The following is a 57,274-nucleotide window of genomic DNA, read 5'->3' on the forward strand; positions in this document are numbered from 1 at the left end:
GCCTTGTACGAGCACCGCATCTTCACCGAGGCCGCCATCTGGAACATCAACGCTTTCGACCAATGGGGCGTCGAGTTGGGTAAGGAACTGGCGACGGGGCTCGTACCATCCGTCAAGGGAATTGAAAACAACCAAGCGGATCCTTCGACAAACGGATTTCTGCAACATCTCGGGAGCCTCGCATGACCTCGCCTCTCTACATCACATCGGACCGCAATCTGGCTCTCGAACTTATACGCGTGACCGAAGCGGCCGCACTTGCCGCGGCGTATTGGATCGGGCGCGGCGAAAAAAACGCCGCCGACGGCGCCGCTGTGGAGGCCATGCGCAAGGCTTTCGACACAGTGGCCATCAACGGCACCGTGGTCATTGGCGAGGGCGAAATGGACGAAGCGCCGATGCTGTATATCGGCGAGAAGGTGGGCTGCGGCGGAGCGGCCATGGATATCGCCGTCGATCCGCTGGAGGGCACCTCCATCGCCGCCAAGGGCGCGCCCAACGCGCTCGCGGTTGTGGCTCTGGCGGGGCGTGGCTGCCTGCTGCACGCCCCGGATGTGTATATGGACAAGATCGCCGTGGGACCTGGACTGCCGGAAGGCGTCGTCGGGCTGGATCGCAGCGTGCGTGAGAATCTCGAGAGCCTCGCCGCCTCAAAACGCTGCGCCGTGGACGAGTTAATGGTGTGCGTGCTGGAACGCGAGCGCCATGCCGAGATCATCGAGGCCTGCCGTTCCGCCGGGGCGCGGATCACGCTCATCGGCGAAGGCGATGTGGCCGGGGTGATTGCCGTGGCTCAGCCGGAGAGCGGGATTGATCTTTACCTCGGCTCCGGTGGCGCACCAGAAGGTGTGCTGGCCGCCGCAGCCATGCGCTGTTTCGGCGGGCAGATGCAGGGGCGTCTACTGTTCGAGGATCAAGCGCAAATCGCCCGTGCCGCCTCGATGGGCATTACCGACCCGCAGCGCATCTACACAATCTCCGACATGGCCAAGGGCGACGTTATGTTCGCGGCCACCGGCATCACCTCCGGCCAGATGCTGCGCGGCGTTCATCTGGCCGGTCAGCGCGCCGTTACCCACTCCATCGTCACACGCAGCAAATCCGGCACGGCGCGCTATGTCGAGGCGCATCATCGGCGTAAACCGGGCTGAATGCTTGGCGCGTCCATACTGGGGGATACTCACGGCTTCACGTCTACGGCTTCTGCAGCATTGGCATCTCGTTCAAGTTGTGGACGAATTTTGCCGCAATGGCGGCATCAAGATGTTCTCCGGCCCGTTGCCGTTTTGGAATCTCTTATCCTCCGCTTAATAATGCGCCACGTCGCCCGGCGGATGTCATGTGCCACCGCCTTGGCTGGAGGTTTTGAAGCCGAGGATTTCTGGCTCACCTGTACTCTGGCGTCGTACCTCGCGCGCATCTGGCGCCATTTTAGGCAAAACGGCCCTTTTTTAAGTCAGCTCTTCGCCAAGACAGAAAAACCTCTATGTGTTCCTGTGCCATTCATCTTGGCACGCAGTTTGCATTTCTCTCCTGCAAAGGCCGCTAGGGTTCCGGCCGGGAAGTATCCCGGTGCTGGTCCGAGAGCGGCGGTCATGCGGGGAGACATCCGCATGATGCACGGCGGGACAAAAGCCCGGGAGAGCTACGGATGCGGGGGTACGCATCGGCTCTCAGTGTACCCTCAAAATTCGGTGAGATTTGTCAACGAAGAGAGGGTGCTTTGATGCTGACACGTAAAGACTTCCTGAAATCCGGCGTCGCGCTGACAGCTGCGGCCACGATGGCCGGCGGCACACCGGCACGCGCCGCGGCCAAGAAGAAATTCACGCTGGCTTGGACGATCTATGTCGGCTGGATGCCCTGGCCCTGGGCGGCTGAAAAAGGCATCGTGAAGAAATGGGCCGATAAATACGGCATCGAGATCGATGTGGTCGAGGTGAACGACTACTCCACCTCCATCAACCAGTACACCTCCGGCATGTTCGATGCGCTGACCATCACCAACATGGACACGCTCGCCGTACCCGCCGTCGGCGGCGTGGACTCCACCTCGATCATCACCGGCGACTATTCCAACGGAAACGATGCCGTGATCCTCAAGAACAAGACGAAGTTCGAGGACATCAAGGGCCAAAACGTCAATATCGTGCAGTATTCGGTGTCGCAATACCTCCTCGACCGCGGTCTGCAAATGCATGGGCTTACTGAACGCGACATCAAGATTGTCAATACCTCGGATGCCGACATGGCCGCCGCGTACCTGACCTCGGATGTTACCGCCGTAGTCACTTGGAACCCGATCGTCGAGCAGATCGACGCCTATCCGACCGCGCACAACGTATTCAACTCCTCGCAGATCCCGGGCGAGATTCTCGACCTCGTGATTGTCAATACCAAGACTCTGGAAGCTAACCCGGAATTCGCCAAGGCGCTCTGCGGCATCTGGTACGAAACACTGGGTATCATGCTGGCCGACACGCCGGACGCCAAGGCGGCGCAAACCGAGATGGGCAAGCTCTCCGGCACCGACTACGCCGGTTTCGCCAGCCAGCTCAAGACCACGCATCTGTTCTCCGACCCGGCCGTGGCCGCCGAATTTACGAAAGGCAGCCAGCTCATCGCCACCATGGACCATGTGCGCCAGTTTCTGTTCGCCTGGGGCATGCTGGGCCAGGGTGCCACCTCGCCAGATGTGGTGGGCATCGAGTTCCCCGGCGGGCATGTGCTGGGCGATCCGAAAAACGTGCAATTCCGCTTCAACGCCGACTACATGGCAATGGCAGCCGCGAAGACGCTGTAATGCGCCTCATCAACCGGCATCCGGGAAAGCATGGCGCGCGGCTGCTCGCCGTCGTGCCGTTCATCGCCCTCATCGTGCTGTACCTGACCGCTTCGGCGGTCAGGCATGCGGCGAACCCGATGGACAAGCTGCTGCCAACCCTCAGCCAGATGGCCTCCGCCGTGAACCTGATGGCATTTACACAGGACATGGCGACGGGTGATTACCTGATGCTCACCGACACGCTCTCCAGCCTGCAAAGGCTGATCGAGGGGCTGGTGATTTCGATTGGCATCTCCTTTGTCATTGGCATCGCGGTGGGCATGCTGCCATACTTGCGCAAGCTCTGCGTACCGTTCATCGCGGCATTCTCTATGGTGCCGCCTCTGGCCATTTTGCCGATCCTGTTCATCATCGCCGGCATAGGCGAGACCGCAAAGGTGACGCTCATCGTCATCGGCACCGCGCCCTTCATGATCCGTGACCTAATCATGCGCGTCGAGGAAATGCCGAAGGCGCAACTCATCAAGGCGCAGACGCTCGGCGCCTCATCCTGGCAAATGGCATTGCGCGTCGTAGTACCCCAGATGCTGCCGCGGTTGATCGACAGCCTTAGACTCTCCCTTGGTCCAGCCTGGATCTATCTGATTTCTGCCGAGGCCATTGCGGCGCAGGACGGGCTTGGTTACCGCATCTTCCTGGTGCGCCGCTACTTCGCCATGGATGTCATCATCCCCTATGTGATCTGGATCACACTGCTGGCCTTCATCTTCGATGTCTCGCTCCGCCTGACACAGCGCTACGCCTTCCCCTGGTTCGCGGGAGCCAAGAGCCAATGAGCAGCATCGAGATCAAGGACATCTGGCAGATCTATGATAGCCGCGTGGTGCTGGAGAAGATCAGCCTGAACATCGAGCAGGGTAGCTTCGTCTCCATCGTCGGGCCCTCGGGCTGTGGCAAGACGACCCTGCTGCGCATGCTGATGAGCGAGGAATTCTGCACCCGAGGCAGCATATTGCTCGATGGTATACCTCTGCCTGCCGAACCTACGCTTGAGCGCGGCGTGGTATTCCAGCGCTACTCGGTGTTCCCGCACCTCACCGTGCTGGGCAACGTGCTGCTGCCGATGGAGCTGAAAGCCTCACGCTGGCTTGGCAAACTTCTTGGCCCCAAGCGTTACAACGCCAAAGAAGAAGCCAGAGCCATGCTCGAGCATGTCGGCCTGCGCCATGCGGCGGACTTTTATCCGGCACAACTTTCGGGCGGTATGCAGCAGCGTCTCGCTCTGGCCCAGGCGCTGATGGCCAAGCCCCGCGTGCTGCTGCTGGACGAACCCTTCTCCGCCCTCGATCCCGGCACCCGCGCGGACATCCATGTGCTGACCAAGCGGCTATGGGAAGAGACGAAGATGACCATCGTTATGGTCACGCACGACATCTCCGAGGCCTTCCGCCTTGGCACGCGCGTCATCGTGCTGGAACGCCCCACGCCCGACGATCCCACCAAGGGCGCGCGCATCACCCATGATATTCCCGTGCGCCCCCGCGCCAAGGACAAAAAAGGAGCAGCCTGAATGCTGGATCTGGACAAACTTACCCCCGAACAATACCGCGCTCGCTACGAAGCCTTGCAGATCCAGGCCCGCGCCCGCGCAGCAGCCCCCAAGCCGGTGACGCAGTTTGCTGATATCGCCCGGGAGAACATCGTTTCGCAGGACACCATCCCGCCGGGCTGGTATGCCTGCTTGCGCCTGCATAAAGGTGCGACGCTGCGCATCACCAACACCTCCGGCACGCCCGGTGCGGCCTTCTTCATGTGGAATGCCGACGAAACCGCAGAGCGCTACAATGCGGGCGATACCACCAAGCTGCAATGGACGACGAATTTTACCACCGGGCGCGTATTGTTTTCGGATATGGGGCGCGTGCTCGCCTCCATCACCGCCGATAGCGGCGCCGGGCACGACACCATCATCGGCCCCAACTCGCCCGCGCAAACCACGAGGCGCAACGGGCGCGACAATCTCCGCAGCGCCGCCGCCAAGTTCGGACTCTCGCGCCGCGATGTCGCCCCCTCCCTCTCGCTGTTCTCACCTGTGGCGGTGGATGAACAAGGCTGCATGCGCTGGCGCGGCAATCCGCCAGCAGGGGCAATGCTGGAACTACGCGCCGAGATGAATCTACTTGTCGTGCTCTCCAACACCCCTGCGGCGCTCAGCCCCATACAGGAGGCGACCGGCCCGATCAGCTACATCATCTGGCGCGCCCCCGCTGCTGGGCCCAAGGATCTCTGCCGCACCTTCACCGAAGAAGCCGTGCGCGGCTTCATCAACACTGATGGGTTCTTTGCCGCATGACTATCATTTCCGACATCACCGTTCCTGCCCGCGCCCCCTATTCCGCCGTGCTGAAGGCGGGACAGATCATGCGCATCGTCGATCTCAAGAGCCAACAAGCGGTAGACGCGCTGTTCTACAACGCGCAGGACACCACGGAGCGTTACTCAGCCCAGGACACGCTTGCGGCGCAGGCAGCCAAAGGCTGGCGTTACGACCTGACCACCGGCTCCGTTCTGCTCTCCAACGAAGGCCGGGCAATGGTGAGGATCATTGCTGATACTTGCGGGTTCCACGATACTTGTGCTGGCGCCTGCTCCTGCGAGAGCAACACCGTGCGCTTCGGCCATGAGACGCGCTTCATGCATTCATGCCGCGAAAACTTCATTGCGGAGCTGGGAAAATACGGCATGAGCAAGCGTGATCTTGTTTCCAACGTGAATTTTTTCATGAACGTGCCGATCCGCCCGAATGGAGAACTCACCGTTGATGATGGCGTTTCCAAACCCGGCGGTTATGTTGAACTGCAAGCGGATATGGATGTGCTGGTGCTTATCTCCAACTGTCCGCAGGTGAACAACCCGTGCAACGGCTTCACCCCCACCCCCATCCAGATCATCATCCGCGACGCGTAATGTTCAAGAAAATTCTAATCGCCAATCGCGGCGAAATCTCCGCGCGCATCCAGCGTAGTTGCAAGGCCATGGGCATTTCCGCCGTGGCGGTGTACTCTGATGCCGACCGCTTTGCGCCGCCTGTGCTGGCGGCAGATGAGGCCGTGCATATTGGCCCCGCCGCCCCGGCGGAGAGCTACCTCAACATGGATGCCATCATCGCGGCCTGTAAGGTGACGGGTGCTGAAGCCGTGCATCCGGGCTATGGATTCCTCTCCGAGCGGGTGGAATTCGCCGAGAAGCTGGCGGCGGCCGGGATCAAATTCATCGGCCCGCGGCCTGAACATCTGCGTGATTTCGGGTTGAAGCACACGGCGCGCGATCTGGCCGAGAAAGCTGGGGTGTCGATGCTGCCTGGCACAGGTATCCTCGCCACGGTGGAAAAAGCCCTGGAGGCGGCGGAGCGCGTCACTTATCCGGTAATGCTGAAGAGCAGCGCGGGCGGTGGCGGCATCGGCATGGTTCTCTGCCATAACGCGGAGGAGCTGGCGGAACGTTTTTCCAGCATTTCACGTCTTGCTGCCAACAACTTTGGCAATGCAGCGCTATTCCTGGAGAAATACGTCGCCCGCGCTCGACATGTCGAGGTACAGATCTTCGGCGATGGAAAGGGCGGCGTGGTGGCACTGGGCGCGCGCGACTGCTCGCTGCAACGCCGAAACCAGAAAGTAGTGGAGGAAACCCCTGCTCCCAATTTGCCTGATGCAAAACTGGCAAAGCTACAAGAGGCCGCCATCGCGCTGGCCTCCTCGGTGAAGTACGAATCTGCCGGCACGGTGGAGTTTGTTTATGATGCCGAAGCACAAGAATTCTACTTCCTGGAAGTGAATACCCGGCTACAGGTGGAGCATTGCGTTACCGAGGAGATGTACGGCGTCGATCTCGTGCGCTGGATGATCGAACAGGCGGCGGGTAAGTTCCGTTTGCCCGAGGTTCTTACACCAAGGGGCGCGGCGATCGAGGTGCGCGTCTATGCCGAGAACCCGGCGGAGAATTTCGCGCCGTGCAGTGGCACGCTGACTGCCTTCAAGCCCGGGCCCGGCCTGCGCGTGGATGGCTGGGTGGAGGAAGGCACCGCCATCTCTCCGTTCTACGATCCGATGCTGGCGAAATTCATTGCCACCGGAAGTACGCGCGATGAGGCTATTGTCAATTTGCAGGCGGCGCTGGCTGAGAGCGAAATTTTCGGCATTGAAACCAATCTGGATTATTTGAGCGAGATCCTGGCCCTGCCCGAATTCCTGGCGGGCGAGATGACCACGCGCACGTTGGTGAATTTCACCTATGTGCCGCACAGCATCGCCGTGCTGGATGGCGGGGCGCAATCCTCATTGCAATCACTGCCCGGACGGCTTGGCTATTGGGAGATCGGCATCCCACCATCCGGCCCGATGGACGAGAAAAGCCATGCTCTGGCCAATGAGCTTCTCGGCAATGTACTCACCGACACGGCGCTGGAGCTGACCCATACCGGCCCGACGCTGCGCTTCAATTGCAACACCATCATCGCGCTCACCGGCGGTGCCATGCCGGCGGAGCTGGATGGCAAGCCCGTGCCATTCTTCAGTCCCGTGGAGGTGAAGGCCGGACAGATCCTGAGCCTTGGCAGCATCGAAGGACCGGGCCAGCGGACTTATCTGGCTGTGAGCGGCGGGTTCGCGGCGCCGGAATATCTGGGCAGCACCGCCACCTTCACCCTGGGTGGCTTTGGCGGGCATAACGGCAACGCCTTGCGCGTTGGCGACACGCTGCGCCTCAACCCGCCGCGCCCTTTGCCCACCCACGCTCCCGCCACGCGCCCGGAACTCACCCATGAGTGGCAACTCGCCGTGCGCTACGGCCCGCACGGTGCGCCGGATTTCTTCCTGGAAGAGGATATCTCAACCTTCTTCGCCTCCACCTACGAGGTTCACCACAACTCCGCCCGTACCGGTGTTCGGCTCATCGGCCCCAAGCCGAAATGGGCGCGCGAGGATGGCGGCGAGGCCGGGCTGCATCCCTCCAACATCCATGACAATGCCTATGCCGTCGGCGCCATCGACTTCACCGGCGACATGCCGATCCTGCTCGGGCCGGACGGGCCTTCGCTCGGCGGCTTCGTCTGCCCGGCGGTGGTGACGCGCGAGGATCTCTGGAAACTCGGCCAGCTCAAGCCCGGCGACAAGGTGCGCTTCATCCGCGCCGATGCCGCCCCCGCGATCATCGAGGCGCGCAAGGATACGGTGATCCGCCGCGCGGGCGATGAGGATATTCTCATCGAGTTCGGCGAGATGAAGCTGGATTTCGAGCTGCGTTTGCGGGCGCAAGGATTGCGCGACGCGCTGGAGCAGGCGCGCATCCCCGGCGTGATCGACCTCACCCCCGGCATCCGCTCGCTACAGGTGCATTTCGATTCCGGCGTGACGAACGCGGCCAGGATCAGCGCGACGGTGGACGAGCTGTTGCCGCATCTGCCCAAACCCGAGGACATGGTGGTGAAGGCGCGGACCATCCATCTGCCGCTATCGTGGAATGATTCGCAGATCCGCCTGGCTATGCGCAAATACCAGGAGACCACGCGCCCCGACGCGCCCTGGTGCCCGGACAATATCGAGTTCATCCGCCGCATCAACGGGCTGGAGAGCATCGACGAGGTGAAGCGCATCATCTTCGATGCCTCCTACGTGGTGCTCGGCCTGGGCGATGTGTATCTCGGTGCGCCGGTGGCCACGCCCTACGACCCGCGCCACCGTCTGGTAACGACCAAATACAACCCCGCCCGCCCCTGGACGCCGCAAAACGCCGTGGGCATCGGCGGCGCGTATATGTGCGTCTATGGCATGGAGGGGCCGGGCGGTTACCAGCTCTTCGGGCGCACCATCCAGGTGTGGAACACGCACCGCCAGACCCCGCCCTTCGAGGACGGCAAGCCCTGGCTGCTGCGGCATTTCGACCAGATCCGCTTCACCGAGGTGAGCGAGCAGGAGCTGCTGGAGCTGCGCGAGGCCTTCCCGCACGGCAAATACATGCCGCGCATCGAGGAAAGCAGCTTCTCGCTCCGCGAACATCTGGCCTTCTGCGCGGATAACGAGGCGAGCATCGCCGCCTTCCAGCGCAGCCAGCGCGCGGCCTTCGCCGCCGAGCGCGAGGATTGGGTGGCCAAGGGGCTGCACAGCTTCGAGGAACCCGACCTGCCGCCCCCGCCGCCCGAGGACGCCCTGCCCCCCGGTGCGCGCGGCATCGCCGCCCCGGTGCCGGGCAGCGTGTGGCAGGTGCTGAAGGAACCGGGCGAGACCGTGGCCGCCGGCGAGCCGGTGATGATCCTGGAATCGATGAAGATGGAAGTGCGCGTGGCCGCCCCGGCCAGCGGGCGGATTTCGGCCCTGGCCGCCGCACCGGGCCAAGTTGTGCGCGCCGGGCAACGCCTGGGCGTGATCGTGACGGAGTGAAAGATATGATCCCCGATTTGCTGGAAATCCCCGCCCTGCGCGCCGCCTACGCCGCCGGGCTGACGCCCGAGGCGCTGATCAACGCGCTGTATGACCGTATCGACACCTACCCGGATAAGGCGGTGTTCATCTCGCTGGTGCCGCGCGAGGAGGCGCTGGCCGCCGCCCGGAGCGTGGACCTCTCGCTGCCGCTGGCGGGCGTGCCTTACGTGGTGAAGGATAATATCGACGTGGCGGGCATGCCCACCACCGCCGCCTGCCCGGATTTCGCCTACACCGCCGCGCGGGATGCCACCGTGGTCGCCAAGCTGCGAGCGACGGGGGCGATTCTGCTGGGCAAGACCAATCTCGACCAGTTCGCCACCGGGCTGAACGGCACGCGCTCGCCCTATGGCGCGCCGCGCTCGGTGTTCAATGCCGATTACATCTCCGGCGGCTCCTCCTCCGGCTCGGCGGTGGCGGTGGCGGCGGGACTGGCGGCGTTCTCGCTGGGCACGGACACGGCGGGCTCGGGCCGCGTGCCCGCCGCCTGCAACAATATCGTGGGGCTGAAGCCGAGCATCGGGCGTATCTCCGCCGCCGGGGTGGTGCCCGCCTGCAAGAGCCTCGACTGCGTCGCCATCTTCGCCAACTCCGCCGCCGACGCCATGGACGTGCTGCGCATGGCCGAGGGTTACGACGAGGCGGACGCCTATTCCCGCGTCCCGCGCGAAGTGGCGTTGCCAGTGGCACCCAAGCTCGGCGTGCTGGCGGTGAAGGACCGCGACTTCGCGGGCGATGAGCAAGCGGCCAAGCTCTATGCCGAGGCCATCGCCCAGGCCGGGGCGCTGGGATGGGCGATGGTGGAGATCGACTACGCCCCGCTGCGCGATATCGCGACGCTGCTCTATGGTGGCGCGTTTGTGGCGGAACGTCTGGCGGCGGTGCGGGCGTTCTACGCCAGCCATGCGGAGAGTTTTGATCCCACGGTGCGGCATATCATCGGTGGAGCAGAAAAGTTTTCCGCCGCCGATGCCTTTGCCGATATCTACAAAGTGCAGGCGCTGCGCCACGCCGCGCTGGCGGAGCTGGGCAAGTGCGACGCCCTGCTGCTGCCCACCGCCCCCGCCATCTTCACCGTGGCCGAGATGCTGGAGCAGCCGGTCAAGCATAACTCCACGCTCGGGCTGTATACCAATTTCGTGAATCTGCTGGATCTGGCGGCCATCGCTCTGCCCGCCGGGTTCCGGGAAAATGGGCTCCCCTTCGGCGTCACCTTCATCGGCCCGGCTTTCAGCGATGCCACGCTGGCTGGCTACGCCTCCACCCTGCACGCCGCCCTGGGGGCTGGGGCCGGGGTGAACCAGGCCCAGCCCACCGCGACCTATAGCGCACCGGCACCCGAGGAGGTGACGGTGGTGGTCGCGGGCGCGCATCTGAGCGGCATGGTGCTTAACCATGAACTGGTTCATCTCGGCGCACGTCTCGTCAGCTCCACCACCACCGCGCCGGATTACAAGCTCTACGCCCTGGCCACCACCCCGCCCAAACCGGGCTTGGCGCAAACGCCGGGTTTTGCCGGGAGCGGCATCGCCGTGGAGGTGTGGGCGCTGAGCCCGGAGAATTTCGGCCGCTTCGTCGCCGCCCTGCCCGCCCCCATGGGCATTGGCCGGGTGACGCTGGCCGACGGCTCGGTGCATCCGGGCTTTCTGTGCGAGGCTTACGCGCTGGAGGGGGCTACCGACATCACCGGCTTCGGCGGTTGGCGGGCTTACCGCGCCAGCTTGAGCTGAATCTCCGCCGCCCGCGCAACCGCCCCGAAGATCCCGCCTTCGGTGGCGATGGTGGCCAGGGCGGCGCGGTGGTTCTCTTCTTCCGTGGCAGCACAGAGATCGCCCGCCACGAGGCACTCAAAGCCCCGATCCACCGCATCGCGCAGCGTGGAATGAACGCAGACATCGGTGGTGAGGCCGCAGATGATGAGATGCCTGATCCCGCGCACAGCCAGAATCAGCGCGAGATCAGTGGCCGCAAACGCCGAATAGCCGGGCTTGTCGATCACCACCTCACCGGGGCGGCGCCTGAGTTCCGGCACCATCTCCCACCCCGGCTCACCGCGCACCAGAAACCGCCTCAGCGCCCCTGGCGCGCCGATGCCCGGCCCCAGCCGCGCCGAGCGCCACGCCTTTTGCGGCGGCAGATCAGCGAGGTCCGGCCGGTGTCCTTCACGCGTATGTACGATTAGCGCGCCCCAGGCGGATGCCGCCTCGCGCAACGCGGCGATGCCGGGGATGAGCGCGCGGGCCGGGGCGGTGTCATACCCCAGCGAGGCAATATAGCCCCGCGGATCGGTAAAATCGCGCTGGACATCGATGATGATGAGCGCGGTGGTCTCCGGCCGCAGGCTATCGTCATGCGGCCAGTCGTAAGGCTTAGCAGAAATACGCATCAGCCCGCCGCCAGGGCCGCCAGGACGGAGAGATCGCTCACCATGCCTGAGGTGGCGCGGATGCGCTGGGTGATCTCGCGCTTATAGTGCAGGAATTCCGGGGCGAGCTTGAGGTCCTGGGTGCGCTTGGGCAGGTCGATATGCCAGACGCTGTCGATATGTCCCGGATGCGGGGCCAGCACCACTACGCGGTCGGCCAGATATACGGCCTCCTCCACGTCATGCGTGACGAACAATATGCCGCTTTTCTCGACTTCCTTCACGTGCAGGATCAAATCGTGCATCACCTCGCGGGTTTGCGTATCCAGCGCACCGAAGGGTTCATCCATCAGCAGGAAATCCGGTTGCGCCATCAGCGCACGGGCGATGGCCACGCGCTGGCGCATGCCGCCCGAGAGCTGATCCGGACGGGAATTGCGCACGCGGGTCAGGCCCATCAACTCCAGCAGCAGATCGGCATGGCGGACCGCCTCGTTTGCCTCCTGCCCTCGATACGCCTTCAACCCGCGGCAGAAGCGCACATTCTCGATCACGCTGAGCCAGGGGTAGAGGCTGTAATCCTGGAACACCATGGCGCGGTCATGCCCCGGGCCGGTGATGCCGACACCGTCGATCTCCAGCACACCGTTGCTGCGCGTCTCCAGCCCGCCGACGATGCGCAGCAAGGTGGATTTGCCGCAGCCCGAGGCGCCGACCAACGCCACGAACTCCCCGGATTGCAAAGTGAGGTTGATGTCGCGCAGGGCCTCGAAGGCACCGAAACGCTTGTTGAGATGGGAAACCAGCAAAGTGCTCATGACGCGGCCCTCACTTCTTGACCCAGGGGAAGAGCCTGCGATGGATGAAGCGCAGGCCTTGATCGGTAATCAGGCCGATGATCCCGATGACGATGATGCCGACGAAGATTCGGTCCGTCTGCAAAAAGCGCTGCGATTGCAGGATGGCGTAGCCGAGGCCGGAATTGGCCGCGACCATCTCGGCCACCACCAGATAGGTCCAGGCAAAACCGAGCGTCAGGCGCAGCGTATCGAACATGCCCGGCATGGCCGAGCGCAGCAGCACCTTGCGGATGACCTCGCCATTGGTGGCCCCCAGCGTGCGCGCCGCCTCGATCTGCGACATCGGCACCCGGGAGACATCGTCCGAGATCATCAGCACCATCTGGAAGAATGTACCGAGCCAGATCACGGTGATCTTGGAGGACTCGCCAATGCCCGCCCAGAGCAGCACCAGCGGCACGAAGGCCACGGCGGGCAGATAGCGGGAGAATTCCAGCAGCGGCTCGAAGAAGGCGCGCACCGGCTGGAACGCGCCGATATAAAGCCCCAGCGGCACGGCCATGAGCGCGGAGATCGCGAAGCCCGCCATCACGCGGTAGATGGAGATGCCGGTATCGGTGAAGAGATTATCGGTGGTGGCCCAGTTCCAGGCCTGGCTGACGACATCCTGCGGGCTGGGCAGGAACATCGGGTCGACAATCCCGCTGGCGGTGACGCTCCACCACGAGGCGAGGAGCAGCACGAAGCTGGTCAGCGCGATGAACCGGTAAAGCGGCTTGGAGAGCGTGCCGCGCACCGTCCATGACGATGGAGGAGCGACTGGTTTGGGCTTGGTCTTCACTCCCTCCAGAGAGGAAAGCTGTCCCATGCCCGGAAGAAGCTCAGATCGTGATTCGGCCATAGCTCCGCTCCTGTCTCTTTCGCCAATTGTTTCAGCCGCCGGATGGAGGCCAGGGCATCGGCCTCGTCATCGCGGTAGCAAAGCCCGGGGGCGATTTCGTCCTCCAGGTTCTCGGTCAAATCCGCCGCGTCCCCGCAGAGCAGAATGGGCGCGCCCTTGGGCAGCTCGATCAGCATCGACATATGCCCAGCGGTGTGGCCGGGTGTCTCGATCGCGCGCACCCCGGGCGTGAGATCATATTCGCAGCACGTGCAGCGCCAGGATTTAACCGGCGCCAGATCATCGGCGAAATAGGCGCTGTCGGCTGGTTCACGCGCGGCTTGCAACTCCTTCTCGTGCACATGCAGCTCGGCATGGCAGAATTCATGCAGCCCCCCAGCGTGGTCGAAATGTAGATGGCCAAGAAAGACCACGTCCACATCTTTCGGCGTAAGCCCCAGTCTTTCCAGCCGCGAGGGAAGCCGGTCCTCCTCGCGCATGATCGGCGGCGCAAGCTCGAAGCCTTCATAGAAGCGCTGGCGCAGCGCCGGGTCTTCGAGCTTCCGGTAGTCGCAGCCGACATCGTAGAGGATGCGGCCATTCGCGGTCTCGATGAGATAAGCGAGGATCGGGGCCTCGATCATCTCGCCATGACCGCGATTGCGGATGGAGACTGCTTTCTCATAGCTGTGCAGGCCCGTGAGAAGCGGCCAGAACTTACGCACCTGAGTCATTACACCGCCGTGAGGAAGGAGACGCCGACGGCACCGACGAAATCATGCGCGCGGTCGCCTTCGGGCTTCACCTCGCCGTAATCCGGGTCAGTGACGCGGCGCAGGCGGTTGCGGTGCCAAGTGGAGAACAGCGCCGTGGCGGGCAGCACCTGCGTGCGGTCGGCGCCGTAGAGCTTCTCGTGCAGCGCCGGAAGCTCGTGCCAGGGCACCGCTGGGCGGGCGTGATGCGCGTTGTGATAGGCGAAGTTGAGGGTGAGCAGGTTGAGCGACGGGTGCGAGAGCGAAAGCACGTTGGAATAAGTATTAGCGTGCTCATAGGCGCGATCGCGCACCAGCTCCGGCGGGGCAGCGGTCAACTCCCTGGATTCATAGACATCGAAGGTGTGCTGGAAGGCGTCCATAAAGCGCAGCACATGCAGGAAGAGCATATAGGCCAGCGCGTAGAACAGCAGAGATTTCACAGAGATGCAGGCCAGTACGCCGAAGAGCGCCACGCGTGAGGCCAGCATGATAAGTGCGCGCCGCTTGCGCGCCGGATCGCTGTGGTTGAATTGCGCGGCGATGACGAAGCTGTGCATCAGGATTTCTACCGCCGGGATGTAAGCCCATTCCAACGCCAGAACCAGCTTTATCACCCAGCGCGGCTGCTTCTTCAGAAACTCCCGGTAGTCGAACGTGACGACATCAAGCCGGTCGGCATGGTGGCGCAGATGTTTTTCCTTCAGCCCCGCATAGGAGGCGAAGCAAGCGCCGGTAAGCCAGGCCATCACCTCGCCCGCACGGTCGTTATCGCTGGATTTGCTGAAGACAGCGCCGTGCGCGAACTCGTGGATAAAATACGCGAAGATGACGAGTGCGTGGGCGACCAGCAGCGTGCCCAGCAGGTCCGGCGCCAGCCCCTGGCGGGTGATGAGCACCAACCCGCCGAGATAGGCCACACCGGCATAAGCCAGCGCGGCGATGTTCGGCACCACGCCGTTGTTGTAACGAAACAGTGCCGACTTGCTCATTTCACACCAGCCAGCGCGTTGACAAAGCTCGCGTCATAAGTGTCCGCGATGGGCGGCGCCGCCGAGATCTGGCCTTCGGATTTCAGCAGATCGCCAATCACCGGGCCACTGACCCAGAAGGAGGGCAGCTTGTCGGATTTCGCCAGCACGGTCGGCATGGCGGCGAGATCCGGGTTCTGCACGCCCGAGAGCTGCGCCTCGGCGATAGCACCATCTTCACCCAGCGCCTTGCCGATGATCGCCGCAGCGTCGTCCGGGCTGGACTTCATGTAATCCTCACCCTCGATGAAGGCCTGGATGAAGCCGGTGATCATCACCGGGTCAGCCTTGATGGTCTTCGGCGTGACGACGATCACGTCGGTGATCAGGCCCGGCGCCTGCTTGGAGGAGAACAGCACATGGAACTTCTTACCGCCATCGGCCTGCACGATACCGGTGACGCTCGGCTCATAGGTGACGCCCACCTTGGTGGAGCCGCCAACCATCACGCCCGGCACGCCCTCGGCGGGCACGTTGATGGAGGTTATATCGCTCTTGCTCAGCCCCACCTGCTTCAGCGCGTAGCCAAGCAGGAAGTCCGACGGGGTGAGCGGCGCGTAGGCCACTTTCATCCCCTTGAGCTGGGACACGGAGGTGATGTCGTCGGTGGAGAGCATGGCGTCGGCGCCGGCGGAATAGTCGATGGGCATGACCACCTTCAGGTGCCAGCCCTTGGCGTTGGTGCCGATCACCTGGTCATAGGTAAGCGTTCCCGCGCCGACCTGCCCCGAATAAATGGCCCCGGGAATGGCGGAGGGGTCGTCGAAATTGACGAGATTCACATCCACCCCATGCGCGGCGAAGAAGCCCTTGGCCGCCGCGACATAAATGGGGCCATAACCGATCCAGGGCACGATACCGAGATTAAGCTTCGTGGCGGCCAAGGCGCTGGCACTGCCGCCAGCGAGCATCGTCAGGGCCGTGGCTGCCCCCAGCAGGGCTCGGCGCAGCGACCGCAGGGCGCGAGAAACCCCGGAGCGAAGTGACGTCATGGTTGCATCCTCATAGCGGTTAGCGGCGGAAAAATACGCAAATTCAGCGTCGTCATCGATCATTGAGCGCGTTAAACAGGCATAATTTGAAAGAATATTTTTAACACCGCTCATTTGTGCTGAATTTGTATACATAATTAAGGGGTAGCCAGTGCTGAATTATAGTAACATGGCTTGCTTTGCCGATTTACTTTCCATATCAAGAAAGTTATGGCCCGCCACCCGCCCTTTACCGCCAACGTCTCCGATGTGGATATCCGGCTGTTGCGGCTGTTCTCCACGGTGGTGGAATGCGGCGGCTTCGCCGCGGCGGAGGCGCAGCTGCAAACCGGCCTTTCCACAATCAGCAAGCATGTGAAAGAGCTGGAGACACGTCTGGGCGTGAAGCTGTGCCGGCGCGGGCGCTCGGGCTTCGCCCTCACCTCCCAGGGGCGGGAGGTGCATCTGGCGGCACAGCAGCTGTTTGGCGCGCTGGAGGGCTTCCGCTACCGGATGAACGGCATCCACACCGAAATTGTCGGCGAACTCAACCTTGGCATTATCGACACGCTGCTTACCGATCCGAATTTCCGCCTGGCCAAGGTACTTTCGGCGATGAAACGCCGCGCCCCGCGCGTGCAAGTGAACATCTCGGTGGACCCGCCAAACCATCTGGAAAAGGCGCTGCTGGACGAGACCTTGCATGCCGCCATCGTGAGCGTGCGCCAGCGCCTGCCGGGGCTGGAGTACCGGCTGCTCTATAGTGAGAAGAACAATCTCTACTGCGCCGAAACGCACCCGCTCTATCCGCGCTGCCCCGACGAGGTAAGCCTGGACGAACTGGCCTCCTGCGAGTTGGTCGGGCGGACCTATGCGGCGCAGGAAGAGTCCCGCCTGCTGCTCGGCACGCTGCCCCGCACTGCCACCGCCAACGATGTGGAAGGCATCGCGCTGCTGGTATTGACCGGGCGTTATATCGGCTACCTGCCCGACCACTATGTCAGCGCGACCAAATTCTTCTTGCCGCTGCGCCGCGTACTGCCCGCGCGCTTCGGCTATAACGTGGATATGGAGCTCGCCACCCGCCCACGAGCGCATCAACCACCGGCGGTGGTGAACTTCCTGGCGGATCTGGCGCGGGACTTCGGCATCGGCGCGCCGGGCGGCTAGAATCGCTTGGCGAATACGCCAAGTGAACTGGATATCTTTTGCCTTTTTGAAAGGCGCGCCGCTTTTTTAGGCTGGCACAATGCTTACACCCGTGCTTGCCTCCCTCACGGCGGATATCGCCGCCACCGCTGCCCTACCCCTCACCAGCGCGCACACCCTCCCCCAGGCCGCCTATACTAACGAGGCTTTTTTCAAGCTCGAAGAGGAAAAGTTGTTCCGCGCGGGCTGGCTCTGTGTGGCGCATATAAGCGAGTTGCCCAATCCTGGCGATTATCTGGCGCTGGAACTACTCGGCGAGCCGCTGGCCATCACCCGCGCTGAGGACGGCGCCATCCATACGCTCTCACGCGTCTGCCCGCACCGGGCCATGGACATATTGCCCGGCAGCACCGGTTTTCCGCGCAAGGGCCATGCACCGAACCTGCTCTGCCCCTATCATTTCTGGTCCTTCGAGATGGATGGGCGGCTGCGCGGCTGCCCGCACATGCAGGAAGCCAAAGACTTCACCAAAGCCGAATGGCCGCTGACCGCCGTGCGCAGCGATGTGTGGAACGGCTTCGTCTTCGTAAACTTCGACGGTGCTGCGATGGAACTTGCCAAATGCTACCGCGATCTCGACGCCATCGTCGCGCCCTGGAATTTCGCGCAGATGAGCATCGCCATAACCATGGACTGGGACTGCCCATTCAACTGGAAGGTGATGGTGGAAAACTGGATGGAATCCTACCACCATATCGGCGCGCACAGCACCACGCTGAACCGGATCATGCCCGGACAAAATACCTGGATCGAGCCCGAGCATCCGCATTACGTGCATGCGCATCTGCCCTATACGGCCAAGCTCCAGGCCGAAGTTGAGGAGGCTGCGGCGCGCGGCGAGGCTATGCCGGGCTTCTTGCCGATCTCCGGCCTATCCGGCGGGCAGAGCAAGGAATGGGGGCTGTTCACTGGGTATCCGTTCTTCATGTTCCTCACCATGCCGGATCGTCTGTTGTGGTACCGGCTGCTGCCCATTTCCGCCGAACGCTGCAAGCTGCAAACGATCACACTGGTCAGCCCCGAGACCATGGCGAGCCCCGAGCTGGCGAAGATGATCGAGGAAGAAAGCGTGCTGCTGCGCGACTTCCATTTGGAGGACATGGAGGTGAACGAGGCCGTGCAGACAGGATTGCGCTCGCGCTACGCGGTGCGTGGCCGGCTCTCGCATCTCGAAGAACCTGTCTGGTTGATCCAGCGTTACCTAGCCGCACGGCTGGCAGGAGCCTACCCAGAGAAGGCGTCACGCAAGCCCTATTACGGTCTGCGCACCGTATGAAAACCCTGACCGTTCCCACTCTGACGGGGCTATGGACGCGCTCGCTCCTGGCCCTGCCCGATGGCCAGCGCGATACCGATACATTGGTAACTTGGTTGCAAGGACCATCGTTATTCGTGGATCTGCGTATTCCCCCTGGACGTCCTGACTGCTTCCACGCCACCACGCTGGCCGACCTCACCATGAACGATTGCCTATGGCTGGCCACGCAGCAGGGCTTCGCCGGCCTGTTCCGCCAAGAGGACGGCCTGTTCCGGTGGCATCGAGAGATCGACTTCCACCCTCCTGCCCCGCTACCAGATGCCGGAAACCTGTTCTGGAACGGCGAGGTGTTGGTGGAGACCGGACATTTCTCCGACTATCTGGAGCACTGGCACCGCACGCCAAATACCCCCGCATGCCCCGCATCGGCATTACGCCTGCGCAGCCGGGCCGATGGCCGCGCCGCCATATTCGTGCGCGCAGGCGGGGTGTTCATGTTCGCGCGCGCACGTTCACCGGAATTGGTGCTTACCGCCGCAACACTCCTCGCCTGCGTGGAGGGCGCCGCGGATCTTCGGACGGCTCAGGAACTGGTGGATTGCGAGCTCTCTTTGGGCGAAATTGAAGGTTGGCGCATAACCCGTTCCAGTCTGCCATTCCGCGAAGGCGTCACACTTACCGTGCAGCGCACAGGCTCGTGCCTGATGTTGGACGGCTTGGCATGGGAAATTCTATTAGAGGAGAGTGCCTAACCTGCGTCGGCACTCATCGTCACGCCGACACCGCCAGCATCGTCATACACGTCGAGCTTCTCCACCGTCACCGTGGCATGGCGCGCACGCGGATCGGAGAGACAAATCTCCAGCACGCGCTCGGCAAAACTCTCCACCAGCTTGATGTGGCCTTCGATCGCAAGGCGCCTTATGGCCTGGGAAATATCGTCATAGCAGATGGTATTGCGCAACTCGTCATGCAGCGTCTCGTCGAGACGCGCCACGACCTCAAGATTGACCCGGATGCGCTGGCGCCCCCGCTTCTCATGCTCATGCACACCGATCCGGGTCTGCAACACGAGATCGCGTACGAAGATCCGCCGTATCGGATCGATGCGGCGCTGGTGCAGGCTTTTCACGTTCAGGTTATGAATCGACGGCATCAGGAGACCTCACGAACAGCCGATCATGGCCAGGAGCTCGGCTTAACCTCGCAGGCGGCCACTCTCAAGAAGCAAGAACAAATATTTCCCACCACGACAATATCAACGTCTCATAGTTCCCTTCAAGAATTTTTTTTACTTATATGTCACTTTTCGTGTTGCACAGCAAAATGAATCCCCATACGGTACCGCGCATCGCCACCGTGACGATATGACGTGGAGGAGTTTGAGCCAGGCCGCAACTTTACGCTCACCACAACAGAGTTTTTAGACATCAACCAGAGCGGGCCATTTTTGCACAAACTGGCAGAACGGTACCGTCACATTGCATAAAGGTATCCACATGAGTTTTCGTGTTGCGATCATCGGCGCCGGCCCCAGTGGGCTCGCACAGCTCAGGGCGTTCGAAGCCGCCGAGAAGCAGGGAGTCGAACTTCCTGAAGTCGTCTGCTTTGAGAAGCAGGCAGACTGGGGCGGCATGTGGAACTACACATGGCGCACGGGACTCGATGAATACGGCGAACCTGTGCATGCCTCTATGTATCGTTATCTGTGGTCCAATGGTCCCAAGGAAGCCCTTGAATTCGCCGATTACTCCTTCGAAGAGCATTTCGGCCGTCCCATTCCGTCCTATCCACCCCGCGAAGTGTTGTGGGACTACATCGTCGGCCGCGTGAAGAAGGGCAATCTGCGCCGCTTCATCCGTTTCCGCTCCCCGGTGCGCGATGTTGCCTATGACGATGCTTCCGGCAAGTTCACCGTCACCGTACGCGATCTCACGAACGACCACGTCTATTCCGAGGTGTTCGATTACGTTGTGGTGGCGTCAGGCCATTTCTCGACCCCGAATGTCCCCGACTTCCCTGGCCTCACCAAATTCCCCGGCCGTGTGCTGCATGCGCATGATTTCCGCGACGCCGCCGAATTCGCCGGCAAGACCGTGCTTTGCATCGGCAGCTCGTATTCCTCCGAGGATATCGGCACCCAGTGCTACAAGTACGGCGCCAAGGAGATCCTCTTCTCCTACCGCAGCAAGCCGATGGGCTTCGCCTTCCCCGAGGCATTCTCCGAAGTGCCTCTGCTGCTGAAAGTCGAAGGCAAGACCGCCTACTTCAAGGATGGTATCAGCAAGGATGTGGATGCCATCATCATCTGCACCGGCTACCAGCATCACTTCCCATTCCTGCCGGACGATCTGCGCCTGAAGACCAACAACCGTCTATGGCCGCTGGGGCTATACAAGGGCGTGGTGTGGGAGAAGAACCCGAAGCTGCTCTATCTCGGCATGCAGGACCAGTACTACACCTTCAACATGTTCGACGCGCAAGCCTGGTTTGCCCGCGATGTCATGCTTGGCAAGGTCAATCTGCCCTCGTTGGAAGAGATGCAAGCCGACAGCCAAACCTATCGCGAGAAGGAAGAATCTACAATCAGCGCCTCGGAAGATATCGACTTCCAGTGCGGCTATATCCGCGACCTGCTTGGCCTGACCGATTACCCGGACTTCAAGCCGGAGATCATGGCCGAGCAGTTCAAGGAATGGAAGCACCACAAGGAAGAGGACGTGCTGACCTATCGTCACCACAGCTTCCGTTCAGCCATCACCAGGACCATGGCGCCGCCGCTCAAAACACCTTGGATGCAGCAGCTCGACGACAGCCTGGACGCCTTCCTGGCCAACAACTAAGGTTCGCCTACAATCGTCGCCTCCGGGGAAACCCGGAGGCGTTTTTTTCTACCTGTCTCTTGGCGGAACATGACCAACAAAAAACCCCGTGGCGTCGCCTTGGGGTTTTTTAGGAAAAGGCAAGGCTCAGATGCCGTCCTGCTCTGGGCCGATACCCGCGTTCAGCACGCGGCCATCGTCATGCGGCGCGAAATAATCCACCACATATTGCCGATAGCGCGGCAGCCCCTTGTACTCGGCAATTCGCGGATGCAGATCGCGGATGACACGATGCATTCGTACCGCCCATTTCTTTACCTTGGCCAGCTCTTCCAGGCGGATGAGATAGCCACGGATGGAGAACAGAATGGCGTTCGAGCGCGGCAGACGGTAGAGGGTCTGCAACTCCACGCGCAGGCACATGCGGTGCCCCACATTCTCCGGCGTGATCGCTGCCTTCTCAGGCCCCCACAACGGATAATTCTCCGGCGAGGTGTCGAGGCGCGGATTGGCGGTCATCGTCCAGTTCAGGCGGCGCACCGGCTTGCCGCATTGCATGCGCAGCAGATATTGCAGCGCGCGGTCGAACACGCCGCTCTCATGCGCCAGCGGCACCGGGCCATGCCATTCATGAAAGGACATGCCTACGTCAAAGTTCAGCGACCAGTCAGCCTGCGAGGTGACCATGCCGCCATCCATATACAGATTATTGTCCCGCTGGTCCTGCAGCGAGAAATCACCCTGCACCTGGCGGGTGATGTACTCGAACGGACCGAAGGGCAGCGTCTCCTCCCGGCCAAATGTGAACTTCTGGTCAATATCCAGCGGACGGTTGATCCAGTGCCACTCATCGTCGTTCTTAGTCAGTGAGAAATGCTCGGGATAATCGTTCGCTAGATTCTCCATGAGCAGCTCGAGCGTGTCCCACTCGGCCGTTTCCATATGCGGTAACACCTGGCAGCGCAGCGGGTCCTGGTCCAGCGTAATGGCGCGATCCGCCATATCGCCGACATAGTGCTCGTCGATATCGAACATGGCGTTGTAAACCGGGCTCGCTCCGCCGCGCACATGCGGCTCCATGTTCACGGAGTACATGTAACTGTCTTCTGGGAACGGGAATGGGAAGCGCAGGATCGCCTCATCTGAGTTGCTGAACGTGTAATCGTCCCGGAATGTCTCTTGAGGTTTCAGGCTCAGTTTCATGGTTCAGAAATCCAGCACCAGTTCGGGGGTTTTCGCGCGCGAGACGCAGATCATGATGGCATTGTTGGCGGCACGCTCGGTCTCGGATAGGTAATGGTCGTGATGCGCGGGCACACCGTCCAACACCGTGAGCTTGCATTCACCGCAGGCGCCGCCACGGCACAAACAGGGCGGGGTGAGACCGGCGGCTTCCATCGCATCAAGCAGCGATTCCTCTCGCCCCACGTTCACCTTCACGCCGGAGCGCTTCAGATGCGCGACAAATGGTTCGCCGCCGGTGGCACCGCCAAAGCTCTCCTTATGCACCTTGGCCGCGGGCCAGCCGACATGCGCGGCGGTGGCCAGCACCACATCCATAAAGCTCTCAGGCCCGCAAACGGAAAGATGCGTGTCCAGCTTCTGGCGCTTGAGTAGCGCTTCGAGGTTCAACGTATTGCGGCTGGTATGCAGCGTCGCCTCGGGGCCGGAAGGCAGCAAAGTGCGGAAGGCTGTCTCATCCTCTGGCTTGCAGCAATGGTGCATCTCATAGGCCAGACCAGGAAGTTTGAGATAAGATAGAAACGGCGTGATGCCGATGCCCGCCGAGAGTAGCAAATGCCGCTTGGCCTTACGCTGCGGCGCGAATAGATTCTGTGGTGGATACACCTCCAGCACGTCGCCTACCTTGGCATGTTCGTGCAGCCAGGCGGAACCGCCACGGGATTTTTCCACGCGCCGGACCATGATCTCATAGGCCAGAGCATCGGCGGCGGAGGTGATGGAATAGGCGTTCTTCCACACACGGTTCGGCCCTGGAATCTCCAGCACCACATGAGAGCCAGCCCCGGCGCGCGGCAGAACCGCACCATCAACCGGCGCCAGCGTGAACTTGCGGATGCCGGAGGTAAGCTGGCCCGCGGCTTCGATCTTCAGTTTCATGACGTAAACACCTCCGCTGCCGGAATTTCGCCTGGCACTTCCGCATCCACCTTCACGCCCATGAAGGCGGCGAGGCGGCGGGAGAAATGGTCGCGCACGAACAAAGCCGCCTCGCAAGACGGGCAGGAGACAATGTTCACCGGCACGCCCTCGATCATGGTGCGGCAATGGGAACAATAAACGCGCCGAACGAGCGGCCCGGCGCGATGCAGCGAGATCTCGGACGGATGCAGCCCGGCGACGATGCCGATGTTATAGGCATCCCATATAAATGCCTCGGAGCCGATGGCATAGAACCGTAACCCTGCCGTCTCCCGCCCCAGGCGATGGCCGAGCTGCGCCAGCAGCTCTGTGGTGGAGCGGAAGGGGCGTACCCCTCCCGCAGCCAGGACCGGCACGCCCGGCCCGTTATGCTTCACCGTCCAGACCTCGATATTGTCGAAGCTGTCCTCTATGCCTTCCGGCGGGGCATCGAGGCTGGTGACGACGAGATGCGCGCGCCCCGATGGCTCCAGCGCAAAGGGTTCATAGACCGGACGGTTCTTGCTCATGGCTCAGCCCACCGCCGTACGCTTGGCCTTCTTCGGGTCGTCGAACGGCAGCGCGTGCGCGATGGCTGGCACGCCGCCCAACGAGCCCTCAACCGTGAGCTTCGCGCCATGCACGGCATAGGGCACGTCCACGCGGGCGATAGCCATGGACTTGCCGGTAAGCGTGGAGACCATCGGGCAGGTGATGACGCCGACTTCCTTGCCATCGGCTACAAGCTTATCTCCAGGGGCGGCGGATTTGTCGCTCTCGATGAGCACACCGAAGATCTTGAAACGCTCCTTACCCTTCAGGCGATAATGTTCCTCGGCGCCACGAAAGCCTGTCTTGCCCGGGGAGACGGTGAAGTCGAGCCCCAGCTCCCACAGCGTGTCGCCGCAGGGCTCGTTCTCGAACGGATACATCTCGGAATTATCGTACGGGTAGAAGAGCAGATAGCTCTCGGTGCGCAGCAGATCGAGCGCGGTGAAGCAGCAGGGGATGATGCCCATCTCCTTACCCTCTTCCACGATGGTATCCCAGATCAGCTCGGCATCCTCGGCCTTGCAGAAGATCTCGTACCCACGTTCGCCGGTATAGCCAGTGCGCGATATCATCACCGGCTTGCCGAACAGCGTGGCGCCCATGTGGCCGAAATATTTTAGGTCGCGGATACCCGGCACATGCTTGGCCAGATAATCCACTGCCAGAGGCCCTTGCAGCGAGAGATCGAGCAGATCATCATCGAACAGCATGGTGACATTGCGGCCAACGACGGCCTGGGTAAGAGCTTGATGCCCCGCGCCGGAACCATGCACCACGAACCAGGAATTCGGCCCAGTGCGGTAGAGGATACCATCATCTATGAACTTGCCACCCTCGTTGAGGAAGCAGCAATAGGCGGACTTGCCCGGCATAATCTTGGAAACATCGCGCGTGGTTAGATAATCAAGCACCGCCGAAGCATGCGGTCCATGTAGATGCACCTTCTTCAGCCCCGAAACGTCCATCAGCCCCGCCCTGGTGCGGATCGCCACATGGTGGTCCTGCACGTCGGTTGAGTACGTCCAGGCCGTTGGCATGCCGTTCCAGTCCTCAAGCTTGGAACCAAGAGCGCGGTGGCGGGAGGCTAGAGCGGCGTAACGCCAGGAGCGAGTCATGCGATGGCCTTCGTGGTTAGAGTGAAAAAACATCTCCACCCCGCCATGAGGCGATAGCGGAGATATGCAACAGGCAGACGACGGTCACGGGGTCAGTACCGCTGAGAGGGCGGCGCGGTGTTTGGTGGTGAAAGCCTCGCTGCCGATATGCTCGACCAAAACAAAATGCCCCGAAAAAAATCTTTCCTTATAGTTATAAAGGATAATTGCAGAGAATCGTCTCTGTCAATCGGATTTAGCTCGCGAACACCACCGTCTTGCTGCCGTTCAGGATAACGCGGTCTTCCAAATGGTAGCGCACAGCGCGGGCAAGTACCCGGCGCTCGATGTCACGCCCCTTGCGCACCAGATCATCCGGCGTATCCGCGTGCGAGATGCGCTCAACATCCTGCTCGATGATCGGCCCTTCGTCGAGGTCAGACGTCACGTAATGCGCCGTAGCCCCGATCAACTTCACACCACGGCCATGGGCCTGGTGGTAAGGCTTGGCGCCCTTGAAGCCGGGTAGGAAGGAATGGTGAATATTAATGCAACGGCCTGAAAGTTTTTGTGTCAGTGCATCGGAAAGCACCTGCATGTAACGCGCCAACACCACCAGCTCGGACTTGGTCTCCTTCACCAACTCCCAGATCTGTGCCTCCTGTTCCATCTTGGTGGCCTTACTGATGGGCATATGATGGAACGGCAGGCCGCCGAAATCGAGCCCGGCATAATTCTCGATGCTATGGTTGGAAACGATTGCGGTGGGCGTCATGTCCAGCTCGCCAATGCGCCAGCGGTACAGCAGGTCGGCCAGGCAATGGTCGAACTTGGAGACCAGCAGCAGCACGCGGCGCGGCGTAGAATGGTCGTTGATCGCGTAGTTCATCTTGTACAGCTCGGCGATGCCTGCAAACCCTTCACGCAGCACGGAGATGCTGGAACCAGCGGCAAGGTCGAAGGCGATGCGAGCGAAGAACTTACCGGTCTCGGTATCGTCGAATTGCTGGGCCTCGCGGATGTCGGCGCCGTGCTCGAACAGATAGGTGGTGACGGCGGCAACAATGCCAGGACGGTTCTGGCAGGAGAGCGTAAGAACGTATTGCGCGTTAGACATGGCACTTCCCAGAGATGAATATTGACGTGAATGATTGTCCACGGGAACAAAGGTCAGGCGCGGACCCTCGTCTTTTCCGGATCGTAATGTGGAAACCGGACGATCTTGGCGGAGAGGCGCTTCTGTTGACCATCCAGCTTGCCAATCTCCACCGCTGCTCCCAACTCAGCATGATAGGCGTCGAGACGCGCAAGCGCGATCGACTGATGCAGCACCGGCGAGCGCATGGCACTGGTCACCACTCCCACCTGAGCGCGGCCGACATGCACGCAATCGCCGTGATGCACGGGCTCGCCGCCTTCAATGGCCAGACCAACAAGCTTGCGCAGCGGATTCGCCGCACGGCGGCGCAGGGCGTCACGCCCGATGAACTCCTCCTCGCGGTCCGCCACGGCAAAGCCAATGCCCGCCTCATACGGATCGGTCTCGTCGGAGAACTCATGTCCCGCCAGAATCAGCCCCGCCTCGATACGCAGCATGTCCAGCGCGGCAAACCCCATAGGCTGCGCACCAGCCTCAACCATCGCATTCCACAGCGCGACGGCGTTGCTCGGATGCACCCACAACTCATAGCCCAGCTCGCCGGTATAGCCAGTGCGCGAAATCACCAGCGGAATCCCCTGCGGACCACCAAGACGCCCGATGGTAAAGCGGAACCATTTCAGCTCGCTGATGGAAGGCTGTGTCGGCGGGGTAAAGATCAGCGGCGCCAACAACTCGCGCGAGCGCGGCCCTTGCAGCGAAATATTGTTGAGCTGGTCAGTAGAGTTGCGTACGAAGGCGCGTAGGCCGCGCTCGGCCGCAAGCTCGCGCAGCCTCACACCGGAATAGTCGGAGCCGCAAATGAATCGGAAATTATTCGGTCCCAGTCGCATGACCGTACCATCGTCGATCATGCCGCCGTGCTCATAGCACATCGCCGTATACACGACCTGCCCGATGCTGAGCTTGCGGATATTACGCGTCAGCGCCAGCGCCAGCAGGTTCTCGGCATCGGGACCAGTGATCTCGAATTTACGCAGCGTCGAAAGATCCGACACCACCACATTCTCGCGGCAGGCGACATATTCATCCACCGGACCGCTCGCCGTAAAGCATTCCGGCAACCAAAAGCCATTGCTCTCAATATAGTTTCGCGTCAGCTTGGAGGTCGCCGGATGGAAACCGCTTTCCCGCGTCAGCCTCGGCTCGGCATTCGGTGTCATACGATGCGCAATCCCTTTTGAGAAACTCTCTGATTTATCATAGATCCTGACGAGAATATCCGTCGGGTTGTAACCATTGGTGGTAAACACATCATCCGCGCAGGAGGAGTTGGCGCAGAGCAGATCGCGCATCGCCCGCATCAGCACGTAATCGCCAGGGCGCGACCACGCCTCATCCGCGACAATCGAGCCATCGGCGGCAAGCTGCGTGTTGAAGAAGAAGTTGATCGCAGGCCAGCCCAGGCGCGGCGCAATACCGTGTTCAACCAGCGCGGCATTGAAATTATCCGAGCAATTGGCATGGCCGGGATAGCCCGCATCGTCATAGGATTTTGCACTGCAGGCCAGGGCGAACATATCGTGTCGGCCACATGTGTCGCGGATCACTTCGACCAACGGCAGCATCCGCTCATCGAAAAATTTTGAGTACAAACCAGGCCCCGGATAAATCCGCCCGCCGAGCGTGCGCGTCGTCGTGGCGTCCAGCCCGTATTCCAGAGCCTGCGCGTCGAAGGCCAGAAAGTCAGAACATTGCTGGCCATCGACGTCTATGACCTGGATATAATCGCCCTCCTCGACCTTGTAGGAAGACGCCGTCGCCGCCTTGACCAAAATCTCCGCCTTCACCTTGCCCAGAGGCCGCGGATAGGCTTTCTCCTTACGTAGGATCTTCACGCACAGATCCGTGGGCGCCGCCTGCTCATGGGGAAGCATTGGCGCACCGGGAGCCGAGAGCGAAATATCGCTGTCAATTTCAGCAATAAATACAAAGCTTGCGCCAGGAAGAGACGTCTCATCCAGCACCAGCCTTGGCGTCTCACCGGCGATACTAAGTTCACAAGGCTGCGCGCCCTGCTCATCCAGCACCTCGATCGCCTCGCCCTTGCGAAGACCGAAGGAGACCGTGGCGCCACCCCGCACATACAGGGTATCCACGTAATTGGTTGGCCGGGAAAGGGAGGAATTGTTCATGAGTGTTTGCATCACCAGACTTCGCAAGGGTTTCTTGCCAGTTAATAAGAGTTATGCCCAGGAATATTGGATTTGTCAAACCGAGTTCCCAACAAACCATGCGAAAATCACAATAAAAAAGCCGGAGCGTTGGCTCCGGCTTCGTGTCGCGGATAACCTCGCGAGCGTTACAGATGGAAAAACCAGTTGGAGAGCAGCACCACGCCGATGCCCGCAACCAGCACCAGGTAAGGCAGGATGCCCGCACGCTTGGTCGTCACGTCACCCGAGCTACCCACATGCAGATCTTCCAGCATCTGCTCAGGGAACTTGCCCTTGTCCTGGATAAAGTGACGGAAGCAGAACACCGGAATGATCATGGCGGCGAAGATGAACCCCGCCCACAGCGCGTCGGGATTCCAGGTCTTGGCGCCAGCGCCGAGGAACATGGCGTTGACGAAGGCGAACAGCGTACCCAGGCCAAGCAGCCATGTGGGGGCCTTGTAGGGGCGCTTGGTAGCGCCAGAGTCCACACGGTGAATCCAGCCCGCATTCAGGTTCAGGAAGTTGAAGATAATGTAACCAACATTCGAGACCGCGAGCACGAAGAAGAAGCTCGTGGCATCTGTGGAGGCCACCGCCAGCAGTAGCAGGTTGGAGATCAGGTCAGTCCACATCGCGCGCGTCGGCGCGCCGTGCTCGTTCACCCAGGTGAGGTAGCGTGGCAGCCAGCCATCGACGGACCCCTGGTACAGCGTGCGCGAGGAACCGGCCATCGCGGTCATGATCGAGAGCATCAGCGCCAGGATCATGAGCATGACCATGATGTTCTGGATGATCGGCCCGCCGCCAACCATACCAGCCATGGCTGCGGCCACGCCGGAACCGGCAGCGATGGAAGGATCAAGCAGCCCGGCCAGACCCAGCGCACCCTGGAAGGTGAACGGCACCAGGATATAGAGCGCAAGGCAGAGCAGGCCCGAATAGAAGATAGCCTTGAACGTGTCGATGCCAGGATTACGAAATTCCGATGTATAGCAAACGGCCGTTTCAAACCCGTAAGTGGACCAAGCGGCGATGAACATGGAGCCGAGGATCATCGTCCAATTGGTCAGATTCCAGGTCCCCGGCTGCGGCGCGCCATAATTGGCCAACGGCACCAGCGGCGAGTAATTGTGGAAGTTCACCGTACCGTTGAACAGCGGCACGACACCGACGATGAGCATCGGGATGATGACCAGCAGCCCCATATATTTCTGCACATTGGCGGTGCCGAGAATGCCGCGATGCTGGATGGCGAAGGTCACCAGCATGATGACGGCGCCAATAAAGAAGGTGGCGTTCAACGAAATGCCAACCGGCCCAAGCGTATGGCTGAACAGCGTCCAGTTACGGATATCCGGGGTGAGAGCGGCGATGGCGGCATTCACCTGCGCCTGCTGACCGCCGGCGATGGACGCGCCATGCACCGCGATCCATTGCAGAACCTCCGGCGAGTTGGCGGCCGGGATCGGCGCAACCGCGTTGAGAATGTAAGCCGCCGCAATGGAGCAACCAAGCGAGAGCACCGGCGACCAGGCGAACCAGTTGCACCACACCGAGAGCGGGGCAATGAACTTGGAATAGCGCACCCAGGCGGCCGCGCCATAGACCGAGGCGCCGCCCGATTTGTTGGGGAACAGTCCGGCGATTTCGGCGTATGTGAAGGACTGCACGAAGCCCATCAGCATAGAGGCCGCCCATACGACGAAGGACAGATTGCCCACCATGTCAGCAATACCGCCAATGGAGAACAGAACCAGGGCGGGTACGCCACTGGCCACCCAGAAGGCGCCTCGCCAGTCGATGGTGCGGAGCAGGGAGCCAGACTCGGTGGTCTTGCGCCCTACGGGAAATATGATGTCGCTCACAGTAACCCCTCTGTGCTTATAGTTGGCGGATATCAGCGGATCGGCTTTAGCTAGACGGGTTTACTGTAGAGCAAAAAATGTGCCACATACTAAACGACCCAAAACTGCCGTCGTGAGGCGCAAAACTACACAGGCATGCCAAAATCTGGCGCTAAATCTGCCCGAGAACAAATTTAATGCATATATTTTAATCTTTTTAGGAAAAACATGAATCAGCCTCCTTGCCTATGAGGCATATTTAGGCAAGAAGGCTGACTTCAAACTATCACGGCAATGTCGTCTAAAGGGTGTCCTCAGCGTCCTCGATCAGCCGCATCTCCCGCAGCATGGCCTGGCGCATCTTGAACTTCTGGATCTTGCCCGTGACGGTCTTGGGCATGTCCTCCACGAAGCGGACATAGCGGGGGATCTTGTGATGCGCGATCTGCCCGCGGCAAAAGGCGCGCAGCTCCTCGTCATCCATGACCATGCCTTCGCGCACGACCACCCAGGCGCACAGCTCCTCGCCATACAGCTCGTCCGGCACGCCAAACACTTGCACGTCCTGGATCTTGGGGTGGCGGTAGAGGTATTCCTCGATCTCGCGCGGGTAGAGATTCTCCCCGCCTCGTATCACCATATCCTTGATTCGCCCGACGATCTGGCAAAAGCCCTCCTCGTCCAGCGTGGCGAGGTCGCCGGTATGCATCCAGCCTTCGGCGTCCACTGCATTCGCGGTCTGCTCAAGGTCGTCCCAATACCCGATCATCACGGAATAGCCGCGCGTGCACAGCTCGCCCGATGTGCCGCAGGGCACGGTCGCGCCCTCGGCATCGACAATCTTCACCTCCAGATGCGGATGCACCCGCCCGACAGTGGAGACGCGCCGCTCCAGCGAGTCATCGAGGCCGGTCTGGAAGCTCACGGGGCTGGTCTCGGTCATGCCGTAGCAGATGGTCATGTCCCGCGCGTGCATCTGGCTGATGACCTTGCGCATCACCTCTATGGGACACGGGCTGCCCGCCATGATGCCCGTGCGCATATGGCTGAAATCAAACTCGGCAAAGCGCGGATGGTCCAGCTCGGCAATGAACATGGTCGGCACGCCATAGAGCGCGGTGCAGCGCTCATAGGCGCAGGCTTGCAGCGTGGCCAGCGGGTCAAATCCCTCGCCCGGGAATACCATGGCCGAGCCATGAGTGACGCAGGCGAGATTACCCATGACCATGCCAAAGCAATGGTAAAGCGGCACCGGGATGCAAATGCGATCCTTGGGCGTAAGCGCCATGCCATGCCCGACCAGATAGCCGTTATTCAGGATGTTATGGTGGCTGAGCGTTACCCCCTTGGGCGCCCCGGTGGTGCCGGAGGTGAACTGGATGTTGATGGCGTCATGCGGCTTCAGCGTGGGGGCTATGGCGGCCAGTGCCGCATTCCCCACCTCCCGCCCGGCGTTCTCCAGGGCGGCAAAGGACATGGCGCCCGGCAGAATATCCTCGCCCATCTGCACCACAAGGCGCAGATGCGGCAGCCGCGCGGCCTCCAGCGCCCCCGGCTCGCATTCCGCCAGCTCCGGCGCCAGGGCGGCGACCATGCCGGGATAGTCGCTGCTCTTAAAGGGCGGTGAAATGACTAGGGCTTTGATGCCCGCCTTGTTCAGCGCGTATTCCAGCTCGGCCAGGCGGTAGGCGGGGTTCACCGTCACCAGGATCAACCCGGCCTTGGCGGCGGCGAACTGGGTGAGCGCCCATTCCGCCCGGTTGAGCGACCAAATTCCCACGCGGTCACCTGGCTCGAGCCCCTGGGCCAGCAGCCCGGCAGCCACATGCTCAACGCGGTCGCGGAACCCGCGCCATGTCAGCCGTACCGCCTGGGCGGGGCAGACCAGCGCCTCGTTATCGGGCCAGGTTGCGGCGGCGGCATCCAGCGCCTGGCCGATCGTCATCTCCAGGAGCGGCGGCTCATTGCCGCCCCGCACATGGCTTTCCTTCATCCGTCTCTCCCTAGGGTTTTTATTCGGTCGTCTTGGAAGGATGTGCCGGCGCGATGGTTCAGGAGGGTGCGCACTCCTCCCGGGCCATCGCCAAAATCTTCCGTGCCTGTTTCAGATGGGGCAGATCGAGCATCTTTCCATCCAGGGCCACCACCCCCGCCGCCGGATCGGCATCGAACAGCGCCACCACTGCTCGGGCATGGGCCAACTCGACGGCGGAGGGGGTCATCACCGCATTAATAACCGGCACCTGCGCCGGGTGAATCGCCATCATGCCGGTAAAGCCCTCGCGCCGCCCGGCCTCGGCCCAGGCGCGCAGCCCCGCCTCGTTACGGAAATCGGGATACACCGTATCGATGGCCGGAACCCCGGCACTGGCCGCCCCCGCCAGACAAAACGAGCGGACCATGCGGCAGAGATCGTTGAGCGAGCCGTCCGGGTTGCGGCTGGCGGTGGCCCCAATGGCGGCAGGCAAATCCTCCGCCCCCCAGGTAAGTCCGGCAAGGCGCGGCCCGGCCTGGGTATAAGAGCCAAGAGTGAACACCGAGGCCGGGGTCTCGGTGGCGATGGGCAGGATGCGCGTCTGCCCCGCGGACAGCCCGGCGGCGGCCTCGAAGGCATCCAGATAATGCGCGAGCGTCACCACATCCGACGCCGCATCCGGCTTTGGCAGCACGATTCCAGCCGGCGCCGCTTGCATCACGGCAGCGAGGTCCGCCAGCGCCAGCCCCGAGGCCAGTGGATTGATCCGCACCCATAGCGCCGGCCCGCCGCTCGGCCCGGCCAGCGTCTCCGCCGCAATCTTCCTCGCCTTTTCCTTGGCAGACAGCGCCACTGAATCCTCCAGATCCAGGATCAGCGCATCCGCTCCCGAGCCCATCGCCTTGGCGATCTTGGCCGGGGCGTCGGCTGGCACGAACAGCCAGGAGCGCGCGCTCATTGCGGCTGCCTTTGCAGCAGTGCGGTGCGCTTGCACTGGCACACCATCTCGCCGCGCTGGTTATACATGCGGTGGGTGAACACCACGATGCCCGCATTGGGGCGGGACTTGCTCTCGCGCGTCTCCGTCACTTCCGTCTCGGCATGAAGCGTATCGCCCACGAAGACAGGCTTGGGCATCACCACCTCGTCATAACCCAAATTCGCAACCAGCGTGCCGAGCGTGGTGTCGCCAACAGAGAGGCCGACCATGAGAGAGAAGGTGAACAGCCCATTGACCACGATACGCCCAAACTCCGTCTGGGCGGCGTATTCGGCGTCCAGATGCAAGGGCTGCGGATTATGGGTGAGCGTGGTGATGAGGAGATTATCCGTCTCCGTCACCGTGCGATGCAGATCGTGGGTGATTTTGTCCCCCACCGCGAATTGCTCGAAATAACGTCCAGCCACGGCTTAGTCTCCAGTTTCCAGGCGCAGGAGCAGCACACCCTCGGCCACCCGCGCGCCAGGGGCGGCATTCAATTCGGCGATGGTGCCATCGCACGGGGCGGTGAGTGTCATCTCCATCTTCATCGCCTCCATCACCAGCAGCGGCGCGCCCTTTTTCACGGCATCGCCCATGGCCACGGCCACGGAGAGGATATGCCCCGGCATCGGGGAGAGTACCGCACCGCCGCTCTCCCCTCCGCCATGGCCTGTATCGTCGGCCGAGACCTCTGTGAAGGCGAAGGCCCGGCCCTGCTCGAACACCACGGTCTCGTCGCCCAGCGTGGTGACGGGCAGGGACGAGCCTACCCCCGGCGACAGCGCCACCACATGCGTTTCACCGCCATGTTGCAGCCGCGCCTCGACGCGCGGCGGGGCGTTCAGGCGGAAGCCAAGCAGTTCCTGCGGCGTTGCATGAGCGGCCAGCCGCGCCGTGGCGGCGGCGCGCAGCACCTTGTCATCAGGTTCGGCCCTGCCCAGCAGCTCCGGCAGATGCGCCTCGATGAACCCGGTATCCAATGCCGCGCCCCGGAAGGAAGGATTCCGCAACGTGCGCGCCAGGAACGCGGCATTCGTCTTCACCGGCCAGACCTGCACGGAGGCACAGGCCGCCTCAAGCCGCTTGGCGGCCGCCGCACGAGTGGGGCCATGGGCGATGAGCTTGGCGATCATCGGGTCGTAGAAGGCAGTCACCTCCCCGCCCTGTTCCACGGCGCTGTCCACCCGCACGCCCGCCTCGGGCAGCACGAAATGGGTAAGCGGCCCTGTGGAAGGCAGGAAGCCCGTATCCGGGTTCTCGGCATAAAGCCGCGCCTCGATGGCATGGCCGTTGAGCGGGATCTGCTCCTGGCTCAGCGGCAGAGGCTCGCCCGCCGCCACGCGGAGCTGCCACTCCACCAGATCCTGCCCGGTGATAGCCTCCGTCACCGGATGCTCCACCTGCAAGCGGGTGTTCATCTCCATAAACCAGATGCGCTCGGCGCGCAGCCCCTCGGAAGCATCGGCGATGAACTCGATCGTTCCCGCGCCCTGGTAGTCGACCGCTCGGGCGGCCTGCACGGCGGCGGCGCACACGGCCTCGCGCACCTCGGGGCTCATCCCCGGCGCGGGGGCTTCCTCTATCACTTTCTGGTGGCGGCGCTGGAGCGAGCAGTCACGCTCGTACAGATGCACCACATTTCCATGGGCATCGCCGAACACCTGCACCTCTATATGGCGAGGACGAGTGACGTAGATTTCCAGCAGCACGCGGTCATCGCCAAAGGAGGACGCAGCCTCGCGCTTGCAGGAAGCGAGTGCGGCGGCAAAATCCTCCAGCCGCTCCACCTTGCGCATGCCCTTGCCGCCACCGCCCGCCACAGCCTTGATGAGCAGCGGAAACCCGATGCGCGCCGCCTCGGCGGCCAGCCGGTCCTCAGACTGATCCTCCCCCAGATAGCCCGGCGTAACGGGCACGCCTGCCTGCTGCATCAGCGCCTTGGCGGCATCCTTCAGCCCCATGGCACGGATGGAAGATGGCTTGGGCCCGACCCAGATCAGCCCGACATCAATCACCGCCTGAGCAAACTCCGCATTCTCCGAGAGGAAGCCATACCCCGGATGAATAGCCTCGGCTCCGCTCAACCGTGCCGCCTCCAGCAGCTTCTCGGGGCGCAGATAACTCTCACGCGCCGGGGCGGGGCCGATGAGGATGGCCTCGTCAGCCTCAGCCACGAAAGGCGCAGCAGCATCGGCCTCGGAGTACACGGCAATTGTGCGGATACCGAGGCGGCTTGCGGTGCGGATAACGCGGCGAGCGATCTCGCCGCGATTGGCGATGAGCAGGGAAGAGAACATGGGCATCACATCCGGAACACGCCGAAGCGCGGGCTGGCGGGAATGGGAGCGTTGAGCGATGCCGAGATGGCAAGGCCCAGCACATCGCGCGTCTGGGCGGGGTCGATGACGCCGTCATCCCACAGCCGCGCCGTGGCGAAATACGGGCTGCCCTCCTCCTCGTACCGCGCGCGGATCGGCGCCTTGAACGCGGCTTCCTCCTCGGCGGGCCATGTGCCGCCCTTGGCCTCGATGCCATCGCGCCGCACCGTGGCAAGCACGCTGGCCGCCTGCTCCCCGCCCATCACCGAAATACGGCTATTGGGCCAGGTGAAGAGAAAGCGCGGGCCATAAGCCCTGCCGCACATACCGTAATTGCCAGCACCAAAACTGCCGCCGATGAGCACGGTGAATTTCGGCACGCTGGCGGTGGCCACGGCGGTCACCATCTTCGCGCCATCCTTGGCGATGCCCCCGGCCTCGTACTTGCCGCCGACCATGAAGCCCGAGATGTTTTGCAGGAACACCAAGGGCGTGCGGCGCTGGCAGGCAAGCTCGATGAAATGCGCCGCCTTCTGCGCGCTCTCGGAAAACAGCACGCCGTTATTGGCGAGGATCGCCACCGGATAGCCCCAGATGCGCGCAAAACCGGTAACGATGCTCGACCCATAAAGCGGCTTGAACTCGTGGAAGGCGCTGTCATCGACGATCCGCGCAATCACCTCGCGCACATCGTAAGGCGCACGCACATCGGCAGGGATGATGCCATACAGTTCCTCAGCCGCGTAGCGCGGCGGCTTTGGCGTGGCGATGTCCAGATCCACGCTCTTTCGCGTATTCAGCCGGGCCACGATGTCCCGCACGATGGAGAGCGCATGCTCGTCATCCACCGCGATATGATCGGCCACACCGGATTTACGCCCATGCGCATCCGCCCCGCCAAGCTCGGTGGCGGAAATAACCTCGCCCGTGGCGGCCTTCACCAAAGGCGGCCCGGCCAGGAAGATCGCCCCCTGACTCTCCGCCCCGCGCCCACGCACGATCACCGTTTCGTCGGACATCGCAGGCACATAAGCGCCTCCGGCGGTGGAAAGGCCCATCACACAGGCAATCTGCGCGATGCCCCGCGCGCTCATATTCGCCTGGTTGTAGAAAATACGGCCAAAATGCTCCTTGTCCGGGAACACCTCGGCCTGATGCGGCAAATTCGCGCCGCCAGAATCCACCAGATAGACGCATGGAAGCCGGTTCTCCAGCGCGATCTCCTGCGCGCGCAGATGCTTCTTCACCGTCAGCGGGAAATACACCCCGCCCTTCACCGTGGCGTCGTTGGCGACGATCATCACCTCCCGCCCGCTCACCGTGCCGATGCCGCAGATCAGCCCCGCCCCCGGAGCCTCGCCCTCATACATCCCGCCCGCCGCAAGCTGGCCGATTTCCAGAAACGGCGCGCCGGGGTCGAGCAGCCGCTCCACACGCTCACGCGGCAGCAACTTGCCGCGCGCCACATGGCGCTGGCGCACAGCCTCTGGCCCACCGAGCGCGGTAGCGGCCACCTTCTCGCGCAGCTCGGCAGCGAGGGCACGGTTGATCTCCGCGTTGCGCTGGAACGTTTCCGCCCCGGTATCGATGGTGCTGGTCAGATGGGTCATGCGCTCATCAACTCGCGGCCGATGAGGTAACGGCGGATCTCGTTGGTCCCCGCGCCAATGTCGTAAAGCTTGGCATCACGCACCAGCCGCTCGATGCCGGTCTCCTTCAGATACCCCGCCCCACCGAAAGCCTGGATCGCCTCCAGCGACACACGCACCGCGTTCTCGCTGGCCAGCAAAATCGCCCCGGCGGCGTCGAAGCGCGTGGTGTGCCCGGCATCGCAGGCGCGAGCCACGGCGTACACGTAAGCGCGAGCCGAGTTCAGGGCCACGTACATGTCGGCAAGTTTGCCCTGCATGAGCTGGAAATTACCGATCGGCTGACCGAACTGCGTGCGCTCCTTTACATAAGGCAGCACCGCGTCCAGCGCCGCCTGCATGATGCCGAGCGGCCCGGCGGCCAGCACGGCGCGCTCATAATCGAGGCCCGACATCAGCACCTTCACACCGCCGTTCAGCGGGCCCATCAGGTTCTCCTCGGGCACCTCGCAATCCTCGAAGATCAGCTCGCTGGTGTCCGAACCGCGCATCCCCATCTTGTCAAGCTTCTGGCCCGTGCTGAACCCCTTGAAGCCGCGCTCGACGATGAACACCGAGATCCCCTTTGGCCCGGCCTGCGGTTCGGTCTTGGCGTACACCACCAGCGTGTCGGCAATCGGGGCGTTGGTGATCCAGAACTTGTTGCCGTTCAAGATATAATGGTCGCCCTTCTTCTCGGCGCGCAGTTTCATGGAGACAACGTCGGAACCGGAACCAACCTCGGACATCGCCAGCGAGCCGACATGCTCACCCGAGATCAGCCTGGGCAGATAGCGGTGTTTCTGCGCCTCGCTACCCCAGCGGCGGAGTTGGTTGATGCAAAGGTTCGAGTGCGCGCCATAGGAAAGCCCAACCGAGGCGGAGGCGCGGGAGAGTTCCTCCACCGCCAGCACATGCTCCAGATACCCCAGCCCCAGCCCGCCGAACTCCTCCTCCACGGTGATGCCGTGCAGGCCGAGCGCGCCCATCTCCGTCCAGAGCGAACGGTCGAAATGGTTCTCCGCGTCGATCTTCGCCGCGATGGGCGCGATGCGCTCCTGCGCGAAACGAGCGGTGGTGTCGCGGATTGCCGCCGCGGTTTCGCTCAGGCCGAAATCCATCTGCGCGCTGAAAGCCATGGCGCGTTTCCTCCCTAATTATCTATTGAACGAACCTTAGCGCCTCCCCGCTTACAGATGAAATTGAAAGTTTTTTGCCGCTTTGATAGATGACATCTATCATGGACTGGTATCTCCTGCGTTATTTCCTGGCCGTGGCCGAGTTGGGCAATTTCTCCCGCGCCGCAGGGCGGATGAACGTGACCCAGCCCACCCTCTCCGCCGGCATCGCCAAGCTGGAGGCACAACTCGGCCAGAAGCTGTTCGAGCGCGACCGGCGGCGCGTCTCCCTCACCGAGGCGGGCAGCCGCTTCCTCGCCCATGCCCAGCGCATCGCACGCGATTACGAGATCGCCCTGCGCGACATCTCCCAGGCCGCACCCCGGCGCACGCTGCGGGCGGGGGTGCTCTCCACCTTCCCCTCCTTCATGCTGGAAGCGCTGGTGCGCAGCCATATGGCGCAGGAAAACGCCGAGACGCTGGAATTGCTGGACGGCAGCGAGCGCGAGCTGAAAACCTGGCTGGATGACGAGCGGATCGAGCTCGCGCTGACGCTGCTCCGCCCCGGCTCCCCCGCCCCGGCGCAGGAGAGCCTATACCGCGAGGATTACGTGCTGGTGACCTCCACCAGCCACCGCCTGGCCCAAATGCAGGCGGTAAAAGGCGAAGAACTTGCCCAGGACGCGATGATCATCCGCCGCCATTGCGAGGTTCTGGCCGCCACCAGCCAGTATTTCACCCAGCGCGGGGTGCGCCCGAGCTTCCCCCTAAAAACCTTCAACGACGACAAGGCCCTCGCCCTGGTCCGTGCCGGGCTGGGGGTGACGGTGATGCCCGAGAGCTTCGCGGGCAATGGCATCGTGCCGGTGCGGTTGCTGGATTTCGATTTCAGCCGCGAAGTGGGAATCGTCTATTCCACCAAGGGCCGGATGCTGGCCAAAAGCGGGTGCTGCTTCGTGGAGACGCTACGGCGCGAGTTGGCCCGGCCCGAGCGCTGACAAATCCTTGCGGTAGGCGCCGGGGCTTTTCGATGTCCATTTGCGGAAGGCGCGGTGGAAGGCGCTGGGCTCGGCAAAGCCAAGCTCGGCGGCGATCTCCGCCACCCCCCGCTTGGTGCCCGTGAGCGCGGCGATGGCCAGATCGCGCCGGATCTCATCGCGCAGCCCATTCCAGCTCTGCCCTTCCTGCCGGAGCCTGTGGCGCAGCGTGGAGGGCGAGAGCCGGAGCTGCCGTGCCATCTCGGCGAAATCCGGCCAATCCGTGGGAGGCAGCTCACGCAACCGGCCACGGATATTGGTGATCAGCCCGGCATCGTAGCGATAGCGCACCAGCAGATTGGCGGGGGCGGCGCGCAGGAAGGGTTTCAGCGCGGCTTCGTCGCGGATGACGGGCAGCGCCAGATACCGGGCATCGAAAGCTATGCGGCTATTGGGGCACGCGAAGTGTACCGGCGCGCCAAAGAACAGCCGGTAATCGGCCACGCCTGGCGGTTCGGCACATCGGAAATCGACCAGACGCAGGGGCACGCGCCGCCCCACCAGCCAGCAGATGATGCCGTGCAGGATGATCCAGAACGTGCGGTAGGCAAAGGCCGAGCGCGCCTCCCCGGCATCGCGCAGCACCACCTGGGCCAAGCCATCGGCCAGCACCAGTTCGCCGCGCGGATCGTCGAGCAGCACGGCCAGGAACCGCAAGGCCCGGCGCAGCGCCCGCTCCAGCGTGGCGGAATGCAGCACGACGCGGCAGAGCATGACAAAACTGCCCGGCCGCATGGCTCTCCCGCCTAGGCCGAAATATTCGTCCTGCATGGCGTCGGCCAGGGCCAGCCATAGGCGGCCATAGGCCTCGGCCGAGACCGCCCCCGCCTCCTGCAGCCCGGAGGCTTCCAGCACCGGCGCCACGGGCAGCCCCTTGCGGCGCAGGCAGTCCAGCGCCTCTTCCACAAAGCTGGGGCGGATCATCCTCCGCTCGGCATTGGTCTCCGACATGCCAAACATGGTAAAATCGCCGATAAAATTATGCCAGAGCGGTCATCGACGGCCATGTCCCTCCGGCGCATTGTTCCCCCAGGCGGACACAGAACCGCGAATAAAGACGTCACCGCTACCGCAGAGGAAACGCCATGCTTGCCACCGGTCCGCACCAGGATGCCGCCGCGCGCCCTGACTATACCAGCTTCTACGCCGCCTTCAGCCCAGCCGATATGGCGGCGAAGCTGAGCGGCGATCTGGAGGCTGGCATCAATGTCTGCGTGGAATGTTGTGACGCCCATGTGGCCGGTGGTGGCATCGCGCTGGAATGGGAAGGGATCAACGGCGAGCGCGTCTCACTGAGCTTCGCCGAACTGCGCGATCAGGCCGCGCGCTTCGCCAATGTCATCACCACGCTGGGGGTGCAGCCGGGCGACGTTGTGGCGGGCATGCTGCCGCGCACGCCGGAATTACTCATCACCATCCTCGGCACCTGGCGCGCGGGGGCAGTGTACCAGCCGCTCTTCACCGCCTTCGGGCCGAAAGCCATCGAGCAGCGACTGCAAACCTCCAGTGCCAAGCTGGTGGTTACCGACCCCACCAACCGCCCGAAGCTGGACGACGTGCCCAACCGCCCGCAAGTCGCCGTTGTCACGCGCAGCGGGAGCGTGGCGGCGGGGGATATCGACTTCATCGCGGCACTCAAGGCCGCCAGCCCGGATTTCGCCCCGGTCATGCGCAAGGGCAGCGACCTCTTTTTGATGATGTCCACCTCCGGCACCACCGGCCTGCCCAAGGGTGTGCCTGTGCCCATCCGCACGCTGCTGCCCTTCCGCGTGTATATGCAGTACGCGGTCGACCTGCGCCCCGGGGACAAATACTGGAACATCTCCGACCCCGGCTGGGCCTATGGGCTGTATTACGCCGTCACCGGCCCACTGCTGCTTGGCCACACCACCACCTTCTATGAAGGCCCATTCACCGCCGAGAGCACCTACCGGATCATCGCCAGCCACGGCATCACCAACCTCGCGGGCGCGCCCACGGCCTACCGGCTGCTGATGGCCGCTGGGCTGGAAGCTGCAGCACCGGTAAAGGGACAGCTCCGCGCCGTCTCCAGCGCCGGGGAGCCGCTGAACCCGGAGGTCATCCGCTGGTTCCGCGCGGCGCTGGATGCGCCGATCTGCGATCATTACGGCCAGACCGAAATGGGCATGGTAGTGAACAACCATCACGGCCTCAGCCACAAACAACGCGCCGGGGCGGCGGGCCTGCCCATGCCCGGCTTCCGCGTCGTGATCATCGGGCCGGACGATGCCGAACTCGGCCCCGACACCCCCGGCGACCTCGCCGTGGACCTCGCCGCCTCGCCGCTCTTCTGGTTCACCGGCTATTACAACAAGGAAACCCCGTCCCTCGGGCCGAAATACTACCGCACCGGGGACCTCGCCGAGCTGGGGCCGGATGGGCTGATCGCCTTCGTCGGCCGCAATGACGATGTCATCACCTCGTCCGGCTACCGCATCGGGCCGTTCGACGTGGAGAGCGCGCTGATCGAGCATCCGGCGGTGGTGGAGGTGGGCGTGATCGGCAAGCCCGACCCGGAGCGCACCGAGATCGTGAAGGCCTTCGTCGTGCTCAAGCCCGATATCGAGCCCAGCGATGCGCTGGCCGAGGAGTTGCGCCTACATGTGCGAAAGCGACTCTCGGCGCATGCCTATCCGCGCGAGATCGAGTTCGTCGAGCAACTGCCCAAAACGCCGAGCGGCAAACTGCAACGTTTCATGCTGCGCGCTCGGGAAAAACAGCACCACTAAGGGAAAGCCGTCATGCAGATCGAAAACCATGTTTTCCTCATCACCGGCGGCGGCTCCGGGCTGGGTGCGGCCACGGCGCGGCATCTGGTGGCGTGCGGCGGGCGCGTGGTGCTGGCCGATGTCAACGCTGCCACCGGCGAGGCCCTGGCCGCGGAGCTGGGCACCGCGGCGGTGTTCGTCCGCACCGATGTCACCTCGGAGGCCGATGGTCGGGCGGCTGTTGCCACGGCCCTCAGCGCCTTCGGGCGGTTGGATGGACTGGTGAACTGCGCCGGCATCGCCCCCGGCGAGAAGGTGGCGGGGCGCGAAGGCCCGCACCGTCTGGAGAGCTTCGCCCGCGCCGTGAACATCAACCTGATCGGCACGTTCAACATGCTGCGCCTCGCCGCCGACGCCATGGCCAAGCAGGAGCCCGGCGCCGAGGGGGAGCGTGGCGTGCTCATCAACACCGCCTCCATCGCCGCCTATGACGGGCAGATCGGCCAGGCCGCCTATGCCGCCTCCAAAGCCGGTGTGGCGGGGCTGACCCTGCCCGTGGCGCGGGAGCTGGCGCGGTCGGGCATTCGCTGCGTCACCATCGCGCCGGGCATCTTCGCCACCCCGATGATGGAGGCCATGCCCCAGGCGGTGCAGGATTCCCTGGGCGCCACCGTGCCTTTCCCCTCGCGCCTTGGCCGCCCGGCGGAATTCGCCGCCCTGGTCGCGCATATCGTCGAGAACATCATGCTCAATGGCGAGGTCATCCGGCTGGATGGCGCGCTGCGCATGGCCCCGAAATAACAGGAGTGTCCCATGTCTGCTGATCCCATCGTCATCGTCAGCGCCGCCCGCACCCCCATGGGCGGGTTCCAGGGCGATTTCGCCGGCGTCGCCGCGCCCGAGTTGGGGGCCGCGGCCATCAGCGCGGCGCTGGAGCGCGCCGGGCTCGCGCCGGAGGCCGTGGAGGAAATCGTGTTCGGCTGCGTGCTGCCCGCCGGGCTGGGTCAGGCCCCCGCGCGCCAAGCCGCGCTGAAGGCCGGGCTTCCGCTGGCCGCCGGGGCGACCACGGTGAACAAGATGTGCGGCTCGGGCATGAAGGCGGCCATGCTGGCCCATGACCTGATCCTGGCCGGGAGCGCGAATATCGCGGTGGCAGGTGGCATGGAGAGCATGACCAACGCCCCCTATCTGCTGGAGAAAGCCCGCGCCGGTTACCGCCTGGGCCACGGCAAGGTACTGGACCATATGTTCCTCGACGGGCTGGAGGACGCTTATGACAAAGGTCGCCTGATGGGAACCTTCGCCGAGGATTGCGCCGAGGCCTATCAGTTCACCCGCCAGGAGCAGGATAACTACGCCATCGCCTCGCTCACCCGTGCACAGGAGGCCATCGCCAAGGACCGCTTCGCCGGAGAGATCGTGCCGGTGAACACGGGCACGATGGTGGTGAGCATCGACGAGCAGCCCGGCAAGGCGAAGCTGGACAAGATCCCCAGCCTCAAGCCAGCCTTCCGCCAGGGCGGCACGGTCACGGCGGCGAATTCCTCCTCCATTTCCGACGGCGCGGCGGCGCTGGTGCTGATGCGCGCTTCGGAAGCCGAAAAGCGTGGGTTGACGCCGCTGGCCCGCATCGTCGGCCACACTACCCAGGCCCAAGCCCCCAATCTGTTCGCCACCGCGCCCATCGGGGCCATCAACAAGCTGGCGGAAAAGAGCGGTTGGGCGCTCAAGGATGTCGATTTGTTCGAGATCAACGAAGCCTTCGCCGTGGTGGCGATGGCGGCGATGCGCGATCTCGATTTGCCGCACGACAAGGTGAATGTGAATGGCGGGGCCTGCGCCCTGGGCCATCCCATCGGCGCGTCCGGCGCGCGCATCCTCATCACGCTGCTGGCCGCCTTGGCCGAGCGCGGGGGCAAGCGGGGCATCGCCTCGCTCTGTATCGGTGGCGGCGAGGCCACCGCCATGGCCATCGAGCTGGTGCATTAAGATGCTGCTGGATGAAACCCGCGCCGCTCTGCGCGACATGGCCCGCGACTTCGCCCACGAGCGCCTGGCCCCCACCGCCGCCGCGCGGGATTCCGCCCATGCCTTCCCGCGTGAGGAGCTGCGCGAGATGGGCCAGCTTGGCCTGCTGGGCATGACGGTGCCGGAGGAATATGGCGGCTCGGATGTCGGCACCGTGGCCTATGCCACGGTGCTGGAGGAGATCGCCGCCGGGGATGGCGCCTGTTCCACTATTCTTTCGGTGCACAACTCGGTGGGCTGCGGGCCGATCGTGAAGTTCGGCACCGAGGACCAGAAACGCCGCTTCCTGCCCAAGCTGGCCTCTGGCGAGTGGATCGGCGGTTTCGCCCTCACCGAGCCGCAGGCGGGGTCGGACGCCTCGGACCTGCGCACCCGGGCAAGGCGGGATGGCGACACCTACATCATCAACGGGGCCAAGCAGTTCATCACCTCCGGCCAGAATGGCGATGTCGTCATCCTCTTCGCCGTGACTGACCCGGCGGCGGGCAAGAAGGGCATCTCCGCCTTCATCGTGCCCACCGATACCCCCGGCTACCGCGTGGTGCGCGTGGAGCAGAAGCTCGGCCAGCACAGCTCCGACACTTGCCAGCTCGCCTTCGACGACATGGTCCTCCCCGCCGATTTGCGGTTGGGCGAAGAGGGCGAGGGCTACAAGATCGCGCTCGCGAATCTTGAAGGCGGACGCATCGGCATCGCCTCGCAAGCGGTGGGCATGGCCCGCGCGGCGTTCGAGGCGGCGCGGGATTACGCCCGCGAGCGCAAGACCTTCGGCAAACCCATCGCCGAGCATCAGGCCGTCGCCTTCCGCCTCGCCAGCATGGCCACCGAGATCGAAGCGGCGCGCCAGCTCGTGCTGCATGCGGCGGCTTTGCGCGAGGCGGACGAGCCCTGCCTGACGGAAGCCTGCATGGCCAAGCTCTTCGCCTCCGAGATGGCCGAGCGCGTGGTCTCCGCCGCGCTGCAGATCCATGGCGGCAACGGCTATATCGCCGATTACCCGGTGGAGCGGATTTATCGGGACGTGCGGGTGTGCCAGATTTACGAAGGCACCAGCGATATCCAGCGCCTCGTCATCGCCCGTGCCGTAGCCTGAGGAGAACGCAGATGGGACCGCTCGCCGGACTGAAGGTGTTGGAGTTCAACGGGCTGGGCCCCGCGCCCTTCGCCTGCATGGTGCTGGCCGATCTCGGCGCGGATGTGCTGCGCATCGACCGCGCCGGAGCGGATAACCTGCTCGGGCTGAAGCAGGACTTCATAGAGCGCGGCCGCCGCTCCCTGGTGCTGGATTTGAAGAGCGCGGAAGGGCTGGAGACGGCCAAGCGCCTCGCCGGGGCGGCGGATGTGCTGGTGGAGGGCTTCCGCCCCGGCGTGATGGAGCGCCTCGGCCTGGGCCCGGAGCCTTTATGCGCGGCCAACCCCAGGCTGATCTACGCGCGCATGACCGGCTGGGGCCAGACCGGCCCGCTGGCCCCCACGGCCGGGCATGACATCACCTATCTGGCGCTCTCCGGCGCGCTGCACGCCATCGGCACCGCCGAGGACCCGCTGCCGCCCCTCAACCTGCCCGGCGATTTCGGCGGCGGCTCGATGTTCCTCATCACCGGCATCCTCTCGGCCCTGTATGAGCGCCAGCGCTCGGGCCAGGGCCAGGTGATCGACGCCGCGATCACCGATGGCGCGGCGGTGCTGATGGCGATGATCTACGCCATGCGCGCCGAAGGGCTGTGGGAGGATCGGCGCGCCGCCAACCTGCTGGACGGCGCCGCCGCCATCTACCGCACTTACGTCTGCGCCGATGGCCGCCATGTCGCCATCGCCCCGATGGAGCGCAAATTCTTCGAGATTTTCGCCGCCCGCGCCGGGCTGAACGCCGCCGACTGGCCCAACCACGCCGACCCTGCCGTGTGGCCCGCCCTGCACGCCAAGCTGGCCGCCCTGTTCCTCACCCGCCCGCGCGATGAATGGTGCGCGCTGTTCGAAGGCTCGGATGCCTGCGTCGCCCCGGTGCTCTCGCTCGACGAAGCGCCCCGCCACCCGCACAACCAGGCGCGCGGGGCGTTTGTGGAGATCGACGGTGTGATCCAGCCTGCCCCTGCCCCACGCTTCTCGCGCTCGGTACCGCCAACGCCCGCCCCCCGCCCAGCACCAAACGAAGGCGGCGAGGCGGCGCTGCTCGACTGGCTGGGGGAATAGTTTGCCCGCTGCGCTTGCCCTGAGATACACAGGCAGGATGAACGCAGAGAGGCCCATTTCTTGACGACGAAAAGAAAGCCAAAGGCCGCCACCGATGCAGAAGCGGCCATCGGATCGCAGAAACAGGCTGATGCGCCCATCGCCCAGCGCATTGGCGATGTCATCCGCCGCCACCGCAAGGCGCATGGGCTGACTTTGTCGCAACTCGCGGCGGGAGCCGGGCTGTCCTCGGCCAATCTCAGCCGCATCGAGAATGGCAGCGTCACCTCCAGCTTCGAGAGCCTGGAGCGCATCTGCCAAGCGGTCGGGCTCTCGCTGGCGGATCTGTTCGCCGAGGTCTCGGAGCCGAAGGGCCAAGCGCGGCTGGTGCGCGCCGAGGAGCAGATGGAGGTCATCCGCTCCGGCACCAGCCATGGGCATATGTACAAGCTCATCGCGTATCAGCGCGGGCCGGGCCGGTCCTTCGAGGGCTTCTATATCACCATGGATAAGGACAGCGAGGTCTATCCCCGCTTCCGGCATCCAGGCACCGAACTGCTCTACATGCTGCGCGGCAGCATGGAGTATCGTTATGGTAGCGAATTATACACCATCCGCGCTGGTGATACATTCACCTTCTCGGCCCATGTCGAGCACGGGCCGGAGCGGCTGTTCAGCGATGAAATCCACTTTATCTGCGTGATGATCTACGACACCTGAACGGCAAGTTCCCGTTTGGCCTTTTCCCTCGCGCACAGCTCAAGCCAGCGGTCCACCACATTGTTGGCGAAACTGGTCTGCGCCGGGCCATAGACCACGAAATCGCCTTCCAGCTTGCGCTCCATCGCCTCCAACTCACCCGGCGCAAAACGAGCGCTCAGGCGGAGTTCACGGCCGATCCAGGCATCGGCGATCTTCGGCGTGGCCTCGAAATGGCACTGGAAGCCGTAGCAGTTTTTGCCCACCCGGAAAGCTTGGTTCCGCACCGCACCGCCTTGCATCAGCAGTGTCGCGCTTGGCGGCAGACTGAATGTATCGCTGTGCATCTCGAAGAGTTCGATGGCGCCGTCCAGATGACCCAGCAGCGGATCGTCCGCCGCCGCGAGCACGGGTGAAAGCGTGGTGAAGCCGAATTCGAGAAAGCCAAGCGGGCGGACCTCGCCGCCGAAGGCGTAAGCCACCGTCTGCGCGCCAAGGCAGGAGCCGAGCACCGGCTTGCCGTGATCGTCGAACTTATGGATCAGCGCGGCCACCGCGTTGAAGTACGGCGCATGCTCCGGGTCGGCCACCGATATCTCTCCGCCAAACAGGATCAACCCGTCATACGGGCCGTCATCGGCGGGCAATTCGTCGCCAGCCAGCCGCGAGGCCCAGAACAACTCGTGCCCGCGCGCCGCGATCTCATCTGCCAGCACACCGGCTTCCTCGCTCGACCGGACACCACCACCGGCAATACCGAGAATCTTCATCCCAAAAGCTCCCGCTAACTGAATATTATAAGGCTGCAGTTATGGCATATTTGCATTATACGCAATATTAGTGTGTTTAATGCAATATTTGCCCATATCGGCATCAATCCGCCCAGTTTTTGAGCGCGGCATCGAAAGCCTCCGACCAAAACCGCAAGACCAGCCAAGCCCGCCGCTTTGGCACGCAATGTGCAACATCAGCCAGTATAAAATTGCATGGGGAGCAATCTTTATGAGTAATATGCAAAAATTTCCACATGGGCTGTTGGACCTGTCTTTCGGTTCCCTGCGGAGTGAGGCGAAGGATACAAAATCCGCCGCCGCTTTTCTTGAGGCGCAGGGCATCCGCTTCCTGCTGGCCCAGTTCACGGATGTGCATGGCAGCCTCAAGAGCAAATCCGTGCCAGTGCGCTGCCTGGAGAATCTTGTGACGGAGGGTGCCGGGTTCGCGGGTGCCGCCGTCGCCGGGTTCGACATGACAGTGTTCGACCCCGAATACATGATGGTCGGCGATCTAGAGACGCTGGCCCTGCTGCCTTGGGCGCCGGGTTATGCGCGTATTCTCGGCACCGGCACCGTGGCGGGCACAGCCTTCGCGCTCGACCCGCGCAATGCCCTGAAAGCGCAATGCGCGCGGCTTGCTGCTCATGGCTGGATCGCGAATACCGGGCTGGAACCGGAATTCTACCTGCTGCGGCGCGACGAATCCGGCGCACTGCTGCCGTTCGACCCTGCCGACACGCTAGCCAAACCCGCTTACGATTACCGCAGCCTCGCCAATGTGCGTCCGTTCGTCGAACAGATCGTGGGCTCGCTGCAGGCGTTGGGCATCGGCGTATACCAAATCGACCATGAGGACGCGAACGGCCAGTATGAGGTGAACTTTAAGTACGCTGACGCCGTCACCAGCGCCGATAACATCCAGCTCTTCAAAATGGCCGCGAGCGAGATCGCGCACAGCCTGGGCGGTATTTGCAGCTTCATGCCCAAGCTCAGCGCCACCACCACCGGCAATGGCATGCATGTGCATCTCTCCATCGCAGATGCGGGGGGCGATGATCTGTTCCGCGACGACACCGACCCGAAGGGCATGGGTCTCTCACCGCTGGCCTATAAATTCATGGCCGGTGTGTTGAAGCATGCCAAGGCACTGACCGCGCTGCTGGCACCATCGGTGAACTCCTATAAGCGGCTCGTTGTGGGCACGCCGGATTCGCCATACTGGGCGCCGGTTTACATTGCCTATGGCAACAATAACCGTTCCGCCATGGTGCGCATTCCGTATGGGCGCATCGAGATCCGTACCGGCGATGGCGGCATGAATGTCTATCTTGCACTGGCCGCCATCATCGCCGCTGGGCTCGATGGCATCGAGAACGATCTCGATCCCGGTGAGCCGCATAACGTCAATTTCTTCACGATGCCGCCCGCGGATGTCGCGGCACTGGGCGTGGAAACGCTGCCACAGAATCTCGACCAAGCAATCAACTGCCTGGAAGCCGACACCGTACTGGCCAGCGCCCTCGGCGAGCGACTCGTCAACGCGTTCATCAAGGTCAAGCGGCAGGAATGGCGCGATTACCACCTGACCGTCTCCCAATGGGAGCTCAACCGTTACCTCACCTTCTTCTGATCAACCCGGCAACAGCGAAAACAGGAAGCAAGCATGATCAAGATTACCGAAGCCCAGGCCGAGCAATACCGCCGCGACGGGTTTCTCATCGTGGACAAGATCATCGAGCGCGAGGAGGCTGCGGCCATTCTCTCACGCTACGAGCCGATGTTCATGCGCAAGGAGTTCGAGACCGGCATCCGCCCTGACGAAGTGAACCTGCCCGAAGGCAACCCGCCTTATACGATGCAGATCTGCAATGGCTGGCGCGCCGACCGCACCGTCGCCCGGCATGTGATGTCCGCGGGCCTGGGCGAGGCCTGCGCCAAGTTCGGCGGCTGGAGCGGCGCACGCGTGATGGTGGATAATCTGCTCTGGAAACCGCCCGCCGGCCGGCCGATCGGCTTTCATCAGGACAGCATGTATGCGCTCTGGTTCAGCAAACCTGCCCTTACGAGCTGCTGGATCGCGCTGGATGAAACCACCGCCGAGGGCGGCACGCTAATGTATCTGCGCGGCTCACATAAATGGGGCGAGGCGCAGCCAATCCTGAAATTCCATGGTCCGGAAGACGATCTGAAGGAAGCCCGCGAATGGGCCGAGGCCAATGGGTTCGAGCTGGAGATGGTGCCAATCGTGGTGCCGCCGGGTGGCGGCGCGTTTCATGACGGCTGGACTTGGCACGGTTCGCGCATCAACAAGATGCCCAACCCTCGCCGCGCTATCGCCGTGCATATGATGCAGTCGGACGTCGAGTTCGTTCCGAACCGCATGAGCATCGGCAACGGGCCGATCTACGGCAAGTACATGAAGTTCGGCTCCAACGAACTCGATGAGAACTACTTCCCGATCACCTGGCGCGCAGACGGCTACCGCACCCCGGGGCTGGATGCCTATGTCGAGCGCGGACCGCTCGCCAACGCCGCCTGACGCACTGGGCAGGTATGGCCGGGTAATATGGCCATCCCTGCCCATGCCGGTTCTGGTTGACCCCCGCACGGTTCCGGTTAACGCTTAATCATGCTGACGCTGCGCCGCGAAACAAATAAACAAAAAAGCATTTATCACCAATGAATTGCGTAATTTCATTTTGTTATTAAAAGAAAGTCTCCTCCCTACATCGAGATCCGCGCCGTCGACAAGATTTTCGGTTCCCAGGCCAACGGGTACGGGGGCGCTGGACGGGGGCAGCCTGACCATCCGCGACAAGGAGTTCTTTACCCTGCTCGGCCCCTCGGGCTGCGGCAAGACGTCTCTGCTGCGCATGTTGCGCGGGCTGCGAAACGCCGACACGCGACGAGATCCGTCTGCAAGGGCAAAACATGGTCGAGTTGCCGCCGCGCGCCAGGCGGGTGAACATGGTCTTCCAGAACTACGCGCTGTTTCCGCATCTCACCGTGATGACCCGATCTCGTATTTCAAACTCGACCACTACGATTACCTTCGCCTTGGCGGCATCGTCAAAACACTGAACAAGCCGACGCTGTTCATGATGGAAAACGGTTACGCCGTGGCCGAAATCGGCATCAATGCCGTGAACGTGCTGAGCGGCTTTCTGGGCGGCTAGTTCAGCCGCCTCAGAACGCCGTCACCTCGCGCAGGCCGATGACAAGCTCGTTACGCAGCTTGCGGCTCGGGTCGTTCGGGTCCTGAATACCGGCGCCGGGGCTGACGATGTACTGGAGGTCCGGCTGCACCATCAGCCAGGGCATGACCTGCGCGTTATAGGTGAATTCGAGCAACTCCTCGGTACCGCGCACCGGCAGGCCGGAATCGCGGTCGAGTGCCGCCGCGCGGCTGCTTACCCGGGCCAGACCAAAATCGATCCCCGCCTGGTCGTCATCGCGCCCCGGCAGCGGCGCGGTCATGGTGACGCCGCCATTGAAGGAGAAATCGATCTCATTCTGGGCATCCGGCGCGCCCATCACCCGGCCGAACAGGTTGAGGGTGCGGGCGCTGTCGGACTGGGATTTCCATACCATCTGGTCGACGACGATATAGATGCCGTAATTGCCACGATGCATGATCGCATTGCCGTTGCTCCTGGCATTGCTGAGGGAGAGGCCATCCGTGCCGTAACGCTGGTCGCGGTAATAACCAGAATCGTACCAGCCGCCGAGCTTGTAGGTGCCGGGTGGGAAATTGCCGGGCAGGCTGTACTGGTACTCGGCGATCCACAGCGCGCCTGTATTCATGTTGAAATTGGTGCCGTGGTTGTCGAGCATCTGGGCGTCGTCGGAAAAGGCGCCGCCGCCGGGATTGTCGTCGAACACGCCAGCGAGGATGCTCTGGTTGTCGGTGGGTTTCACCTGCAGGCGCACACCCAGCGATGAGAGCGGATAAGCCGGCGCGCCGCCGTACAGATCGACCGAAGGGATCATCGGCCAGCCCGCCATGGTGTTGACGAACAGGCTGGAATTCGGGCTGACGATGAACTCGTTATCGAGGCTCTGCTCACCGAGCTTGATATCCGCCTTGCCGTTGAAGAAGGCCTGATCATACCACAGCTCCCATAGCCGCGTACCGTCCCTGGCCTCGTTGCCGTTGGCGGTCTGGAGATTGTCTAGGTAGGACGGGCTGAGCTGCTGGCCATGGATTTGCAGCGCGCTGACATGGAACCTGCCGCCCTCCAGGCCAAAGGCCTGGCCGGTATCCACCTCCAGCGAACCGGTGGTAACCCCTTGCAGCGTGGCGCCGCGTTTCACCCCGCCGCTCACGTTCCCGAGCAGGTTCTCGCTGTCGTTGAAATCCAGGGTAATACCGTGATCGCCAAGCGGGGACCGCAAGCCTCCCATGTCGCCGAGCAGATTGCTGCGCGACCAGATGCTGTCGGATGATGTGCTCTGCGCAAACGCAGGATTGGTTCCCAAAGCCCCAAGCGTTGCCCCCGCCACAAGAAGAGACAAGCCACCCCGTATCCGGTTATTGCCGGAACTCCACATGATTACCTCCTTAATTAACTCTGCCGCCAGTTATTGAGAATAATTCTTATTCTCAATAACTGGCGGCGTAAACGCTTTGCAGGGCTCGGTCAAGCGCCTCCCGGCTTAGCCGCTGTTGCGCAACGCGGCGGCAATGCCGTTGATGGAGATGTGCACGCCCCGGCGGATGCGCTCGGACTCCTCGCGCTCGCCTTCCTGTGCCGCGCGGTAGCGGCGCAGCATCTCCACCTGCACATGGTTCAGCGGGTCGAGATACGGGAAGCGGTACAGGATCGAGCGCCGCAGCGCCGGGTTGCGTTCCAGCAGCCCACGCTGGCCGGTGATGGCGAGCAGATGCGCCTTGGTGCGCTCATATTCCGCCGCGATGCGCGGGTAGATCTTGCCACGCAACGCTTCGTTCTCCACCAGCGCGGCATAGCGCGCGGCGATACCCATGTCGGCCTTGGCCATCACCATGTCCATGTTCGAGAGCAGCGTGGCGAACACCGGCCAGTCCTGGAACATCGATTGCAGCAGCCACATCCCCCGCTCGGGTCCGCGCGCGGCCAGTAACGCGTCCACGGCGCTGCCGAAGCCGTACCAGCCCGGTAGCATCGCCCTGCACTGCGCCCAGGAAAATACCCAGGGAATGGCGCGCAGATCCTCGATATTGCGCCCCTTGGCGCGGCTGGCCGGGCGCGAGCCGAGATTCAGCGACGCGATTTCGGTGATGACCGTGGAGGCCCAGAAATAATCCTCGAAGCCCGGCGTCTCGTACACAAGGCCGCGATAGGCGGCGAAGGCGGCGTCCGACAACTCGCCCAGCGCCTGGGGGAAGCTCGGGGCCAGCGGCTCGGCCAACTCCGGCTCGGCGGTGGCAACCAGCGTGGCGGAGACCAGCACCTCCAGATTCCGCCGCCCGACCTCGGCATTGCCGTATTTGGCGGCGATCACCTCGCCCTGCTCGGTCAGGCGGATCTGCCCCTGCACCGCCCCACGCGGCTGGGCCAGAATGGCCTGGTAGGACGGCCCACCCCCGCGCCCCACCGAGCCGCCGCGGCCATGAAACAGGCGTATCCGCACGCCATGGCGAGCGAACACCTCCACCAGCCCGACCTCGGCACGGTACAGCTCCCACCCGGAGGTGAGGAAGCCGCCATCCTTGTTGCTGTCGGAATAGCCGAGCATCACCTCCTGGATTTCTGTGCGGGACGCCAGCAGATGCCGATAAAGCGGCAGGGAGAATAAAGTCTCCATGATGCCAGGGGCGGCGCGCAAATCGCCGATGGTCTCGAACAGCGGCACGATGTTCACATCCAGCGCGCCCTCGGCCGGGCGCAGCAGCCCCGCCTCCTTCAGCAGCACCGCCAGCTCCAGCATGTCCGACACACCATCGGCCTTGGAGATGATCATGTTGCGGATGCAGCGGGGGCCGAAACGCAGATGCGCTGCCCGGGCAGCGTCAAAGATCGCCAGCTCCTTCGCCGTCTCGGCGCTGTAAGCCACATGGCGCGAAGTGAGCGGGCGCGGCGTGGCTAGCTCGGCCAGCAGCAGGGCGATGCGCGCCTCCTCAGCCAGCCCGGCATAATTGGTGCCGGGGGCGGCCACCTCCAGCAGCTCGCCCACAGTGCGGGCATGGACATCTGAATTCTGGCGCAGATCGAGCGGTGCCAGCGTCCAGCCAAACACACGGGCGGCGCGCAGCAGCGAGCCGAGGCGGCGCTGGGTGAGCAGTTTCGCCCCATGGCCGAGCAAAGAGCGCTCGATGATCTCCAGCTCGGCGATGAACTCATCCGGGCTGGCATAAGGCTCGGCAGCGGCGTTGCGGGCCGAGGCGGAGATGGAGCCGGAGGGGCGGTGGCCGAGCAGCACCTCCTGCGTGGCGGCGAGGCGCGCCTGGATCTTGGCCAGGGCACGGCGGTAGGGCTCGTCGGCCCGGTGTTCCGAGGCATCCGGCGAGGCTTCGGCCAGCTTCAGCAGCTCTGGCGTGACCAATGCCAGCAGCCCGGCGAGGGGGAGTTCCCGGCGCAGCTTACGCGCCTGCTCGAGGTAGAAGGCAAAGGCGCGCTCGGCCTGTAGCGCCAGCGCGCTGGTGAGGACCTTACCATCCACGAAGGGATTGCCGTCGCGGTCGCCGCCGATCCAGCAGCCGACCTCCAGGAAGGAGGGGAGCTTGTCCGCGCCGATCTCCTTCTCCACGGCGGCGTAGAGCCGGGGCACCTCGGCGAAGAAGGTGGCGTCGAAGAAAGTGAGCGCGTTGGCCACCTCATCCAGCACCGAGAGTTTGGAGGTACGCAGCATGCGCGTCTGCCACAGCGTGAACACCAGGGCACGCAGCTCGGTCTCGATCTCGGCGTATTCCTCCTGCGTCTCGGCCAGACGGTCCCGGCGGACCAGCAGGGCGGTGATGGCGTCCAACGTGTCGAGAATGGAGCGGCGCTGCACCTCGGTGGGGTGGGCGGTGAGCACCGGGGCGATATAGGCGGTCTCGAAGAAGCTTTTCAGTTTCGCGTCGTCGTAGCCCTGGGCGCGGGCCTGGGCGATGGCGTTAGCCAGCGAGCCCTCGCGCGGCGGCGAGCCGCTGACAAGATGCGCCCGCCAGCGCCGCGTGTGGTGGTGGTCCTCGGCGATGTTGGCGAGAATGGAGAAATAGCCGAAGGCGCGGGTGATCTTGTTGATCTCGTCGTCCGACAGGCTGGCGAGGATGCCCTCCAGCTCGGTCTGGGCGGTATGGTCCTGGTTGCGGTGGAAGCGCACGGCAAGCTGGCGCAGCGTCTCGATCAGCCCGTAAACCTGCGCCCCCTCAACGGCGCGCACCGTGTCGCCCAATATGCGCCCAAGCAAGCGAATGTCGTCATGCAGGGCGTCATCGAGGGATTCGGTGCGGTGGTGGTTCGGTGTCTCCATACCGGCATGAAACCACGTTCACCCGACACGACAAGTGTTTTTTTGCGCCGCAATAGGACATCGTGGCCGGACGCTTGCCCCACCGCCGGAAACAGGCTCAAAAGCCACGCACGCGGCAAAGGACGAGAATTATGTCTGAACATCCCAACCATACGGGCGGCAATCCCATCGTCCGCGAGTTTTCCCGGCTGCTGCGTGTTTTTCGCGAAGCCACGCCCTATGAGAGCTTCGAGTATGTGGTCATCCAGATCCTGACCGCGCTCATCATGGTCATCACGGCGGTCGCGACGTTTGGGCTGGTGGTGGATGTCTGGCAGCTGGCGGTGACGAACCCGCTGGATCTGGCAAACATCTCCAACTTCCAGGAAGTGTTCGGCAACATCTTCACCGTCATCATCGCGCTGGAATTCAAAAGCTCGCTCCGGGCCACGTTTTTCGAACGCAAGGAGGTCGTGCGCGGCCGCACGATCATGCTGATCGCGCTGCTCGCCGTCGCCCGTAAGTTCATCATCCTGGACCTGCACGAGGTTTCGCCGCTGGAATTGCTGGCCCTCGCGGCCTCGGCACTGGCCCTGGGCGGCATCTACTGGCTCATCCGCGAGCAGGATGCGCGGCTGGCGATCCACAAGGCGCAAACCGCCGCACAAGCGCAGAAACCGGTAGAGTAAATTACCCCCAGAGCAGGACCAATACCGGCACGACGATGGCGGTAAGCACGCCGTTCAGCCCTATGCCGAGCGCCGCGAAGGCCGCCCCCAACTCGTTGAGGCTGGCCACCTGCGCCGCCGCGATGCCGCTGCCCGCCACCCCGGCGGCAAGGCCGTGGGCGCGCCAGTCATGCACCTTTAGGCGGCGCAGCATCGTCTGCCCGATGATCGCGGCAACAATGCCGCCCAGAATGGCCAAAGCCGCCGTCAGCGCGGGCACGCCGCCGATTTGCTGCGAGACGGCAATGGCGATGGGCGTGGTCACGGCCTTGGGGGCCATCGAGAGCGCGACGGTTTTCGCTCCGCCCAGCGCCCAGACAATTGCCACGCCGCTGACGATGGAGGCGACCGACCCGGCCAGCAGCGCAGTGCCGACGCTGTAAAGATTGCGCCGGACCAGATCGAGATTCCGCGCCAGCGGCACGGCGAGCGCGATGGTCGCTGGCCCGAGCAGGAAGTTGATGAACTGCGCGCCGGAGAAATAGCTGGCATAGGAGGTGCGGGTGGCAAGCACGACAGCCGCGACAAGGAGGATCGCGATCAACACCGGGTTGGCAGCGGGCGCGCCCTTGCAGGCGCGTTGCACCAGCCGCCCGAGCCAGAACGCCGCCAGGGTAAGCGCCAGCCAGACCAGCGGCGTGGCGGCCAGGGGTGTCCAGAGATTACCAAGGGCATGCAACATTTTATCTGCCCCGCATCGTCCAGTGCATCACCAGCCCGGTGACGGCGACGCCCAGCACAGTCGAGCCGACCAGCCCGGCGACGATCGGCAGCCAGTCCTGCCGCAGCAGCCCGGCCTCGGCGATGATGCCCACCCCGGCGGGCACGAAGAGCAACCCGAGATTGGCGATCAGCCCCTCTGCCAAAGTCTCCAGCGGTTTGGGGATGCCCCGCTCCGGGTTGCCCCGCAGCCGCCAGCCGAGAATGGCGGCGAGCAGGAACATCCCGATCACCGGTCCGGGGATGGGCAGCTTCAGCGCGTCCCGGACCAGCTCGCCCACGAGCTGGCACAGGATGAGGACAAAAAAGGCGAATGGCATGGCACAACCGATTATTGCGGCATGAGGGTGGAAAACTCACGCATCTTACGTTCACCAAGCAGATATGCGATGTTCCGGCTATCGGTAACCACTCTCAAGGCAAATCATTATTGCGGGGCGGGGAAGGAAGCGGCGTGGACTATTTTGCGGCGATGAAGAGTTTCACACGTGCGGTGGAACTGGGCAGCTTCTCGAAAGCCGCCGAAGAATGCGGGATGAAGGTCTCCACCGTCTCGCGCTATATCGGCGCGCTGGAAGCCGATCTGGGCGCCACGCTGTTCAACCGCACGACGAGACGGCTGCACCTGACCGAAGCGGGCCGGACCTTCTAC

The 57,274-nt window shown here is 63.0% G+C and carries 50 protein-coding genes, 1 pseudogene and 1 riboswitch (1 of these 52 cut by a window edge); of the genes and pseudogenes, 25 read left to right on the forward strand and 26 right to left on the reverse strand.

Translation table 11 applies throughout. The annotated features are described in order from the left end of the window. The 9 genes and pseudogenes from HNP71_RS07780 to atzF all read left to right on the forward strand — a co-directional run. Positions 1-186: pseudogene (locus HNP71_RS07780) on the forward strand (glucose-6-phosphate isomerase); the annotation flags it as partial. Further along, complete coding sequence (gene glpX / locus HNP71_RS07785) at positions 183-1,151, forward strand: class II fructose-bisphosphatase (RefSeq protein ID WP_183266331.1); 969 nt, start codon at positions 183-185, stop codon at positions 1,149-1,151. The pseudogene HNP71_RS07780 and the gene glpX, both read left to right, overlap by 4 nt. A 383-nt stretch (positions 1,152-1,534) precedes the next feature. Continuing rightward, positions 1,535-1,645: riboswitch (guanidine-I (ykkC/yxkD leader) on the forward strand. An 81-nt stretch (positions 1,646-1,726) separates the two neighbouring features. Continuing rightward, on the forward strand, positions 1,727-2,803 hold the full coding sequence (locus HNP71_RS07790; protein ID WP_183266332.1) for a putative urea ABC transporter substrate-binding protein: 1,077 nt from the start codon (positions 1,727-1,729) through the stop codon (positions 2,801-2,803). Next, a complete protein-coding gene (locus HNP71_RS07795) occupies positions 2,803-3,621 on the forward strand; it encodes an ABC transporter permease (protein ID WP_183266333.1) in 819 nt (272 codons plus the stop codon). Before HNP71_RS07790 ends, HNP71_RS07795 begins: the two co-directional genes overlap by 1 nt. After that, the gene (locus tag HNP71_RS07800) at positions 3,618-4,355 is read left to right on the forward strand and encodes an ABC transporter ATP-binding protein (protein ID WP_183266334.1); all 738 of its coding nucleotides are present in this window, start codon (positions 3,618-3,620) and stop codon (positions 4,353-4,355) included. Before HNP71_RS07795 ends, HNP71_RS07800 begins: the two co-directional genes overlap by 4 nt. Beyond that, the gene (locus HNP71_RS07805) at positions 4,356-5,138 is read left to right on the forward strand and encodes an urea amidolyase associated protein UAAP1 (RefSeq protein WP_183266335.1); all 783 of its coding nucleotides are present in this window, start codon (positions 4,356-4,358) and stop codon (positions 5,136-5,138) included. It abuts the gene before it with no gap. Continuing rightward, positions 5,135-5,752: an urea amidolyase associated protein UAAP2 gene (locus tag HNP71_RS07810; protein ID WP_183266336.1), complete on the forward strand. Its 618-nt coding sequence runs from the start codon at positions 5,135-5,137 to the stop codon at positions 5,750-5,752. Before HNP71_RS07805 ends, HNP71_RS07810 begins: the two co-directional genes overlap by 4 nt. Next, positions 5,752-9,219 (forward strand): 5-oxoprolinase/urea amidolyase family protein, encoded by a 3,468-nt coding sequence (locus HNP71_RS07815; RefSeq protein ID WP_183266337.1) that lies wholly within the window; start codon positions 5,752-5,754, stop codon positions 9,217-9,219. The genes HNP71_RS07810 and HNP71_RS07815 overlap by 1 nt, the downstream gene beginning before the upstream one ends. Positions 9,220-9,224: 5 nt before the next feature. Next, positions 9,225-10,991: an allophanate hydrolase gene (gene atzF, locus HNP71_RS07820; protein WP_183266338.1), complete on the forward strand. Its 1,767-nt coding sequence runs from the start codon at positions 9,225-9,227 to the stop codon at positions 10,989-10,991. Here the strand turns inward: atzF and HNP71_RS07825 are convergent. From HNP71_RS07825 to HNP71_RS07850, 6 genes are read right to left on the reverse strand one after another with little or no spacing between them, the layout of a single operon-like run. Beyond that, positions 10,970-11,647, reverse strand: coding sequence for a cysteine hydrolase family protein (locus HNP71_RS07825; protein ID WP_183266339.1), 678 nt, complete (start codon positions 11,645-11,647; stop codon positions 10,970-10,972). The genes atzF and HNP71_RS07825 overlap by 22 nt on opposite strands. Beyond that, positions 11,647-12,444, reverse strand: a complete 798-nt coding sequence (locus HNP71_RS07830; protein WP_183266340.1) for an ABC transporter ATP-binding protein — start codon at positions 12,442-12,444, stop codon at positions 11,647-11,649. The genes HNP71_RS07825 and HNP71_RS07830 overlap by 1 nt, the downstream gene beginning before the upstream one ends. 10 nt (positions 12,445-12,454) lie before the next feature. Next, positions 12,455-13,327 carry an ABC transporter permease gene (locus HNP71_RS07835; RefSeq protein WP_221246689.1) on the reverse strand — a complete coding sequence of 291 codons (873 nt, stop codon included), beginning with the start codon at positions 13,325-13,327 and terminating at the stop codon, positions 12,455-12,457. Continuing rightward, positions 13,264-14,040: an N-acyl homoserine lactonase family protein gene (locus tag HNP71_RS07840; RefSeq protein ID WP_183266341.1), complete on the reverse strand. Its 777-nt coding sequence runs from the start codon at positions 14,038-14,040 to the stop codon at positions 13,264-13,266. Before HNP71_RS07840 ends, HNP71_RS07835 begins: the two co-directional genes overlap by 64 nt. Continuing rightward, positions 14,040-15,050, reverse strand: coding sequence for a fatty acid desaturase family protein (locus HNP71_RS07845; protein ID WP_183266342.1), 1,011 nt, complete (start codon positions 15,048-15,050; stop codon positions 14,040-14,042). Before HNP71_RS07845 ends, HNP71_RS07840 begins: the two co-directional genes overlap by 1 nt. Further along, on the reverse strand, positions 15,047-16,081 hold the full coding sequence (locus HNP71_RS07850) for an ABC transporter substrate-binding protein (protein ID WP_183266343.1): 1,035 nt from the start codon (positions 16,079-16,081) through the stop codon (positions 15,047-15,049). Before HNP71_RS07850 ends, HNP71_RS07845 begins: the two co-directional genes overlap by 4 nt. A gap of 210 nt (positions 16,082-16,291) precedes the next feature. Here HNP71_RS07850 and HNP71_RS07855 point away from each other — a divergent pair, with 210 nt between their 5' ends. The 3 genes from HNP71_RS07855 (at position 16,292) to HNP71_RS07865 (ending at position 19,279) form a co-directional block, all read left to right on the forward strand. Then, positions 16,292-17,230, forward strand: a complete 939-nt coding sequence (locus tag HNP71_RS07855) for a LysR family transcriptional regulator (RefSeq protein WP_183266344.1) — start codon at positions 16,292-16,294, stop codon at positions 17,228-17,230. 79 nt (positions 17,231-17,309) lie between these two features. Then, the gene (locus HNP71_RS07860; RefSeq protein ID WP_183266345.1) at positions 17,310-18,545 is read left to right on the forward strand and encodes an aromatic ring-hydroxylating oxygenase subunit alpha; all 1,236 of its coding nucleotides are present in this window, start codon (positions 17,310-17,312) and stop codon (positions 18,543-18,545) included. Continuing rightward, positions 18,542-19,279 carry a hypothetical protein gene (locus HNP71_RS07865; protein WP_183266346.1) on the forward strand — a complete coding sequence of 246 codons (738 nt, stop codon included), beginning with the start codon at positions 18,542-18,544 and terminating at the stop codon, positions 19,277-19,279. The genes HNP71_RS07860 and HNP71_RS07865 overlap by 4 nt, the downstream gene beginning before the upstream one ends. Here HNP71_RS07865 and HNP71_RS07870 read toward each other — a convergent pair. Next, positions 19,276-19,683: a dihydroneopterin aldolase gene (locus tag HNP71_RS07870; RefSeq protein WP_183266347.1), complete on the reverse strand. Its 408-nt coding sequence runs from the start codon at positions 19,681-19,683 to the stop codon at positions 19,276-19,278. The two genes, HNP71_RS07865 and HNP71_RS07870, sit on opposite strands and share 4 nt — an antisense overlap. A gap of 343 nt (positions 19,684-20,026) precedes the next feature. On the opposite strand from HNP71_RS07870, the gene HNP71_RS07875 reads away from it, so the two are divergent. Beyond that, entirely contained in the window at positions 20,027-21,370 is a 1,344-nt protein-coding gene (locus HNP71_RS07875) for an NAD(P)-binding domain-containing protein (RefSeq protein ID WP_183266348.1), read from the forward strand. Positions 21,371-21,496: 126 nt separating this feature from the next. Here HNP71_RS07875 and HNP71_RS07880 read toward each other — a convergent pair whose 3' ends face one another. From HNP71_RS07880 to HNP71_RS07940, 13 genes are all read right to left on the reverse strand, one after another. Then, the gene (locus HNP71_RS07880; RefSeq protein ID WP_281376889.1) at positions 21,497-22,444 is read right to left on the reverse strand and encodes a heme-dependent oxidative N-demethylase family protein; all 948 of its coding nucleotides are present in this window, start codon (positions 22,442-22,444) and stop codon (positions 21,497-21,499) included. Positions 22,445-22,555: 111 nt separating this feature from the next. Continuing rightward, complete coding sequence (locus tag HNP71_RS07885) at positions 22,556-23,470, reverse strand: PDR/VanB family oxidoreductase (RefSeq protein WP_183266350.1); 915 nt, start codon at positions 23,468-23,470, stop codon at positions 22,556-22,558. After that, positions 23,467-24,021: a dimethylamine monooxygenase subunit DmmA family protein gene (locus HNP71_RS07890; protein ID WP_183266351.1), complete on the reverse strand. Its 555-nt coding sequence runs from the start codon at positions 24,019-24,021 to the stop codon at positions 23,467-23,469. Before HNP71_RS07890 ends, HNP71_RS07885 begins: the two co-directional genes overlap by 4 nt. A gap of 3 nt (positions 24,022-24,024) precedes the next feature. After that, complete coding sequence (locus HNP71_RS07895) at positions 24,025-25,158, reverse strand: aminomethyltransferase family protein (RefSeq protein ID WP_183266352.1); 1,134 nt, start codon at positions 25,156-25,158, stop codon at positions 24,025-24,027. A gap of 235 nt (positions 25,159-25,393) precedes the next feature. After that, positions 25,394-26,254: a formyltetrahydrofolate deformylase gene (gene purU, locus HNP71_RS07900; RefSeq protein ID WP_183266353.1), complete on the reverse strand. Its 861-nt coding sequence runs from the start codon at positions 26,252-26,254 to the stop codon at positions 25,394-25,396. A gap of 53 nt (positions 26,255-26,307) precedes the next feature. Further along, positions 26,308-28,431: a DUF1989 domain-containing protein gene (locus HNP71_RS07905; RefSeq protein WP_281376890.1), complete on the reverse strand. Its 2,124-nt coding sequence runs from the start codon at positions 28,429-28,431 to the stop codon at positions 26,308-26,310. A gap of 167 nt (positions 28,432-28,598) precedes the next feature. Then, positions 28,599-30,320, reverse strand: a complete 1,722-nt coding sequence (locus HNP71_RS07910; protein WP_221246690.1) for an amino acid permease — start codon at positions 30,318-30,320, stop codon at positions 28,599-28,601. A 280-nt stretch (positions 30,321-30,600) separates the two neighbouring features. Then, positions 30,601-32,292, reverse strand: a complete 1,692-nt coding sequence (locus tag HNP71_RS07915; protein ID WP_183266354.1) for an AMP-binding protein — start codon at positions 32,290-32,292, stop codon at positions 30,601-30,603. 58 nt (positions 32,293-32,350) lie between these two features. Then, complete coding sequence (locus tag HNP71_RS07920) at positions 32,351-33,232, reverse strand: HpcH/HpaI aldolase/citrate lyase family protein (protein ID WP_183266355.1); 882 nt, start codon at positions 33,230-33,232, stop codon at positions 32,351-32,353. Next, positions 33,229-33,681 (reverse strand): MaoC/PaaZ C-terminal domain-containing protein, encoded by a 453-nt coding sequence (locus HNP71_RS07925; protein ID WP_183266356.1) that lies wholly within the window; start codon positions 33,679-33,681, stop codon positions 33,229-33,231. Before HNP71_RS07925 ends, HNP71_RS07920 begins: the two co-directional genes overlap by 4 nt. A 3-nt stretch (positions 33,682-33,684) precedes the next feature. Continuing rightward, the gene (locus HNP71_RS07930; RefSeq protein WP_183266357.1) at positions 33,685-35,553 is read right to left on the reverse strand and encodes an acetyl/propionyl/methylcrotonyl-CoA carboxylase subunit alpha; all 1,869 of its coding nucleotides are present in this window, start codon (positions 35,551-35,553) and stop codon (positions 33,685-33,687) included. Positions 35,554-35,558: 5 nt separating this feature from the next. Further along, on the reverse strand, positions 35,559-37,184 hold the full coding sequence (locus HNP71_RS07935; RefSeq protein WP_183266358.1) for a carboxyl transferase domain-containing protein: 1,626 nt from the start codon (positions 37,182-37,184) through the stop codon (positions 35,559-35,561). After that, a complete protein-coding gene (locus tag HNP71_RS07940; RefSeq protein ID WP_183266359.1) occupies positions 37,181-38,341 on the reverse strand; it encodes an isovaleryl-CoA dehydrogenase in 1,161 nt (386 codons plus the stop codon). The genes HNP71_RS07935 and HNP71_RS07940 overlap by 4 nt, the downstream gene beginning before the upstream one ends. A gap of 101 nt (positions 38,342-38,442) precedes the next feature. Between HNP71_RS07940 and HNP71_RS07945 the strand changes: the two genes are divergently transcribed. Next, a complete protein-coding gene (locus HNP71_RS07945; protein WP_183266360.1) occupies positions 38,443-39,318 on the forward strand; it encodes a LysR family transcriptional regulator in 876 nt (291 codons plus the stop codon). On the opposite strand, the gene HNP71_RS07950 is transcribed toward HNP71_RS07945, so the two are convergent. Beyond that, positions 39,286-40,317 (reverse strand): AraC family transcriptional regulator, encoded by a 1,032-nt coding sequence (locus tag HNP71_RS07950; RefSeq protein ID WP_221246691.1) that lies wholly within the window; start codon positions 40,315-40,317, stop codon positions 39,286-39,288. The two genes, HNP71_RS07945 and HNP71_RS07950, sit on opposite strands and share 33 nt — an antisense overlap. A gap of 125 nt (positions 40,318-40,442) precedes the next feature. Here HNP71_RS07950 and HNP71_RS07955 point away from each other — a divergent pair, with 125 nt between their 5' ends. Genes HNP71_RS07955 through HNP71_RS07980 form a run of 6 tightly spaced genes read left to right on the forward strand, consistent with a single transcriptional unit; the run spans position 40,443 to position 47,006 of the window. After that, positions 40,443-42,107: an AMP-binding protein gene (locus tag HNP71_RS07955; protein WP_221246692.1), complete on the forward strand. Its 1,665-nt coding sequence runs from the start codon at positions 40,443-40,445 to the stop codon at positions 42,105-42,107. 12 nt (positions 42,108-42,119) lie between these two features. Beyond that, positions 42,120-42,887 (forward strand): 3-hydroxyacyl-CoA dehydrogenase, encoded by a 768-nt coding sequence (locus HNP71_RS07960; protein WP_183266361.1) that lies wholly within the window; start codon positions 42,120-42,122, stop codon positions 42,885-42,887. Positions 42,888-42,899: 12 nt separating this feature from the next. Further along, entirely contained in the window at positions 42,900-44,075 is a 1,176-nt protein-coding gene (locus HNP71_RS07965) for an acetyl-CoA C-acyltransferase (RefSeq protein WP_183266362.1), read from the forward strand. 1 nt (position 44,076) lies between these two features. Continuing rightward, positions 44,077-45,207, forward strand: a complete 1,131-nt coding sequence (locus HNP71_RS07970) for an acyl-CoA dehydrogenase family protein (protein WP_183266363.1) — start codon at positions 44,077-44,079, stop codon at positions 45,205-45,207. Positions 45,208-45,218: 11 nt separating this feature from the next. Continuing rightward, complete coding sequence (locus HNP71_RS07975) at positions 45,219-46,307, forward strand: CaiB/BaiF CoA transferase family protein (protein ID WP_183266364.1); 1,089 nt, start codon at positions 45,219-45,221, stop codon at positions 46,305-46,307. A gap of 60 nt (positions 46,308-46,367) precedes the next feature. Further along, on the forward strand, positions 46,368-47,006 hold the full coding sequence (locus HNP71_RS07980; RefSeq protein WP_183266365.1) for a helix-turn-helix domain-containing protein: 639 nt from the start codon (positions 46,368-46,370) through the stop codon (positions 47,004-47,006). Here the strand turns inward: HNP71_RS07980 and HNP71_RS07985 are convergent. Next, a complete protein-coding gene (locus HNP71_RS07985; RefSeq protein WP_183266366.1) occupies positions 46,994-47,755 on the reverse strand; it encodes a type 1 glutamine amidotransferase in 762 nt (253 codons plus the stop codon). The genes HNP71_RS07980 and HNP71_RS07985 overlap by 13 nt on opposite strands. A gap of 232 nt (positions 47,756-47,987) precedes the next feature. Here HNP71_RS07985 and glnT point away from each other — a divergent pair, with 232 nt between their 5' ends. The 3 genes from glnT to HNP71_RS14370 all read left to right on the forward strand — a co-directional run bounded on the left by glnT (position 47,988) and on the right by HNP71_RS14370 (position 50,934). After that, a complete protein-coding gene (glnT, locus tag HNP71_RS07990) occupies positions 47,988-49,388 on the forward strand; it encodes a type III glutamate--ammonia ligase (protein ID WP_221246693.1) in 1,401 nt (466 codons plus the stop codon). A 33-nt stretch (positions 49,389-49,421) separates the two neighbouring features. Further along, positions 49,422-50,297, forward strand: a complete 876-nt coding sequence (locus HNP71_RS07995; RefSeq protein ID WP_183266367.1) for a phytanoyl-CoA dioxygenase family protein — start codon at positions 49,422-49,424, stop codon at positions 50,295-50,297. Positions 50,298-50,442: 145 nt separating this feature from the next. Further along, on the forward strand, positions 50,443-50,934 hold the full coding sequence (locus tag HNP71_RS14370; RefSeq protein ID WP_343062359.1) for an ATP-binding cassette domain-containing protein: 492 nt from the start codon (positions 50,443-50,445) through the stop codon (positions 50,932-50,934). A gap of 10 nt (positions 50,935-50,944) precedes the next feature. On the opposite strand, the gene HNP71_RS08005 is transcribed toward HNP71_RS14370, so the two are convergent. Next, complete coding sequence (locus tag HNP71_RS08005; protein ID WP_183266368.1) at positions 50,945-52,309, reverse strand: carbohydrate porin; 1,365 nt, start codon at positions 52,307-52,309, stop codon at positions 50,945-50,947. Positions 52,310-52,414: 105 nt separating this feature from the next. Then, positions 52,415-55,195: a phosphoenolpyruvate carboxylase gene (gene ppc, locus HNP71_RS08010; protein ID WP_183266369.1), complete on the reverse strand. Its 2,781-nt coding sequence runs from the start codon at positions 55,193-55,195 to the stop codon at positions 52,415-52,417. A 131-nt stretch (positions 55,196-55,326) separates the two neighbouring features. Here ppc and HNP71_RS08015 point away from each other — a divergent pair, with 131 nt between their 5' ends. Continuing rightward, positions 55,327-55,863, forward strand: coding sequence for a phosphate-starvation-inducible PsiE family protein (locus HNP71_RS08015; RefSeq protein WP_183266370.1), 537 nt, complete (start codon positions 55,327-55,329; stop codon positions 55,861-55,863). Between the two features lies 1 nt (position 55,864). On the opposite strand, the gene HNP71_RS08020 is transcribed toward HNP71_RS08015, so the two are convergent. Together HNP71_RS08020 and HNP71_RS08025 are read right to left on the reverse strand one after the other, a co-directional pair. Then, positions 55,865-56,584 carry an LrgB family protein gene (locus tag HNP71_RS08020; protein WP_183266371.1) on the reverse strand — a complete coding sequence of 240 codons (720 nt, stop codon included), beginning with the start codon at positions 56,582-56,584 and terminating at the stop codon, positions 55,865-55,867. A gap of 1 nt (position 56,585) precedes the next feature. Beyond that, entirely contained in the window at positions 56,586-56,942 is a 357-nt protein-coding gene (locus HNP71_RS08025; protein ID WP_183266372.1) for a CidA/LrgA family protein, read from the reverse strand. A 134-nt stretch (positions 56,943-57,076) separates the two neighbouring features. On the opposite strand from HNP71_RS08025, the gene HNP71_RS08030 reads away from it, so the two are divergent. Then, a protein-coding gene (locus HNP71_RS08030) for a LysR substrate-binding domain-containing protein (RefSeq protein ID WP_183266373.1) crosses the window boundary here: on the forward strand, positions 57,077-57,274 show its 5' end (the start). Its footprint extends 729 nt past the window's final position; 198 of the gene's 927 nt are visible here — the first part of the coding sequence; the start codon lies at positions 57,077-57,079; its stop codon lies off the right edge, out of view.

The sequence above is a fragment of the Acidocella aromatica genome (assembly GCF_014201825.1).
GTDB classification, from domain to species: domain Bacteria; phylum Pseudomonadota; class Alphaproteobacteria; order Acetobacterales; family Acetobacteraceae; genus Acidocella; species Acidocella aromatica.

What these genes read in the sequence shown, in the direction of transcription:
- HNP71_RS07875 (WP_183266348.1), top strand. Translation starts at nt 20,027, where the DNA reads ATGAGTTTTCGTGTTGCGATCATCGGCGCCGGCCCCAGTGGGCTCGCA.
- HNP71_RS07955 (WP_221246692.1), top strand. Translation starts at nt 40,443, where the DNA reads ATGCTTGCCACCGGTCCGCACCAGGATGCCGCCGCGCGCCCTGACTAT.
- HNP71_RS07985 (WP_183266366.1), bottom strand. Translation starts at nt 47,755, where the DNA reads ATGAAGATTCTCGGTATTGCCGGTGGTGGTGTCCGGTCGAGCGAGGAA.
- glpX (WP_183266331.1), top strand. Translation starts at nt 183, where the DNA reads ATGACCTCGCCTCTCTACATCACATCGGACCGCAATCTGGCTCTCGAA.
- HNP71_RS07905 (WP_281376890.1), bottom strand. Translation starts at nt 28,431, where the DNA reads ATGAACAATTCCTCCCTTTCCCGGCCAACCAATTACGTGGATACCCTG.
- HNP71_RS07935 (WP_183266358.1), bottom strand. Translation starts at nt 37,184, where the DNA reads ATGACCCATCTGACCAGCACCATCGATACCGGGGCGGAAACGTTCCAG.
- HNP71_RS07860 (WP_183266345.1), top strand. Translation starts at nt 17,310, where the DNA reads ATGCTTACACCCGTGCTTGCCTCCCTCACGGCGGATATCGCCGCCACC.
- HNP71_RS07850 (WP_183266343.1), bottom strand. Translation starts at nt 16,081, where the DNA reads ATGACGTCACTTCGCTCCGGGGTTTCTCGCGCCCTGCGGTCGCTGCGC.
- HNP71_RS07825 (WP_183266339.1), bottom strand. Translation starts at nt 11,647, where the DNA reads ATGCGTATTTCTGCTAAGCCTTACGACTGGCCGCATGACGATAGCCTG.
- HNP71_RS07795 (WP_183266333.1), top strand. Translation starts at nt 2,803, where the DNA reads ATGCGCCTCATCAACCGGCATCCGGGAAAGCATGGCGCGCGGCTGCTC.
- HNP71_RS08025 (WP_183266372.1), bottom strand. Translation starts at nt 56,942, where the DNA reads ATGCCATTCGCCTTTTTTGTCCTCATCCTGTGCCAGCTCGTGGGCGAG.
- HNP71_RS07960 (WP_183266361.1), top strand. Translation starts at nt 42,120, where the DNA reads ATGCAGATCGAAAACCATGTTTTCCTCATCACCGGCGGCGGCTCCGGG.
- HNP71_RS07945 (WP_183266360.1), top strand. Translation starts at nt 38,443, where the DNA reads ATGGACTGGTATCTCCTGCGTTATTTCCTGGCCGTGGCCGAGTTGGGC.
- HNP71_RS07840 (WP_183266341.1), bottom strand. Translation starts at nt 14,040, where the DNA reads ATGACTCAGGTGCGTAAGTTCTGGCCGCTTCTCACGGGCCTGCACAGC.
- HNP71_RS07830 (WP_183266340.1), bottom strand. Translation starts at nt 12,444, where the DNA reads ATGAGCACTTTGCTGGTTTCCCATCTCAACAAGCGTTTCGGTGCCTTC.
- HNP71_RS07845 (WP_183266342.1), bottom strand. Translation starts at nt 15,050, where the DNA reads ATGAGCAAGTCGGCACTGTTTCGTTACAACAACGGCGTGGTGCCGAAC.
- atzF (WP_183266338.1), top strand. Translation starts at nt 9,225, where the DNA reads ATGATCCCCGATTTGCTGGAAATCCCCGCCCTGCGCGCCGCCTACGCC.
- HNP71_RS07855 (WP_183266344.1), top strand. Translation starts at nt 16,292, where the DNA reads ATGGCCCGCCACCCGCCCTTTACCGCCAACGTCTCCGATGTGGATATC.
- HNP71_RS07890 (WP_183266351.1), bottom strand. Translation starts at nt 24,021, where the DNA reads ATGAGCAAGAACCGTCCGGTCTATGAACCCTTTGCGCTGGAGCCATCG.
- HNP71_RS07930 (WP_183266357.1), bottom strand. Translation starts at nt 35,553, where the DNA reads ATGTTCTCTTCCCTGCTCATCGCCAATCGCGGCGAGATCGCTCGCCGC.
- HNP71_RS07835 (WP_221246689.1), bottom strand. Translation starts at nt 13,327, where the DNA reads ATGGCCGAATCACGATCTGAGCTTCTTCCGGGCATGGGACAGCTTTCC.
- HNP71_RS07965 (WP_183266362.1), top strand. Translation starts at nt 42,900, where the DNA reads ATGTCTGCTGATCCCATCGTCATCGTCAGCGCCGCCCGCACCCCCATG.
- HNP71_RS07865 (WP_183266346.1), top strand. Translation starts at nt 18,542, where the DNA reads ATGAAAACCCTGACCGTTCCCACTCTGACGGGGCTATGGACGCGCTCG.
- HNP71_RS07915 (WP_183266354.1), bottom strand. Translation starts at nt 32,292, where the DNA reads ATGAAGGAAAGCCATGTGCGGGGCGGCAATGAGCCGCCGCTCCTGGAG.
- HNP71_RS07885 (WP_183266350.1), bottom strand. Translation starts at nt 23,470, where the DNA reads ATGAAACTGAAGATCGAAGCCGCGGGCCAGCTTACCTCCGGCATCCGC.
- HNP71_RS08020 (WP_183266371.1), bottom strand. Translation starts at nt 56,584, where the DNA reads ATGTTGCATGCCCTTGGTAATCTCTGGACACCCCTGGCCGCCACGCCG.
- HNP71_RS07790 (WP_183266332.1), top strand. Translation starts at nt 1,727, where the DNA reads ATGCTGACACGTAAAGACTTCCTGAAATCCGGCGTCGCGCTGACAGCT.
- HNP71_RS07880 (WP_281376889.1), bottom strand. Translation starts at nt 22,444, where the DNA reads ATGTACTCCGTGAACATGGAGCCGCATGTGCGCGGCGGAGCGAGCCCG.
- HNP71_RS07800 (WP_183266334.1), top strand. Translation starts at nt 3,618, where the DNA reads ATGAGCAGCATCGAGATCAAGGACATCTGGCAGATCTATGATAGCCGC.
- HNP71_RS08015 (WP_183266370.1), top strand. Translation starts at nt 55,327, where the DNA reads ATGTCTGAACATCCCAACCATACGGGCGGCAATCCCATCGTCCGCGAG.
- HNP71_RS07975 (WP_183266364.1), top strand. Translation starts at nt 45,219, where the DNA reads ATGGGACCGCTCGCCGGACTGAAGGTGTTGGAGTTCAACGGGCTGGGC.
- HNP71_RS07950 (WP_221246691.1), bottom strand. Translation starts at nt 40,317, where the DNA reads ATGTTTGGCATGTCGGAGACCAATGCCGAGCGGAGGATGATCCGCCCC.
- HNP71_RS07815 (WP_183266337.1), top strand. Translation starts at nt 5,752, where the DNA reads ATGTTCAAGAAAATTCTAATCGCCAATCGCGGCGAAATCTCCGCGCGC.
- purU (WP_183266353.1), bottom strand. Translation starts at nt 26,254, where the DNA reads ATGTCTAACGCGCAATACGTTCTTACGCTCTCCTGCCAGAACCGTCCT.
- glnT (WP_221246693.1), top strand. Translation starts at nt 47,988, where the DNA reads ATGAGTAATATGCAAAAATTTCCACATGGGCTGTTGGACCTGTCTTTC.
- HNP71_RS07870 (WP_183266347.1), bottom strand. Translation starts at nt 19,683, where the DNA reads ATGCCGTCGATTCATAACCTGAACGTGAAAAGCCTGCACCAGCGCCGC.
- HNP71_RS07810 (WP_183266336.1), top strand. Translation starts at nt 5,135, where the DNA reads ATGACTATCATTTCCGACATCACCGTTCCTGCCCGCGCCCCCTATTCC.
- HNP71_RS08005 (WP_183266368.1), bottom strand. Translation starts at nt 52,309, where the DNA reads ATGTGGAGTTCCGGCAATAACCGGATACGGGGTGGCTTGTCTCTTCTT.
- HNP71_RS07895 (WP_183266352.1), bottom strand. Translation starts at nt 25,158, where the DNA reads ATGACTCGCTCCTGGCGTTACGCCGCTCTAGCCTCCCGCCACCGCGCT.
- ppc (WP_183266369.1), bottom strand. Translation starts at nt 55,195, where the DNA reads ATGGAGACACCGAACCACCACCGCACCGAATCCCTCGATGACGCCCTG.
- HNP71_RS07995 (WP_183266367.1), top strand. Translation starts at nt 49,422, where the DNA reads ATGATCAAGATTACCGAAGCCCAGGCCGAGCAATACCGCCGCGACGGG.
- HNP71_RS07805 (WP_183266335.1), top strand. Translation starts at nt 4,356, where the DNA reads ATGCTGGATCTGGACAAACTTACCCCCGAACAATACCGCGCTCGCTAC.
- HNP71_RS07940 (WP_183266359.1), bottom strand. Translation starts at nt 38,341, where the DNA reads ATGGCTTTCAGCGCGCAGATGGATTTCGGCCTGAGCGAAACCGCGGCG.
- HNP71_RS07970 (WP_183266363.1), top strand. Translation starts at nt 44,077, where the DNA reads ATGCTGCTGGATGAAACCCGCGCCGCTCTGCGCGACATGGCCCGCGAC.
- HNP71_RS07920 (WP_183266355.1), bottom strand. Translation starts at nt 33,232, where the DNA reads ATGAGCGCGCGCTCCTGGCTGTTCGTGCCAGCCGACGCCCCGGCCAAG.